Annotated in this window: 46 protein-coding genes and 1 pseudogene (1 of these 47 cut by a window edge); 16 read left to right on the forward strand and 31 right to left on the reverse strand. The window is 71.7% G+C overall.

Annotation, left to right across the window (positions count from 1 at the left end; all coding sequences use genetic code 11):
• Positions 1-539 carry the 5' portion of a helix-turn-helix transcriptional regulator gene (locus ACFVYA_RS04785; protein ID WP_387042441.1) on the reverse strand. Its footprint begins 430 nt before the window's first position, so only the first 539 of its 969 coding nucleotides appear in the window; the start codon lies at positions 537-539; its stop codon lies beyond the left edge, outside the window.
• 63 nt (positions 540-602) lie between these two features.
• On the opposite strand from ACFVYA_RS04785, the gene ACFVYA_RS04790 reads away from it, so the two are divergent.
• Both ACFVYA_RS04790 and ACFVYA_RS04795 read left to right on the forward strand, forming a co-directional pair.
• Entirely contained in the window at positions 603-1001 is a 399-nt protein-coding gene (locus ACFVYA_RS04790) for a DUF3224 domain-containing protein (RefSeq protein WP_387042443.1), read from the forward strand.
• Positions 1002-1010: 9 nt separating this feature from the next.
• Positions 1011-2111 carry a DNA glycosylase AlkZ-like family protein gene (locus ACFVYA_RS04795; protein WP_387042446.1) on the forward strand — a complete coding sequence of 367 codons (1101 nt, stop codon included), beginning with the start codon at positions 1011-1013 and terminating at the stop codon, positions 2109-2111.
• Positions 2112-2245: 134 nt separating this feature from the next.
• Here the strand turns inward: ACFVYA_RS04795 and ACFVYA_RS04800 are convergent, their stop codons facing one another.
• From ACFVYA_RS04800 to ACFVYA_RS04850, 11 genes are all read right to left on the reverse strand, one after another.
• Entirely contained in the window at positions 2246-2908 is a 663-nt protein-coding gene (locus tag ACFVYA_RS04800) for a DUF4097 family beta strand repeat-containing protein (RefSeq protein ID WP_387042448.1), read from the reverse strand.
• Between the two features lie 96 nt (positions 2909-3004).
• Positions 3005-4108: a uroporphyrinogen-III synthase gene (locus ACFVYA_RS04805; protein WP_285988492.1), complete on the reverse strand. Its 1104-nt coding sequence runs from the start codon at positions 4106-4108 to the stop codon at positions 3005-3007.
• Entirely contained in the window at positions 4105-4446 is a 342-nt protein-coding gene (gene nirD, locus ACFVYA_RS04810; RefSeq protein WP_387042450.1) for a nitrite reductase small subunit NirD, read from the reverse strand. The genes ACFVYA_RS04805 and nirD overlap by 4 nt, the downstream gene beginning before the upstream one ends.
• Positions 4443-6950, reverse strand: a complete 2508-nt coding sequence (gene nirB, locus ACFVYA_RS04815; protein ID WP_387042453.1) for a nitrite reductase large subunit NirB — start codon at positions 6948-6950, stop codon at positions 4443-4445. The genes nirD and nirB overlap by 4 nt, the downstream gene beginning before the upstream one ends.
• A 1-nt stretch (position 6951) precedes the next feature.
• Entirely contained in the window at positions 6952-8346 is a 1395-nt protein-coding gene (locus ACFVYA_RS04820) for a NarK/NasA family nitrate transporter (RefSeq protein ID WP_285988489.1), read from the reverse strand.
• On the reverse strand, positions 8343-9770 hold the full coding sequence (locus ACFVYA_RS04825) for an FAD-dependent oxidoreductase (protein WP_387042456.1): 1428 nt from the start codon (positions 9768-9770) through the stop codon (positions 8343-8345). Before ACFVYA_RS04825 ends, ACFVYA_RS04820 begins: the two co-directional genes overlap by 4 nt.
• The gene (locus tag ACFVYA_RS04830) at positions 9767-11815 is read right to left on the reverse strand and encodes a molybdopterin oxidoreductase family protein (RefSeq protein ID WP_387042459.1); all 2049 of its coding nucleotides are present in this window, start codon (positions 11813-11815) and stop codon (positions 9767-9769) included. Before ACFVYA_RS04830 ends, ACFVYA_RS04825 begins: the two co-directional genes overlap by 4 nt.
• A gap of 195 nt (positions 11816-12010) precedes the next feature.
• Positions 12011-12436: a hypothetical protein gene (locus ACFVYA_RS04835; RefSeq protein ID WP_387042461.1), complete on the reverse strand. Its 426-nt coding sequence runs from the start codon at positions 12434-12436 to the stop codon at positions 12011-12013.
• A gap of 51 nt (positions 12437-12487) precedes the next feature.
• Positions 12488-13285 carry a TIGR02569 family protein gene (locus ACFVYA_RS04840; RefSeq protein WP_387042463.1) on the reverse strand — a complete coding sequence of 266 codons (798 nt, stop codon included), beginning with the start codon at positions 13283-13285 and terminating at the stop codon, positions 12488-12490.
• Between the two features lie 116 nt (positions 13286-13401).
• A complete protein-coding gene (locus tag ACFVYA_RS04845) occupies positions 13402-14940 on the reverse strand; it encodes an FAD-dependent oxidoreductase (RefSeq protein WP_387042465.1) in 1539 nt (512 codons plus the stop codon).
• Entirely contained in the window at positions 14937-15920 is a 984-nt protein-coding gene (locus tag ACFVYA_RS04850) for a tyrosine-protein phosphatase (RefSeq protein ID WP_387042468.1), read from the reverse strand. Before ACFVYA_RS04850 ends, ACFVYA_RS04845 begins: the two co-directional genes overlap by 4 nt.
• Positions 15921-16144: 224 nt before the next feature.
• On the opposite strand from ACFVYA_RS04850, the gene ACFVYA_RS04855 reads away from it, so the two are divergent.
• Genes ACFVYA_RS04855 through ACFVYA_RS04870 form a run of 4 tightly spaced genes read left to right on the forward strand, consistent with a single transcriptional unit; the run spans position 16145 to position 19831 of the window.
• A complete protein-coding gene (locus tag ACFVYA_RS04855) occupies positions 16145-17011 on the forward strand; it encodes an LLM class flavin-dependent oxidoreductase (RefSeq protein WP_387042470.1) in 867 nt (288 codons plus the stop codon).
• Positions 17008-17664, forward strand: coding sequence for an SDR family NAD(P)-dependent oxidoreductase (locus ACFVYA_RS04860; protein ID WP_387042473.1), 657 nt, complete (start codon positions 17008-17010; stop codon positions 17662-17664). The genes ACFVYA_RS04855 and ACFVYA_RS04860 overlap by 4 nt, the downstream gene beginning before the upstream one ends.
• An 8-nt stretch (positions 17665-17672) precedes the next feature.
• The gene (locus ACFVYA_RS04865) at positions 17673-18884 is read left to right on the forward strand and encodes a cytochrome P450 (protein WP_387042476.1); all 1212 of its coding nucleotides are present in this window, start codon (positions 17673-17675) and stop codon (positions 18882-18884) included.
• On the forward strand, positions 18878-19831 hold the full coding sequence (locus tag ACFVYA_RS04870) for a Gfo/Idh/MocA family protein (RefSeq protein ID WP_387042479.1): 954 nt from the start codon (positions 18878-18880) through the stop codon (positions 19829-19831). Before ACFVYA_RS04865 ends, ACFVYA_RS04870 begins: the two co-directional genes overlap by 7 nt.
• Before the next feature lie 60 nt (positions 19832-19891).
• On the opposite strand, the gene ACFVYA_RS04875 is transcribed toward ACFVYA_RS04870, so the two are convergent.
• Both ACFVYA_RS04875 and ACFVYA_RS04880 read right to left on the reverse strand, forming a co-directional pair.
• Positions 19892-20617, reverse strand: coding sequence for a class I SAM-dependent methyltransferase (locus ACFVYA_RS04875; protein ID WP_387042481.1), 726 nt, complete (start codon positions 20615-20617; stop codon positions 19892-19894).
• Positions 20618-20673: 56 nt separating this feature from the next.
• Complete coding sequence (locus ACFVYA_RS04880; protein ID WP_285992736.1) at positions 20674-21582, reverse strand: NAD-dependent epimerase/dehydratase family protein; 909 nt, start codon at positions 21580-21582, stop codon at positions 20674-20676.
• A gap of 180 nt (positions 21583-21762) precedes the next feature.
• On the opposite strand from ACFVYA_RS04880, the gene ACFVYA_RS04885 reads away from it, so the two are divergent.
• Entirely contained in the window at positions 21763-22821 is a 1059-nt protein-coding gene (locus ACFVYA_RS04885; protein WP_387042484.1) for an NAD-dependent epimerase/dehydratase family protein, read from the forward strand.
• A 30-nt stretch (positions 22822-22851) separates the two neighbouring features.
• Here the strand turns inward: ACFVYA_RS04885 and ACFVYA_RS04890 are convergent, their stop codons facing one another.
• Positions 22852-23640 (reverse strand): oxidoreductase, encoded by a 789-nt coding sequence (locus tag ACFVYA_RS04890; protein WP_387042486.1) that lies wholly within the window; start codon positions 23638-23640, stop codon positions 22852-22854.
• 58 nt (positions 23641-23698) lie between these two features.
• Here ACFVYA_RS04890 and ACFVYA_RS04895 point away from each other — a divergent pair, with 58 nt between their 5' ends.
• Together ACFVYA_RS04895 and ACFVYA_RS04900 are read left to right on the forward strand one after the other, a co-directional pair.
• A complete protein-coding gene (locus ACFVYA_RS04895; RefSeq protein ID WP_387042488.1) occupies positions 23699-24262 on the forward strand; it encodes a TetR/AcrR family transcriptional regulator in 564 nt (187 codons plus the stop codon).
• Positions 24263-24575: 313 nt separating this feature from the next.
• Positions 24576-25532, forward strand: coding sequence for a helix-turn-helix domain-containing protein (locus ACFVYA_RS04900; protein ID WP_387042491.1), 957 nt, complete (start codon positions 24576-24578; stop codon positions 25530-25532).
• A 57-nt stretch (positions 25533-25589) separates the two neighbouring features.
• Here the strand turns inward: ACFVYA_RS04900 and ACFVYA_RS04905 are convergent, their stop codons facing one another.
• The 4 genes and pseudogenes from ACFVYA_RS04905 to ACFVYA_RS04920 all read right to left on the reverse strand — a co-directional run.
• Positions 25590-26318, reverse strand: coding sequence for a D-Ala-D-Ala carboxypeptidase family metallohydrolase (locus ACFVYA_RS04905; RefSeq protein ID WP_387042493.1), 729 nt, complete (start codon positions 26316-26318; stop codon positions 25590-25592).
• Positions 26319-26353: 35 nt separating this feature from the next.
• The gene (locus ACFVYA_RS04910; protein ID WP_387042495.1) at positions 26354-27667 is read right to left on the reverse strand and encodes a GH25 family lysozyme; all 1314 of its coding nucleotides are present in this window, start codon (positions 27665-27667) and stop codon (positions 26354-26356) included.
• A gap of 435 nt (positions 27668-28102) precedes the next feature.
• Entirely contained in the window at positions 28103-29359 is a 1257-nt protein-coding gene (locus ACFVYA_RS04915) for a tetratricopeptide repeat protein (protein WP_387042555.1), read from the reverse strand.
• 50 nt (positions 29360-29409) lie between these two features.
• Positions 29410-30879: pseudogene (locus ACFVYA_RS04920) on the reverse strand (BTAD domain-containing putative transcriptional regulator); the annotation flags it as partial.
• 57 nt (positions 30880-30936) lie between these two features.
• Between ACFVYA_RS04920 and ACFVYA_RS04925 the strand changes: the two are divergent.
• Entirely contained in the window at positions 30937-31359 is a 423-nt protein-coding gene (locus ACFVYA_RS04925; protein WP_387042498.1) for a hypothetical protein, read from the forward strand.
• A 112-nt stretch (positions 31360-31471) separates the two neighbouring features.
• Here the strand turns inward: ACFVYA_RS04925 and ACFVYA_RS04930 are convergent, their stop codons facing one another.
• The 3 genes from ACFVYA_RS04930 to ACFVYA_RS04940 all read right to left on the reverse strand — a co-directional run bounded on the left by ACFVYA_RS04930 (position 31472) and on the right by ACFVYA_RS04940 (position 39192).
• On the reverse strand, positions 31472-32245 hold the full coding sequence (locus ACFVYA_RS04930) for a GH25 family lysozyme (protein ID WP_387042558.1): 774 nt from the start codon (positions 32243-32245) through the stop codon (positions 31472-31474).
• A 207-nt stretch (positions 32246-32452) separates the two neighbouring features.
• On the reverse strand, positions 32453-32917 hold the full coding sequence (locus tag ACFVYA_RS04935) for a hypothetical protein (protein WP_387042501.1): 465 nt from the start codon (positions 32915-32917) through the stop codon (positions 32453-32455).
• Between the two features lie 107 nt (positions 32918-33024).
• Positions 33025-39192 carry a PA14 domain-containing protein gene (locus tag ACFVYA_RS04940; RefSeq protein WP_387042503.1) on the reverse strand — a complete coding sequence of 2056 codons (6168 nt, stop codon included), beginning with the start codon at positions 39190-39192 and terminating at the stop codon, positions 33025-33027.
• Positions 39193-39499: 307 nt separating this feature from the next.
• Between ACFVYA_RS04940 and ACFVYA_RS04945 the strand changes: the two genes are divergently transcribed.
• From ACFVYA_RS04945 to ACFVYA_RS04955, 3 genes are all read left to right on the forward strand, one after another.
• Positions 39500-39820, forward strand: a complete 321-nt coding sequence (locus tag ACFVYA_RS04945) for a hypothetical protein (protein WP_387042506.1) — start codon at positions 39500-39502, stop codon at positions 39818-39820.
• A gap of 81 nt (positions 39821-39901) precedes the next feature.
• Positions 39902-40921, forward strand: coding sequence for an amidohydrolase family protein (locus tag ACFVYA_RS04950; RefSeq protein ID WP_387042509.1), 1020 nt, complete (start codon positions 39902-39904; stop codon positions 40919-40921).
• Between the two features lie 62 nt (positions 40922-40983).
• Entirely contained in the window at positions 40984-41436 is a 453-nt protein-coding gene (locus ACFVYA_RS04955; RefSeq protein WP_387042512.1) for a hypothetical protein, read from the forward strand.
• 237 nt (positions 41437-41673) lie between these two features.
• Here the strand turns inward: ACFVYA_RS04955 and ACFVYA_RS04960 are convergent, their stop codons facing one another.
• The 3 genes from ACFVYA_RS04960 to ACFVYA_RS04970 all read right to left on the reverse strand — a co-directional run bounded on the left by ACFVYA_RS04960 (position 41674) and on the right by ACFVYA_RS04970 (position 43186).
• Positions 41674-42138: a lipase family protein gene (locus tag ACFVYA_RS04960; protein ID WP_387042561.1), complete on the reverse strand. Its 465-nt coding sequence runs from the start codon at positions 42136-42138 to the stop codon at positions 41674-41676.
• Positions 42139-42208: 70 nt separating this feature from the next.
• Complete coding sequence (locus ACFVYA_RS04965) at positions 42209-42790, reverse strand: lipase family protein (protein ID WP_387042515.1); 582 nt, start codon at positions 42788-42790, stop codon at positions 42209-42211.
• 75 nt (positions 42791-42865) lie between these two features.
• Positions 42866-43186, reverse strand: a complete 321-nt coding sequence (locus ACFVYA_RS04970; RefSeq protein WP_387042518.1) for a hypothetical protein — start codon at positions 43184-43186, stop codon at positions 42866-42868.
• A 332-nt stretch (positions 43187-43518) separates the two neighbouring features.
• Here ACFVYA_RS04970 and ACFVYA_RS04975 point away from each other — a divergent pair, with 332 nt between their 5' ends.
• The 3 genes from ACFVYA_RS04975 to ACFVYA_RS04985 all read left to right on the forward strand — a co-directional run bounded on the left by ACFVYA_RS04975 (position 43519) and on the right by ACFVYA_RS04985 (position 45726).
• Positions 43519-43827: a hypothetical protein gene (locus tag ACFVYA_RS04975; protein WP_285992758.1), complete on the forward strand. Its 309-nt coding sequence runs from the start codon at positions 43519-43521 to the stop codon at positions 43825-43827.
• Between the two features lie 45 nt (positions 43828-43872).
• Positions 43873-45120 carry a nucleotide sugar dehydrogenase gene (locus ACFVYA_RS04980; RefSeq protein ID WP_387042522.1) on the forward strand — a complete coding sequence of 416 codons (1248 nt, stop codon included), beginning with the start codon at positions 43873-43875 and terminating at the stop codon, positions 45118-45120.
• Positions 45121-45192: 72 nt separating this feature from the next.
• Entirely contained in the window at positions 45193-45726 is a 534-nt protein-coding gene (locus ACFVYA_RS04985) for an EF-hand domain-containing protein (protein ID WP_387042525.1), read from the forward strand.
• Positions 45727-45789: 63 nt separating this feature from the next.
• Here ACFVYA_RS04985 and ACFVYA_RS04990 read toward each other — a convergent pair whose 3' ends face one another.
• Genes ACFVYA_RS04990 through ACFVYA_RS05015 form a run of 6 tightly spaced genes read right to left on the reverse strand, consistent with a single transcriptional unit; the run spans position 45790 to position 51222 of the window.
• On the reverse strand, positions 45790-46197 hold the full coding sequence (locus ACFVYA_RS04990) for a DUF6917 domain-containing protein (RefSeq protein ID WP_285992761.1): 408 nt from the start codon (positions 46195-46197) through the stop codon (positions 45790-45792).
• A complete protein-coding gene (locus tag ACFVYA_RS04995) occupies positions 46194-47081 on the reverse strand; it encodes a Gfo/Idh/MocA family protein (RefSeq protein WP_387042529.1) in 888 nt (295 codons plus the stop codon). The genes ACFVYA_RS04990 and ACFVYA_RS04995 overlap by 4 nt, the downstream gene beginning before the upstream one ends.
• Positions 47078-48124 carry an Ldh family oxidoreductase gene (locus ACFVYA_RS05000; protein WP_387042532.1) on the reverse strand — a complete coding sequence of 349 codons (1047 nt, stop codon included), beginning with the start codon at positions 48122-48124 and terminating at the stop codon, positions 47078-47080. Before ACFVYA_RS05000 ends, ACFVYA_RS04995 begins: the two co-directional genes overlap by 4 nt.
• A complete protein-coding gene (locus tag ACFVYA_RS05005) occupies positions 48121-49356 on the reverse strand; it encodes a M20/M25/M40 family metallo-hydrolase (RefSeq protein WP_387042535.1) in 1236 nt (411 codons plus the stop codon). The genes ACFVYA_RS05000 and ACFVYA_RS05005 overlap by 4 nt, the downstream gene beginning before the upstream one ends.
• Positions 49353-50207 (reverse strand): sugar phosphate isomerase/epimerase family protein, encoded by an 855-nt coding sequence (locus tag ACFVYA_RS05010; RefSeq protein ID WP_387042537.1) that lies wholly within the window; start codon positions 50205-50207, stop codon positions 49353-49355. The genes ACFVYA_RS05005 and ACFVYA_RS05010 overlap by 4 nt, the downstream gene beginning before the upstream one ends.
• Positions 50197-51222 (reverse strand): Gfo/Idh/MocA family oxidoreductase, encoded by a 1026-nt coding sequence (locus ACFVYA_RS05015; protein WP_387042540.1) that lies wholly within the window; start codon positions 51220-51222, stop codon positions 50197-50199. The genes ACFVYA_RS05010 and ACFVYA_RS05015 overlap by 11 nt, the downstream gene beginning before the upstream one ends.
• Positions 51223-51354: the final 132 nt, after the last annotated feature.

Here is a 51354-nt window from a genome sequence, read left to right on the forward strand (position 1 = left end):
CCCGCCTTGAGGATCAGCCCGAGCGGCTCCAGCTCCCGTTCGACGACCCGCTGCCCCCACCGTTCGTAGCGGATCCGGATCCGGTGCGACGACCACACGGCGTCGGCGATCGCCGAGAGCGTCGGCAGGCTTTCGATGCCCCGGTGCCAGCCCGGGACGTCCAGGTAGAACCGTTCGGCGACGCGCCCGGCACGGTCGCGCAGCTCGGCCGGCAGTGCCGCGTACAGCTTGAGCTGGGCCGCCGCGAGCACCGTGCCGAGGCCCAGCTCGGCCGCGGCCACGGGCAGCCCGGCCAGCGACAGCGACTGGGCCTCTTCCTCGGTCATCCCGGTGAGCCGGGTGCGGTAGCCGTCGACCAGCCGGTAGCCGCCGGTCCGGCCGCGGTCGGCGTACACCGGGACGCCGGACGCCGAGAGCGCGTCGATGTCCCGGTAGACCGTCCGCACCGAAACCTCGAGCTCTTCGGCCAGCTCCTCGGCCGTCATCCGGCCGCGGTTCTGCAGCAGCAGGAGGACGGACAGGAGGCGGCTCGCGCGCATGGACATCAGTTTGGCAGAAATACCTGACACGAGCTGACAGGTATGCCCGGCAGAGTGATACCCATGAACGTATTCACCATGAAGAACTGGGACGAGAAGATCGTCAGCGGCACCGAAGGCAGTGGCCCCCGGGTGGCCTACGCGCACGCCACGATGGCGTACGACGGGGTCATCGAGGGTGAGTCGATCTGCGATCTTCTGCTGTACTACGCGGGCGAAGGGTACGAAAGCGGCCAGACGACGTCGCCGAGCTTCGAGCGCTTCGAAGGCAAAGTCGACGGTCGTGAAGGGACGTTCGTCGTGCGGCACGAGTACACGTTCGACGCGCAGGGCATCGCCTCGACGTTCGGCGTCGTTCCCGGCTCGGGCACCGGCGGGCTGGCCGGCCTCACCGGCAGCGGCACCGTCGGCGGCACGATGGGCGAGGAGAAGATGGGCTACACCTTCGAGTACGCGTTCTAGGAGCCGCACGTGGACCGCCGTCAGGTACTCGCCTACCGCATCGCCGAGCACGGCCTGCACCGCTCGGCGCGGGACGTCGCCGACCTCGCCGTCGTCCGGGCCGGGCTGCAGGACAGCATGCGCGACACCGCGCTGCTCGCCCTCGCCGCCCGGCTCGACGGCCCGGTGTCCCTGGAGGACGAGCGCCTCGTCTTGGCCTGGACGCTGCGGGGTGCGCCGCACTTCCACCTCCGCACGGACCTGCCCGAGGCGATCCGCGCGCTGATCCCGCTGGACGACGCGGACGCGCAAGCCCGGATGCTGTGGCAGCGCAAGGAGATGGCGGCGACCGGGCTGGCCGCGACCGAGGTGGTCTTCACGGCGGCCGCCGCGCTCCGGAAGGTCGTCACGAAGCCGATGACGAAGGGCGCGGTTTCGACGGCGGTCACGAAGGCGCTGCCGCCGGCGTTCGCCCGCTGGTGCCGCCCCTGCCAGGCCACGCACATCCAGGAACAGCTGATGCGCATCGCGACCCCGCACGCCGGAGTCCGCCTGGTCACGGGGGCGTCGCCGGCGACGCTGGCCCCGCTGGAGGGCCGCGGCCGGCTGCGGAAGACGCCGGACCCGGCCGCGGCGACGGCGGTGATCGAGCGGTACCTGCGGCTCAACGGCCCGGCGTCCCCCGGCGAAGCGGCGGAGTTCGCGGGCACGGCCCGGGCGGTGGTCGACCGGACGTGGCCCGCGGACCTGGCCGAGGTGAAGGTCGAGGGCAAGACCAGGTACCTGCCCGCGGACCGGCTCGAGGCGCTGGAGAACCCACCGGAGCCGGACGTGGTGCGGCTCCTGCCGCCGCTGGACCCGTTCATCCAGGCGCGCGACAAGGCGCTGCTGGTCCCGGATCCGGCGCGGCGCAAGGAAGTCTGGAAGATGCTGGGCAACCCGGGCGTGCTGCTCGCGGACGGCGACATCGCGGGCACGTGGCGCACGAAGGGCAGCGGCGCGAAGCTGACGTTCACCATGACGGCCTTCGACCCCCTGCCCCCGGCGGTCCGCGAGGAGGCGGAAGCCGAGGCGGCCCGGGTGGCGGAGGCGCGCGGCTTCGAAAAGCACGCGATCACCTGGGCCGGCTGACCCAGGCCCGCGGGGGCGCCCCCCGTTTTCCACGCTACCGGAAGGCACCGACAGTTCCGGTTCCCAAGCGCCCCAAGGTGGCCGTGGTTGCGTTCGACGCACCGAAGGCCCCCTGGGGCGCTTGCCGGCCGGCCTCACAGGCTGTGGGCGTCGATGTCGCCGTAGGACGTGGTCGCCTGGATGGACAGAGCCGCCGTGCCCTCGTTCTTGAGGGCGTTGCGGATCCGGCCGTACGTCGTCCCCGCGTCGAGCGTCGCCGAGACCCCCGTTGCCGCGCCGACCGTGATGTCGCCCGCCTGGGTGCTCAGCACCAGGGTGCCGCTCGCCGCCTCGGCGATGCGGATGTCGCCCTTGCCGGTGGTGATCTCCGCCGGGCCCGTCAGCCGGCCGACCGACACGTCGCCCGCGTGGGCCGTCAACCGGAGGCTCGCGGCCTCGTCGAAGACCACCTCGCCGTGGGCGCCCTCGACGGTGACGTCGCCGAGGCGGCCGACGCCCCGCAGCTCCACGCTGGCGGCCTTGGCCTCGACCGAAGACCCGGCGGGCAGCGAAACGGTCACGTCCACCGCGCCGGACGGGCCGAAGTACTGGTTCTTCGCCGCGATCTCGATCCGCAGGACGTTGTCGTCGAAGGACACCGACGCCGCCGAGGCGGCCTTCACGTCGCGGCTCTTCGCCGGGTCGGCGGGGAGCACCTGAACAACCGTGTCCTCGCGCAGGGAAGCGTCGAACCGGATACGGCCGGCGGGGATCTCGAGGACGGTGGCGATCGGGGCGGGGGTGGTGAACTTCTGCATCGGATTCTCCTTGACGAAGTGGTTGGTGAGACCCACCTTCGCCGGGCGCGCTGACACCGGAAGGCCACCGCACTGACACGGCCGCTGACACGCCCGTCAGGCGTCGACAGCCAGCCGGTATCCCCGCTTCACCACCGTCTGGACGACCTTGCCGCCCCCCAGCGACGTCCGCAGCCGCCCGATCGCCGTCTCGACCGCGTGCTCCTCGCCGCCTCCCGGCAACGCCGAGATCAGCTCACGTCGCGACACCACCCGCCCCGGCGACGCCGCCAGCGCCCGCAGCAGCGCCATCGGTGCCGGGGCCACTTCGCGCCACTCGCCGTCCACGATGGCCGCTTGGCCGCGGAGCTCGATCGAATGCCCGCCCGCCCGCAGCCGCGGGGAGCGGGTCACCAGGGTCTCCGCCACCGTCCGGGCCAGCGCGCCGATGCGGGCGCGGTGCGGCTGGACCGTCGGCACCCCCAAAGCAGCCAACGGTCCAGCCGTGATCGGGCCGACGCACGCCGCCACCACCGGGCCGGACAGCGCCGTGACGAGCCCCGGCAGCCGGCCCGTGCGCCGGGCCAGGGCGATGAGCGACGCCGCCGCCGGCGCGCTGGTGAACGGCAGTGCGTGGATCGAGCCGTCCAGGACGCCGTCCAGCAGCCGGTCCACCGGGCCCGGGTCGACCGGGCCGACCCAGCGGTACACCGGGATCTCGATGACCTCGGCCCCGGCCGCGCGCAGCGTGTCCACGAAGTACGGCAGCGGCTCCCCGTGCAGCTGGACCGCGATCCGCAGCCCGTCGACCCCCGACGAGAGCAGGTGCTGCAGCAGCTCGGCGTTGCTTTCCGAAGCCGGCGAATACGACTCCGAAAGCCCGGCCGCCCGCAGCGCGCCGGTCACCTTCGGCCCGCGGGCCAGCAGCGAGGCCGTCGAAAGCCGCGAGAGCAGGGAATCCCCCAGCCCCCAGCCCTCGGCCGCCTCCAGCCAGCCTCGGAAGCCGATGCCGGTGGTCGCGACGACCGCGTCCACCGGAGAGGAGAGCAACGCGGTGGTCGCCGCGTGCAGCTCCCGGTCGTCCGTCAGCGGCACGATCCGGATCGCCGGGCCGTACCGGACGCTCGCCCCCTTGCGCACCAGCAGCGCGCCGAGCTCGTCAGCCCGGCGCGCCGCGGTGATGCCGATCACGAAACCGGCCAGTGGGAGCACATCGCTCACGGGCTCTCCACTTCGACGACGCCTTCCCGCACGCGCACCTCGTACACCGGCACCGAGACGTCCGAAGCGTCCAGGCACTGGCCACTCTCGAGGGCGAAGCGCTCCTTGTAGACCGGCGAAGCGACCACCGGCACGCCGTCCGAGTCACCGACGATGCCGCGCGAGAGCACCGCGGCGCCGCTGCACGGGTCCCAGTTGGACAGGGCGTACCACCGGTCGCCCGGCAGCCGGAAGATCGCCACCTGCACGCCGTCCAGCAGCGCGGCGACCCCCGAGTACTCCGGCACGGCGTGCGCCGCGCACACCGCGGTCCAGGTTCGTTCGATCGACGTCGTCATCGGCGCACCTCCGGGACTCCGAGCATCACGGGAACTTTCTGCTGCCGCTCCTCGCGGAACGAGATGGCCGGGTCGGGCGCGCCCGGCGCGTTGACGAAGGAGGAGAACCGGGCCAGCTTCTCCGGGTCCTCCAGGACGCCCTTCCACTCGTCGGCGTAGTTGTCGACGTGCTTGGCCATCGCCGCGTCGAGGTCCTCGCAGATGCCGAGGGAGTCGTCGACGATCACCGCGCGCAGGTGGTCGAGCCCGCCGTCCAGCTCCTCGATCCAGGGCGCGGTCCGCTGCAGCCGGTCGGCGGTGCGCACGTAGAACATGAGGAACCGGTCGATGGTCCGGATCAGCGTCTCGGTGTCCACATCGGACACGAGCAGGTCGGCGTGGCGCGGGGTGGTGCCGCCGTTGCCGCCGACGTAGAGGTTCCAGCCGTTCTCCGTGGCGATGATGCCGAAGTCCTTGCTCCGCGCCTCGGCGCACTCCCGGGCGCAGCCCGAGACCGCGGACTTGAGCTTGTGCGGCGACCGCAGGCCGCGGTAGCGCAGCTCCAGCTCGATCGCGAGCCCGACGCTGTCCTGGACGCCGTAGCGGCACCACGTCGACCCGACGCACGACTTCACCGTGCGCAGCGCCTTGCCGTAGGCGTGCCCCGACTCGAACCCGGCGTCGACGAGCCGCCGCCAGATCAGCGGCAGCTGGTCCACCGTCGCCCCGAACAGGTCGATCCGCTGACCGCCGGTGATCTTGGTGTACAGGCCGAAGTCGCGCGCCACCTCGCCGATCACGATCAGCTTGTCCGGGGTGATCTCGCCGCCGGGGATCCGCGGCACCACCGAGTACGTGCCGTTGCGCTGCAGGTTCGCCAGGTACCGGTCGTTGGTGTCCTGCAGGGTCATCTGCTCGCCGCCGAGCACGTGCCCGTTGCCGAGGGTGGCCAGGATGGACGCGACCGCGGGCTTGCAGATCGCGCAGCCGCTGCCCGAGCCGTAGCGGCCGATCAGCTCGCTGAACGTCGTGATCCGGGTGGCCTGCACGATCTCGAACAGCTCCGCGCGCGACTGCGGGAAGTGCTCGCAGACGGCCTTCGACTGCTCGACACCGGCCGCGCTGAGCAGCTTGCCCAGCAGCGGGACGCACGACCCGCAGGCGGTCCCCGCCCGGGTGCACGCCTTGAGCTTCGGGACGGTGTCGCAGCCGTCTTCGTGGATCGCCTTGGTGATCGCGCCCTTGGAGACCGCGTTGCACGAGCAGATCTGCGCCGCGTCGGGCAGCGCGTCGACGCCGACCGCGGCGCCGCCGCCCGCCGGGGCGAGGATCGCGCCCGGTTCGGCCGGCAGCGGACGGCCGACCAGCGCCCGCAGCGTGTTGTACTCGGTGGCGTCGCCGACGAGCACCCCACCCAGGAGCGTCTTGCCGTCGTCGGTGACCACGAGCTTCTTGTACGTCCCGGCGACCGCGTCGTTGACGGCGACTTCCAGGGCGCCTTCGGTCTGGGCGTGGGCGTCACCGAAGGAAGCGACGTCGACGCCCATCAGCTTCAGCTTCGTGGACGTGTCCGGCTCCGGGAACGTCCCGCCCCCGCCGGTGAGCTGCGCGGCGACGATCTCCGCCATCGCGTAGCCGGGCGCCACGATGCCGTACACCTTGCCCTCGACCGCGGCGCACTCGCCGATCGCGTAGACCGCCGGGTCGCTGGTGCGGCAGGAGGCGTCGGTGAGGACACCGCCGCGCGGGCCCAGCTCCAGGCCGGACTGCCGGGCGAGGTCGTCCCGCGGCCGGATGCCGGCGGAGAACACGACGAGGTCGACGTCGAGCTCGGTGCCGTTGCCCAGCTTGGCCAGCAGGCGCGAGCCGTCGGCCTCGATGGAGCTGGTGGACGTTCCCGTGTGGACGGTGACGTCCAGCGCCGTGATCATCCTGCGGAGCATCGAGCCGCCGCCCTCGTCGACCTGCAGCGGCATCAGCCGCGGCGCCATCTCGACGACGTGCGGGGACAGGCCCATGTCCCGCAGCGCCTTCGCGGCCTCCAGGCCGAGCAGGCCACCGCCGATGACGACGGCCGAGCGCCGGCCGCGGCCCGGCTTGTCGACGGCCGCCGCGCGGATCGCGTCGAGGTCCTCGATGGTCCGGTAGACGAAACAGCCGTCCAGGTCGTGCCCGGGCACCGGCGGCACGAACGGCCGCGAGCCGGTCGCCAGCACCAGGGCGTCGTAGGAAACGACGGCACCGGACGCCGTGGTGACCGTGCGAGCGTCCCGGTCGACCGACACGGCCAGCTCGCCGAGCCGCAGGTCGACGTGCTCGTCGCCCGCGTAGTCCGAGCCGGGCAGCGCCAGCGACGCCGGGTCCCAGGTGTCCACGTAGGACGTGAGCGCCACCCGGTCGTACGCCGGGCGCGGCTCCTCGGACAGGACGACGATGTGCCAGGTACCGGAGGGGTCTTCCGCGCGCACCGCCTCCACGAGCCGGTGGGCGACCATGCCGTGTCCGGCGACGACCAAGGTGGGCATCTCAGACCTCCGCTCCCGCGAGCGCCAGACCGCGCTCACTCGTGGGCTGTTCGGCGGGCTTCCGCAGGTAGACCGCCCAGGTGACGGCGAAGCAGAGCCCGTAGAAGATCAGGAATCCGACGAAGGCGGGCACGCCGCTCTTGGCGTCGGCGAACGACTGCCGGAAGGCGAGGTTGATCAACAGGCCACCTTCGGCACCGATCGCGCCGGCCAAGCCGATCAGCGCGCCGGACAGCCGCCGGGCCTTGAGCAGCTCGGCCGCCTCCTCGGCGCCGTTCGCGATCGCGATCTTGGCCTTGGCGCGGAAGATCGCCGGGATCATCTTGTACGTCGAGCCGTTGCCGATGCCGGCCAGCACGAACAGCACCACGAACGAGACCGTGAACAGCACCAGCGACTTCGAGGTCGAGGCCAGGATCAGCACGACCGTGGCCGCCGCCATGCCGATGAAGGTGGTGAAGGTGACCTTGCCGCCGCCGATGCGGTCGGACAGCCAGCCGCCCGCCGGCCGCGAGATCGAGCCGAGCAGCGGGCCGAGGAACGTCACCGCGGCCGCCTGCAGCGGGGTGCGGCCGAACTGGTTCTGCAGCACCAGGCCGAAGGCGAAGCTGTAGCCGATGAACGAGCCGAACGTGCCGATGTAGAGGAACGACATCACCCAGGTGTGCGGCTCCTTGACGACCTCGCGCATCGCCTTGGTGTCGCCCTTCATGCTGGCGAGGTTGTCCATGTAGAAGTACGCGAGCACGGCGGCGACCACGATCAGCGGGATGTAGGTGTAGAGCACGATCCGCGGAGCGGTCGCGCCCGCCGTGCCGATCACCAGCAGCCCGACCAGCTGGATCGCCGCGACGCCGAGGTTGCCGCCGCCGGCGTTGAGGCCCAGCGCCCAGCCCTTGTGCTTCTCGGGGTAGAAGGCGTTGATGTTCGTCATCGACGACGCGAAGTTGCCGCCGCCGACGCCGCCGAGGGCCGCGACCAGCAGGAACGTGCCGAGCGACGTGCCGGGGTGCAGCACGATCGCGGCCAGCGTGGCCGGGATCAGCAGGAGGACGGCCGACACGATCGTCCAGTTGCGGCCGCCGAACTTCGCCACGGCGAAGGTGTAGGGCAGCCGCATCAGGCCGCCGATCAGCGTCGGCGTCGAGACGAGGAGGAACTTGTCCGCGGCGGAGAAGCCGTAGTCCTTGCCCATGAACAGGACGATGACCGACCACAGGGTCCAGATCGAGAAGCCGATGTGCTCGGCGAAGACCGAGAACCACAGGTTGCGGCGGGCGATCTTCTTGCCGGTGGACTCCCAGAACTCCTCGTTCTCGGGTTCCCAGTGTTCGATCCAGTGCTTTCCTTGGTGGGCCACGGCGTTCTCCTTCGTGCGGCGGTTCGTGGTGGTCATTGCGCGGCGAGCCAGCTGGCGATGCCGCCGACGGTGTCGGAGCACCCGCCGCATCCCGTCGTGGCTCGCGTGGCCCGCGCCAGTGCGGGAGTGTCGGTGGCCCCGGCCTTCCAGGCCTCGATCAGCCGGCCCTTGGTGACGTTGTTGCAGCGGCAGATCACCGCCGCGGCCGGAAGGTCGGCCGGGCTGGCCGCCGGGGTGGCGCCGGTGGGCAGCGCGCGGCCGAGCAGGACGGCGAGCCGGTCGTCCGGCAGCAGCGTCCCGCGGTCGTGGAACTGGGTGATGGTCGCGGCCGCGTCGGGCAGGCCGAGCAGGATCGCCCCGGTGACGCGGTTTTCGCGGACGACGAGCTTGCCGTACCGGCCGCCCGTCGGGTCGTTGAACGTCAGCACCTCGACGTCGGCGTCGGACGCTTGGAGCTGCGTCTCGCCCAGCGCGGCCAGGTCGATGCCGCGGGCCTTGAGCCGGGTCACGGCGGTCGTGCCGCGGTAGCGGGCGGCCGCGTTGGTGCCGGTCAGGACGTCGGCCAGCACCGACGCCTGCTCCCACGCGGGCTGGATCAGCCCGGCCGGGGCGCCGGGGTGGCGGGCGCAGTCGCCGAGGGCGTGGATGCGGCCGTCGCTGGTGCGCAGGGTGTCGTCGACGAGAATGCCCATGTCGACGTCGAGCCCGGCTTCGGCGGCCAGGCTGGTCTCGGCGCGGACGCCGGCGGCGACCACGACCAGGTCGGCCGGGACGAGGGTGCCGTCGTCGAGCTTGAGCCCGTCGCCGGGCAGGTAGCGGGCGGCGGTGGCGCCGAACTTGAACGTCACGCCCATGTCGGTGAGCTGCCGGGCCAGCACGTGCCCGGCGGCCGCGTCGAGCTGGCGTTCCATGACGTGCCCCAGCGGGTGCACGACGGTCACCTGGTTGCCGCGCCCGGCCAGGCCGCGGGCGGCTTCGAGGCCGAGCAGGCCACCGCCGAGCACGGCGACCGGCGCGCCGAAGCGGGCGGCGTCGAGGATCTTGGCGCAGTCGTCGAGGCTGCGGAAGGCGACCACGCCGGGGCCGGCCTCGAGGCCTTCGACCGGCGGGATCCACGGGTTGGCGCCGGTGGCGAGCACCAGGGCGTCGTAGTCGGCGGTCGTTCCGTCCGCCAGCTCGACACAGCGCTTCTCGCGGTCGATGCGGGCGACGTCGACGCCGAGCCGCAGGTCGATGTTGTGGCGCGTGGCCCACTCGTCGTCGTGCAGGCGAACGCTTTCGGCGCTCATCCCGCCCGCGACGACGGCGGACAGCAGCACCCGGTTGTAGGCGGCGTGCTTTTCCGCGCCGAGCACGGTCAGCCGGACCCGCTCGGCGATCGGGTCGCGGCGGCGGATCTCGTCGGCCAGGCGGGCGCCGGCCATGCCGTACCCGACGATGACGACTTCACGGGGGCTCATGCGGCACCATCCACAGTAGACAGGGAAACGGCACACACCTTGAACTCCGGCATCCGGGAGACCGGGTCGAGCGCCGGGTTGGTGAACAGGTTGGCGCGCTGCTCACCGGGGAAGTGGAACGGGAGGAAGACCAGGTCGGGCTTGAGACTCTGGACGAACCGCACCTTCGCGACGGTCTCGCCGCGACGCGACCGGATCCGGGCCGCGTCACCCTCTTCGAGCCCGGCGCGCTTGGCGGTGTCCGGGTGGACCTCGACGAACACCTCGGGCACGACGTCGTTGAGCTCGTCGATCAGCCGGGTCTGCGCACCCGACTGGTAGTGCTGCAGCACGCGGCCGGTGGTGGCCTGCAGGGGGAACTCGTCGTCCGGCAGCTCGGCGGGGCCGGTGTGCTCGACCGGCACGAACCGCGCGCGGCCGTCCGGGTGGGCGAAGGCGTCGAGGAACATCCGCGGCGTGCCGGGGTGGTCGTCCGCCGGGACCGGCCAGTGCAGGGCCTCGCCCGCGCGCAGCCGGTCGTAGCTGACGCCGGAGTAGTCGGCGATGCCGCCCTTGGACGCGATCCGCAGCTCCTCGAACACCGTCTCGGCGTCGGCCGGGAACCGGCCCTCGGGCTGACCGAGCCGCTCGGCCAGCCCGTTCAGGACGTCCAGGTCGGACCGGACGCCGTCCGGCGGCGCCAGCGCCTTGCGCCGCAGCAGGATCCGGCCTTCGAGGTTGGTGAGCGTGCCGTCCTCTTCGGCCCACTGGGTGACCGGCAGGACGACGTCGGCGAGCGCCGCGGTCTCCGACAGCACGAAGTCGGCGACGACCAGGAAGTCCAGCGAAGCCAGCCGGTCCTGGACGCGCTGCGAGCGGGGCGCCGACACGACCACGTTGCTGCCGAACACCATCAGCGCCTTGGGCCCGTTCTCCTGGCCGAGCGCTTCGAGCAGTTCGGTGGCCGAACGGCCGGGGCCGGGGAGGCTGTCCGCGTCGACGCCCCACACGCTCGCGACGTACTCGCGCGCGGCCGGGTCGTCGAGCTTGCGGTAGCCGGGCAGCTGGTCGGCCTTCTGGCCGTGTTCGCGGCCGCCCTGGCCGTTGCCCTGGCCGGTGAGGCAGCCGTAACCGGAGCCCTTGCGGCCGGGCAGGCCCAGGCTCAGCGCGAGGTTGATCCAGGCGCCGACGGTCGCGGTGCCGGTGGCGTGCTGCTCGGTCCCGCGGGCGGTCAGGATGTAGGCGTTGCGGGCGGCGGCGAGCTTTTCGGCGGCGAGGCGCATGTCGGCGGCCGAGACGCCGGTGACGCGCTCGGCGCGCTCCGGCCACCAGCTCGCGGCGATCCGCCACATCTCCGCGAAGCCACTCGTCCGGTCGTCCACATAGGACTGATCGAGGTGACCTCCTTCGACCACGGCGTGCAGGATGCCCAGCGCCAGCGCGAGATCCGTGCCGGGCGCGGGAGCGAGGTGCAGGCTGGCCAGTTCGGCGGTCGGGGTGCGCCGCGGGTCGACGACGATCAGGTCGGTGCCGCGCAGGTGCTGGGTGAACGGCGGCATCGTCTCGGCCGGGTTTGCCCCGGCGAGCAGCACGACGTCGGCGTTCTTCAGATCCGTGACGGGGAACGGCATCCCGCGGTCGGCTCCGAAGGCCTTGATCCCGGCCGCGGCGGCCGAGGACATGCAGAACCGGCCGTTGTAGTCGATCTGCGAGGTGCCGAGCGCGACGCGGGCGAACTTGCCGAGCAGGTAGGCCTTTTCGTTGGTCAGGCCGCCGCCGCCGAAGATCGCGACCGCGTCCGGCCCGTGCCCGGCCTGGATCGCTTCCAGCTTCCGGGCGATGTGGTCGAGGGCGAAGTCCCAGCTGACCGGCTCGAGCGCGCCGTTCACGCGCAGCATCGGGGTGGTCAGCCGCTTCGGGCTCGTGAGGAGGGCGCCGGAGGTCCAGCCCTTCTGGCACAGGCCGCCGGCGTTGACCGGGAAGTCCCGCGGCGTCACGCGGGCGCCGTCGAGGCTCATCCCGCACTGCAGGGCGCAGTACGGGCAGTGGGTGTCGACCTGCGGCATCGGGCACCTCCTCGGCGGTTCGGGCTTGCCCTGACGCTAAGGAGGCCTTGTTAACCGGATTCGACCGAATGTTTCAGGCAGTTGACATTGCGGCGGTGTTTCCGGCGCCCGTCCGGTGAGATCGGCGTCCACGGACCGGGAGTCGGGAGGTCAGCGGCGCTTTACCCGAGATGTCCCGCGATCTTGCGACCTCGGTCACAAGCGACCCACGCCGTCCTGCTCGAACAGCCGCCGTTCGAACCACCGCTGCCCGTCGTTGAGCGGGTCGGGCAGCGTCTGCGCCGCGAACCGCCGGTCGATCCGGGACAGCGCGACGCCGATCAGCGCCCGCTCCCGGCGCGGCAGCTTCTCCAGCACTTCGGCGAGCTCCCGGCGCGTGCCGACCGGATCGACCAGGGGGTGCGGGGACACCGGCAGGATCAGCCGGAACGGCGGCCGGGTGCCCTCCTCCCAGTCCTGGAGCAGGTCGGCGACGCAACCGGGCGAGTAGCCGGCGGCAACTTCGGCGAAAGCGAGCTGCCGCATGGCGCGGCGGGAGACGTAAGAGATCTTGTCCGGCGGCGGACCCGCGACATCGAGTCGCCGGGCACGGCGCAGGCTTCCGGGGCGCCTACGCGGCATGGCCCTTTCGGTAAGTGATCACCCAGCCATCATCCCGGAGGGGCGCGCGGGTCACAAGACCCCGGAGACCTCGCGGGCCGCCGCGCGCAGGCCGTCCAGCGATGCCTGCGTCGAACGCGGGTTCAGCGCGTTCGACGCCAGCCGGAACAGCACCGCGCGCAGCAGCAGCTGCGGCCACTCCGGCAGGTGCGCCCAGCGCTCCAGGAGGTCGCGGCCCGCGCCGCCCCAGGCGAGCGCGTCGACCGCGACGATCGCCGCGCCGTACTCGCCCGGGCGGTAGTACGGCACGAAGTCGACGACGCCGGGGACGTCGTCGACGTCGAACAGCAGGCCCGCCAGCAGCTCGCCGTGGGCCACCTGCGACGGCAGCCGGATCGGGCGGCGGGCGCCGGCGAGGACCTCGAACCAGCGGCCGCCCTTGGTCTCGTCCAGGGGCACCTCGAGCTCCTCCCAGGCGATGCGGTCGGCGACCGCGTCGACGTCGGTGCGCGCGTCGAGGAACTCCGGCCGCGGCAGGCCGGCCGTGGCCCGGTGCAGCTTCACCGCCGCGAGCACCGACGCGTCACCGCGGTGTTCCGGCGTGCCGGAGACGAACCGCGACGCCGTCCAGCCGCCGACGATCCAGCGGCCGTCGGTGGACCGGACCGGCTTCCCGACCCGCAGCCCCGGCTCGCGGACGTAGTCGAGTGCGTGGGCGGTCCACAGCGTCCTGACCTTGTCGGTGACCGGCTTGAGCACGAGGTCGCCGCAGCGCCACGCGGTCGAGTCCGGCAGGCGTTCGCCGCCGTCGGCGGGGCCGCCGAAGGCCGCGCAGACGTGCGCCGGAGGACGTTCGAGGGTTGACCGCACGTGCGTGACGTTACCCGGCCGGGTGTTCCCCGATCGAGAAGACGCGCTGGTCACACAGGGTTTCTCCACTCCGGCGAAACGCCGTGGATGGGGCCCCCCCCCCCCGCGGGGGCCGATCAGCGCCGCGCAAAATAGATCTGGGGCGGGGGGGCGTGGTCTTGGTTGCGCCCCCCCGCCACCCCCCCCCCCGCCCCCCCCAGCAGCGCGCCGGTGGCGGTGATGCCGTGCCGGGCGAGCTGGGTGCCTTCGAGCACGGAGGACTGGAGCCCGGTGTCCACCTCGGTGCCGGTGAGCAGGACGTACTCGCGGCCGTAGCGGTCGAGGGTGGACCCGCTGCCGAGCGGCAGGTGCGGCGCCCGCGTGCCCGGCTGCCCGGTCAGCTCCGCGGGCTCCAGCGCCACCGGTCCGTCGCCGTCGGCGAACGGGCCCGGGTAGCGGTACCCGAACACCGCGGCGTCGTACGGCACCAGTGAGTGCCCGGCGGGCGCGGCCACCTTGGCCCCGCCCCGCGCGTTCATCAGCAGCAGCGCCTGCCCCAGGGTGAACTCCGCGACCGGACGGCGCTCGGCGTCGTAGGTGTCCAGCAGCGCCTCCCCCGCCCGGCCGCTCAGCACGTGCGCGAGCTTCCAGGCCAGGTTGTGCGCGTCCTGGATGCCGGTGCCGGCGCCGAACGCGCCGGTCGGCGGCATGACGTGCGCGGCGTCGCCGACGAGGAACACCCGCCCGGCGCGGTAGGTGTCCGCGACGAGCGCGCCGACTTCGTAGCCGAGCACCCGCACGCCGTTCTCCAGCTGCGGGACGAGGGAGACCGGCAGGTCCGGCACGCCGGTCGCGGCCCGGATCGCGGCCACGCAGCGCTCGTCCCCGAAGTCCTCGATGCGCTCGCCGCGCTCGGGGAAGTACGGGGTGTTGAACACCCAGCGCCGGTCGCCGCCGTGCGGGAACAGCACCGTGCCTTCGGCGGGCGTGGTGAGGTGGCACGACGCGACGAACCGGCCGTTCGCCGGGTCGTGGCGACCGCGCATCGGCCCGGACAGGTCGGCGTCGAAGACCATGCTCGCGACGTGGCTGAGCCTGCCGGGACCGTGCCGGCCGATGCCGAGCAGCGACCGCACCGTGCTGCCGTTGCCGTCGGCGCCGATCACGTAGGCGGCCCGGATCTCGCACTCGCCACCCACCGTGGACACGGTGGCGGTGACCCCGGCTCCGTCCTGCTCGAGCCCGACGAGCCGGTGCCCGAACCGCACGTCCGCGCCGAGTTCCCCGGCCCGCTCCCGCAGCACGCGCTCGAGCCGGTCCTGGTCGATCATCCCCCAGCCGGACGGGCTGACCTCGGCACCGCCACCCGCGTCGGCGGGCGGTCGCTGTTCGGTGCGGCTGAGCTCCTCGCCGGCCAGGGTCACCGCGCGCAGGAGGTACACCGAGGGCAGTTCGCTCACGTAGCCGCCGCTGTCGGTGACCGCAGACGCGAGACCGACCTGGCGGAGCAGCTCCGCCGTCCGGGGGTTGATGCTGCGGGCCCGCGGGTGGATCAGCGTCCCGGAATGCCGCTCCACCACGGCGGTGCGCACGCCGAGCCAGGAGAGGAAGGTGGCGGCGGCGAGCCCGGTCAGCCCGCCGCCGGCCACCAGGACGTCCACAGTGGTCGTCTTCACCGCGGGGCCTCCAGCAACGCGTGCCGCAGCTGCCGGGTCAGCCGGTCGGTGACGCCGAGCGCCGCGAGGTAGGCGGGGAACGAACCGTAGTCGCGGGCGACCTGGTCGTAGGCCGCGTCGAGGTAGGTGATCGCGGTGCCGGAGGACATCAGGTAGTCCTGGCGGACGACGTCGTCGGGCACCCCGAGCACCTTGAGCAGGATCACCGTCATCCAGCCGGTGCGGTGGTTGCCACCGGTGCAGTGGTAGAGCAGCGGGCGCTGACCGGCGTCGGCGATGTGGGCCAGCGCGTCGGCGAACTGGTGGCCCAGGTTCGGGTTCGAGACCAGCAGCCGGTAGTTGTCCATGATCGGATCCCCGGTGGACGGCGGCGTGTCGGGGTCCGGCGGCACCGCCTGGTCCGGGTCGCCGACCGGTTCCGCGACGTGCGTGACGCCGGCCGGAATCGGGTCCGGGCCCTCGGCGGCCGCTTCCGCGGTCGAGCGGAAATCCACGTCGTCCTTGATCCCCAGGCCGGCGAGCTCTTCGCGGCCGGTCGCGGTGGCGGGCGTCAGCCGCGCGGTGCGGAAGATCGTGCCCCACCGGATGCGCAGGCCGTCCGCGGCCGGGTAGCCGCCGAGATCGCGGGCGTTCTTGACGCCGTCGAGGTCGACCAGCTTCGCGGCCACCCCCTCCCCCAGCCTCGCCCCGCCGGGCACGATGGTGAAGTACCAGCGGGACGTCGGCGCCAGGCCGGTCACGGTCACCGCCCCCGCGGCGTCCTTCGCGACCAGCACGCCGTCCTGCGCCTTTTCGATCGGGTGGGTGGCGGCGTACACCGACGCCGAGCGGACGTCGTTCGCGGGTGACCAGCTCAGCTGGTAGCTGCCGTCGGCGGCCCGCATCGCCGTGGCACCGGCGATCGGCAGCGTCCGCGGATCACAGGCGAACGCGGAAGCACCGCCGGCCAGGACGGCGGTGGCGGTGAAGACGGCCGTCACCACCCCACCTCGCCGCAGGGACAAGCGCAACATAACGGTCTTCTTCCTCTAAATGGATACACGGGCGGGACACGCGCGCGGCCCCAGGCTCGTCACCACCGGTCGAAGCGCGTTGGGACCCGGCTCGACGGCGCGGCCGGGAGTCCCAGCCGGGTCCCAACGAGGTTCGAGTCCGCGCGCCGACCATGCGAGGCGAAGCTGCCACCGGAAGACTGGAGACCGGCATGCGGATCGGGGTCGGCCTGCCCGCGATGGTTCCGGGCACCCGCGGCGCGGACCTGCTCGGCTGGGCCGTGACGGCCGAGGCGAGGGGCTTCTCGACGCTCGGGGTGCTCGACCGGATCGTCTACCCGAACCACGAGCCGCTCACCACGCTGGCGGTCGCGGCCGGAGCGACGCGCCGGATCCGGCTGTCCACCACGGTGCTGCTCGGCGCGACCCGCAACCCGGCCGTGCTGGCCAAGCAGGCGGCGACCCTGCACGAGCTGTCCGGCGGGCGGCTGGAGCTCGGGCTCGCCGCGGGCGGGCGGCGCGACGACTTCGACGTCACCGGCACGTCGTTCACCCGGCGCGGCCGGAACCTGGACGAGCTGATCACCACCTTGCGCCGGACCTGGCGCGACGGCGAGATCGGCCCCACCCCCGCGACGCCCCCGCCGGTGCTGCTCGGCGGGCACTCCGAGGCGGCGATGCGGCGGGCCGCCGCGAGCGCGGACGGGTGGATCTCCGGGAGCGGCTCGGCCGAGCCGTACGCCGACCGGCTCACCCGGCTGCGCAAGGCCTGGGCCGAGGCCGGCCGCACCGACGAACCCCGGCTGGTCGCGCTGGCCTATTTCGCGCTCGGACCGGACGGGAGCACGCTGGCCCGCGCCTACCTCGGCGGCTGCTACCGCGGAATGGGCCGCTACGCCGAGCGGGTCATCGGCGAAACGCTGCTCACGCGGGAGGCGCTCGCCAGCACCGCCGCCGAGTACGCCGACGCCGGCTGCCAGGAGCTCGTGCTCTTCCCGTGTTCGGCCGAACTTCACCAGCTCGACCTGCTCACCGAGGCCCTGTCCGGTACGGGCCTGCTCGGTGAGGGGCTGTCGTGAGGGCGCTGGTCACCGGGGCGGGGCGCGGCATCGGGCTCGCGGTCTGCCGTCACCTCGCCGCCGCCGGCTTCGAGGTCGTCGCGTCGGCGCGGCACCTCGCCGACGCCGAGGCCGCGGGAACCGGCCGGGCGGTGCGGCTCGACGTCACCGACGCCGGCTCGGTGGCCGCCGCGCTCGAGCAGGCCGGCCCGGTCGACATCCTGGTGAACAACGCCGGGGTGCTCCTCGACGCCGGTGCGCCGCCCGAGTCCGTCCCGCCCGAGCTCGTCGCCGAAACCCTGGCGGTCAACGCACTCGGCGCGCTGCGCGTGTCCCAGGCCGTGCTGCCGGGCATGTTCGACCGCGGCTGGGGCCGGATCGTCATGGTGTCGAGCGGCACCGGGGCGTTCAGCCACGGCCTGTTCACCGGCGCACCGGCCTACGCCCTGTCCAAGACCGCGCTGAACGCGGTGACCGTGCTGCTCGCGAACTCCGCGCGCGGCCGCGGGGTCCTGGTCAACGCGGTCAACCCCGGCCGGGTGCGCACCCGCATGATGCCCGAGGCCGACGGGGACCCCGCGACCGCGGCCGCCGACATCGCCTGGGCCGCCACGCTGCCCGACGACGGGCCGACCGGCACCTTCTTCCGTTCCCGCGAACCGATCGATTGGTGAGGATCCCGATGACCGAAGCCGTGACGGCACTGCCCGCGTTCCCCTTCCGCGTGCGCACCCCCGGGGAAGCGCTCGACGAGTACTCGAAACTGCGCGGGCGGGCGGCGGTGACCCGGGTCCGGCTGCCCGGCGGCCACGAAGGCTGGCTCGTCCTGCGCCACGCCGAGGTCAGGACCGTCCTCACCGACCTGCGGTTCAGCAAGGAAGCGATGACCAGGCCGGACGCGCCGAGGCTGATCCCGGTGCACCGCGGCTCGCGGTCGCTGGTGAACCTGGACCCGCCGGACCACACCCGGTTGCGCAAACTGGCCTCGCGCGAGTTCACCCAGCGGCGGGTCGACACGCTGCGGCCGCGGATCGAGGAGATCACGGCGGGTCTGGTCGACGCGATGACAAGCAGTGCGCAGACCACCGCCGACGCGGTGACCGCGCTGGCCCTGCCGCTGCCGATCACGGTGATCTGCGAACTGCTCGGCGTCGAACCCGCCGAACAGGCGCAGTTCCGGCAGTGGGGCGACAAGGTGCTCACCGTCGGCGGACCGGGCGCGGACGCCGACGCGGCGCGCGAGGCCGCCGGTGCGCTCATGGGCTACCTCACCGGGCTGATCGAGCGCAAGCGCGCCCGGCCGGGCGAGGACCTGCTGACCCGGCTGCTGCAGGCCCAGGAGGACGGCGACTCGCTCGACGACGGGGAACTGCGCACGCTCGCGATGACGGTCCTGATCGCCGGCTACCACACGACGGTCAGCGCGGTGTCGCACCTTCTCGTGCACCTGCTGGAAGACCCGGCGCGGTACCAGTCCATCGTGGACGATCCGGAACTGATCGGCACCGCCGTCGAAGAGGCACTGCGCTACAGCCAGGTCGCCGGCGGGTTCGGCTCGATGCGGATCGCGCTCGAAGACGTCGAGCTCGGCGGGGTGACCATCCGGGCGGGCGAGCCGGTGATCCCGCTGATCAACTCCGCGAACCGCGACGAATCCGTGTTCGCGGCGGCGGACGAGCTCCGGCTGGACCGCACCGACAACCCGCACCTGGCCTTCGGCGCGGGCATCCACTTCTGCCTCGGTGCCGCCCTCGCCCGGCTGGAACTGCGGGTGCTGCTGGAAACCCTGGTGGCCCGGCGGATCCCGCTCGCACTGGGCATCCCGGTGGACGAGCTGTCGTGGCACCTCGCGACCGCGTTCCCCCGCCCGGCCGAGCTGCCGATCCGATGGTGACCGCGCCGAGGTTCGGCATCCTGGGCTGCGCCGACATCGCCGCGCGCAAGACGGCGCCGGCGATGGCCGCCGCGGGCCTGCGGGTCACCGCGGTGGCGAGCCGGTCGGCGGCGAAGGCGGCGGCCTTCACCGCCCGGTTCGGCGGCGAGGCCGTGACCGGCTATGCGGCGCTGCTGGAGCGGCCGGACGTCGACGCGGTGTACATCCCGCTGCCGATCGCGCTGCACCAGGAATGGGCGGAGGCGGCCCTCGAAGCGGGCAAGCACGTGCTGGTGGAGAAGACGGCGACGATCGGGACGGCCGCGGCCGCGCGGCTGGTCGAGCTCGCGACCGCGCGTGGGCTGGTGGTGATGGAGAACTTCGCCTTCCCCCACCACTCCCAGCACGCCGAGGTGGCGGAGCTGGTGAGCAAGGGCGTGGTCGGCGAGCCCCGCCTGATCACCGCGGACTTCGGCATCCCGCCGACGGCACCGTCCGGGATCAAGTACTCCTCCGTCCTCGGCGGCGGCTCGCTGCGCGAGACCGGGTGCTACCCGATCCGGGCGTCCTGGCCCTACCTCCGCACCCCCGAGGTGGCCGGCGCGGTGCTCGTGCGCTCCGGCGAGGTGGACGTGTCCGGCAGCGCGCTGCTGAGCGACGGGAAGGTGGCGGCCCAGTGCTCGTTCGGGTTCGTGCACACCTACCGGAGCACGATGTCGGTGTGGGGCAGCGAAGGCCGGCTGACGTTGGACTGGGCGTTCACCCCGCCGGCCACGACGCGCCCGGTGCTGCGCCTGGAGTCCCAGGACGTGCGGGAAGAGCGGACTCTCCCGGCGGACGACCAGTTCCGCAACGTCCTGCTGCACTTCGCGAGCCTGATCGGCGACCCGGCCGGACGCGCCCTCGAGTACGAAACGCTGCTCACCCAGGCCCGGCTGCTCGAACAGGTCGTCGCGCGGGCGTCGTGAACCCGCTCGTGCACCGTGTCGTGGGTGGCGAGCGGACGCCCGCCACCCACGACCCCGGCGTCAGGCAGTGGCCACGAACGACATGAAGTGCGGGTGCACGTCCAGCTCCAGCACCTCGGTGAACACCTCGTTCAGGATGGCGGTGCCTTCCGAGCTGGTCAGCAATTGCGTCCGGTACGCGCCGGTCTTCATCCGGCCGCCCGATGCGCGGATGACGACCGCCGTGCTGAAGAACGCCGCCGTGCGCCGGAGGTGGTTGAGCGTGCCGTAGCGCTTGCGCTCGAAGTCGTGGAAGTTGTCGCCCGTCCAGAGGTTCCCGACGAAGATCCCGCCCGGCGCCATGAACGTCTTGAGCCGCTCCAGCACTGCGCGGACGTCGCCGAGGTGGTGGATCGCGTCGACGCACATCACCAGGTCCGCGGTGCCGAGGTCGTGCTCGGCCCAGAAGTCGCCCAGCACGAGCTCGAGGTCCTCGTGGTGCACGCGGCCGCGCACGATGTCGAGGCCCTGCTGGGAGATGTCGAGCGCGGTGATGCTCTTCGCCGCGGTGCGGGTCGCCGCGAGACCGGTGAACTCACCGGTGCCGCAGGCGAATTCGAGCACCCGCCCGGTGTCGGCGCCGTACTTCTCGAGGTACTTGCCGATGGTGTCCTTCTGGCTGAGGAAGTGCTCGCGCAGCAGCGGGTGCCGCTCCGCCGCCGCCCGGTCCCAGAACCGCGCCGCCCAGTACTTCCGGCCGTCCGGTGGCACGTTGTCGAGCAGCACCTTGCCGGAACGGGCGAGCATTTCAGCTAACATTCGGTCCCTCGCTCTGCAGTCGGGGTTACTCCGGAACAGCTTGGTCAGATCGTCTCGAAAATCGTTTGGAGCTCGTTGACCCCGGCGGTGACGGCCGCGCCGGCGAGCCACGACCGCCAGGTCGCCGCCACGCCTTCCTTCAGCGACGTCTCGGGCCGCCAGCCCAGCACCCGCTCGGCCTCGCCGACGTCGAGCCAGACGTCCTGCCGGTCGAAGAGCCGGCTCGGCTGGAACTCCACCCGCAGGTCGAGCGCCACGACCGAGCGCACCACGTCCAGCAGGCCCGACAGCGAGGTGCGCACGCCGGAGCCGATGTTGAGGATCAGGGGTTCCGCGGGCCCGGCGCCCCGCAGCCGCCGCATCACGTCGACGACGTCGTCGACGTAGACGTAGTCGCGGGTCGCGGTCACGTCGCCGATCAGCCGCAGCGGCCGGGAATCCAGCGCGGCGGACAGCCAGTGGGCGAGCACGCCCTGGCCGCGCCCGGTCGGCTGGCCCGGGCCGTACACATTGGACATCCGGAGGATCACCGCCGGCAGCTCACCCGCGTGGCTCAGCAGTTCCTCTTCGAGGGCGATCTTCGCCCGGCCGTAGGCGCCCGAGGGCTTCAGCGGCGAGGTTTCCGCGTAGGGCGGGGCGAACGCGGGGTCGTACACGGTGCCACCGGAGCTCGTCAGCACCACCGTCGGCGGGTTGTCCCGGCGGCGCAGCCGGTCGAGCAGGGTGCTGAACAGCACGTGGTCGGCCCTGGCCAGCTCCGGGTGGGTTTCCCCGAGCGCCGGGTTGATGCTGGACGCGAGGTAGAACACGGTCCCGGCGCCGGCGATCGAGGCGGCCAGCTCGCCGTCGCACAGGAACCTCGACTGCCGGGTGAAGCACGCCGTCCGCACTCGCGCGTGGTCGAGCGTCGCCGAAAGCCGGCGTCCGATGAACCCCGCACTTCCGATCACCACCGCCGTGTCGGTAGCGCCGTCCGCGACCACCCGACCAGACATGAGCACCACAGCCTCTCCCCACATCCGCGCCTCCGCGACCGGACGGCCACGACCGTATGGCGCGCGGGTCCAGCCGCATTCGAGTCCGGGCCGAGCACCGCCGAAGACCGTGGGAGGCCACGAGACGCAGGAGGCGGAATGCGAGTTCTGGTGACGGGCGGCGCCGGGTTCATCGGCCGGAACGTCGTCGAAGCACTGGTGGCCGGCGGGCACGAGGTCCGGGTTCTGGACGCGCTGCTCCCCCACGTGCACCCGGCCGGGTCGCCGCCGAAGTTTCCCGACGGCGTCGAGTTCCGGCACGGCGACCTGCGCGACGAGTCCACAGTGGTCTCGGCGCTGCGCGGGGTCGACGCGGTGTGCCACCAGGCCGCGATGGTCGGCCGGGGCAAGGAAATCCGCGACGCGGCGCGGTACGTGACGTGCAACGACCTCGCCACCGCGCGGCTCGTCACCGCCATGACCGAACTGGGCCTCGGCAAGCTGGTGCTCGGGAGCTCGGTGGTGATCTACGGCGACAGCCGCTACGACTGCCCGGTGCACGGCCGGGTCCGGCCCGGCCGCCGTCCGAAGGAAGCCCTCGACGCGGGCCGGTTCGAGGTGACCTGCCCGGAATGCGGCCTGACCGTCGTGGACAGTCCGGTCGAAGAGGACGATCCGCTCGATCCACCCCGCAACGTCTACGCGGTCACCAAGCTGGCCCAGGAACACCTGGCCGGCGCGTGGGCCCGCGAGACCGGCAGCCAAGCGATCGCCTTGCGGTACCACAACGTCTACGGGCCCGAGATGCCCCCCGGAAGCCCGTATTCCGGCGTGACGGCCGTCTTCCGCACGGCCGTGGACCGCGGCACGGCAGCCCGCGTCTTCGAGGACGGCAAGCCGTGCCGCGACTTCATCCACGTCCGCGACATCGCGACGGCCAACGTGGCGGCCCTGACGGCGGCGAGCACGGGATTCCGCGCCTTCAACGTGGCAACCGGCGACCCCCGCAGCATCGCGGAGGTGGCGGCCGCCCTGGCCGCGGCGGCCGGAACACCACCGCCGGTGATCACCGGCGAGTACCGCATCGGCGACGTGCGCCACATCGTGGCCTCACCGAACCGGATCAAGGCGGAGCTGGGCTGGCTCCCCTCGACCGGGTTCGACGAAGGCATGGCGGAATTCGCCAGGGCCCCGATGCGCGCCCCCGTTCCGGTTTAGTACTCCAGTCCTGGATCGGTGGGAGGGCGCTCAGACGACGGGCAGGATGCCGCCGTCCACCCGGTACTGCGCGCCGGTCAGCCAGCGGGCGCGGTCCGAAGCGAGGAACACGACGAGTTCGGCCGCGTCTTCCGGGGAGCCGGGCCGGGCCATCGGGACGTTGAGGCTGGTGGCCAGGTCCCGCTGGGCCTGTTCGAGGCTGACGCCGCGGCTCTCGGCGATCTTGCGGTGGTGGGCGATCGCCCCCGGCGTGGGGATGAAGCCGGGCAGCACGTTCACCACCCGCACGCCGCTCGGGCCGAGTTCGGCGGCCAAGGCCCGGCTGTAGGTGTTGAGCGCGGCTTTCGCCGCCGCGTAGGCGACCTGGCCCGGCTGCGGCAACCGGCTCGCGATCGACGAGACGTGGACGACCACGCCGCGCCCGCGTTCGACCATCCCGGGCACGAGGTGCCGGTCGAGCCGGACCGCGCCCAGCAGGTTGAGCGCCAGATCGGCCTCCCAGCTCTCGTCGCTGCGGACGAGGGTGTCCGCCGGGGGTGAGGCGCTGCCGGCGTTGTCGACCAGGACGTCGACGCCGCCCGCGGTGTCGAGCACCCGGCGGCCCAGGTCCGCGGCCCCCTCGGCGGTGGCGAGATCGGCCGCGAAGAACGTCGCGGGCAGTTCACCCGGCTCCGGCGGTGTGCGGGCGGCGGCCAGGACGGTGGCGCCGGCGGCCGCGAAGCGCCGGACGATCGCCGCGCCCAGTCCGCGGCTGCCGCCGGTCACGAGCACCCGGCGGCCGGAAAGTCCTTCGGGGACGACGTCTTGATCGGGTTCCATGCCACCGAAGATACCTGACTTACGTGTAAGTCAGTTTGCCGGGTGGGATGCTGGCGGCATGAGCGAACGCGCCGACGGCCGGCGTACCGACACCCGTGACCGCATCCGCGCCACCGCCCTGGAGATGTTCACCACGCAGGGGTACGAGCGGACCACGCTGGCCGAGGTCGCGGACCGGCTCGCCATCACCCGTCCGGCCGTCTACCACCACTTCCGCAGCAAGGAAGACGTGTTGACGAGCTCGTACGGCCGGCTCCTGCCCGAGCTGGCCGAGCTCACGGAGTCCCTGCAGCCGTCGCCGGCACCTTGGCGCCGGCGCAGCGAGGCTTTGGACCGGTTCGCCGCGCTCATCCGCGGCGAGCACGGCGCGTTGCTCGTGTGCGCCCGGGTGAACGAGCACGCGCTCGCCGGCCTCCCGGCGGCGGCGGAGCTGCTCCACCACCTCGACGCTCTCACGCGATCACTCGGCCCGGGCGCCGACATCGACGGCCGCATGCGCGCCCGGCTCGCCCTCAGCACCCTGGTGATGGCCGAATCGCGCGGCGCGCAGCTCGGCGGAACAGCGGAGGAACGGGCTGCCGCGGCGCTCGCCCTGGCCCGTGAACTGCTGAACCGGAAGTAGCGTCCCGGACGGCGAACCCCGGTCCGCGAGCTCGGCCGGCGGCATCAGTCCCCCCGTTACCGTTTCGGTCTCGACGAGATCGAGCGAACCTCGACCACTGCACCGGCCTCATGAACAGGCGGGCCTGCCGGATGCGGGACCGGCTCCCCTGACGTCGGGTCGGCGCGGGCACACCGAACCGCCGGCTTCCCGCCATCCGGCCCGGGTCGTGCTCCGCCGGGTGGCGTAATCCGTCAGTTTCTGCCCGGAGTGTGGCACGACGGTGTTAACTTCCGTCCGTCATCCGCTGCCCGAGCGAGGTGTTCGAGTCACAGTGACACTGCACAGGGACAAGTTCGCCGCCTACCTGCGCATGCTGAAAGACCGCAGCGAGCAGGGCTATGAACGGCTCGGCAAGCTGGCCGGGGCCAGTGGCTCCAGCCTGCACCGCTACTGCTCCGGCAAGAGCGTCCCCGCCGACTACCGCGTCGTCCACTCCTTCGGCAAGGTCTGTGGCGCCTCCCCGGCGGAACTGCGGGAACTGCACCAGCTGTGGGCCCTGGCCGACGCCGGCCGCGTCGACGAAGCGGAGCAGACCGGGACCGGTGAGGACGCCGCGCCGCCACGCCGGCGGCGCGCCTACGCCGCGACGGCCATCGCGGTCGTGGTGCTGCTGGCGGGCGGTCTGGTCTGGCTCACCGCCGACGCGTCCCCACCGGCCACCGGCCGGTACGCCGACCGGATGCTGTTCTCCTCGGGGTGCCAGCCGCCGGTCAGCATGGGCCAGCACGACGAGTGCGTCACCGAGGTGCAGAACCTGCTGGTCGCGGCCCACGGGCGGCTCTCGGTCGACGGCTCGTTCGGGCCGGAGACGCTGCGCCGGGTCACCGCGTTCCAGGTGCTGGCGGGCCTGCCCGCGCGCGGTGTGGTCGACGAGGCCACCAAGACCGCGCTGTACGACCGCCGGACCAGCATGGCGACCTGGTCGGCGGCCGTGGTGGAGCAGCGGGTCCGGGCCGTGTTCACCGAAGCGCCGGACACCGCGGTCGCGATCGCGCGCTGTGCCTCGTTCCTCGATCCGCTCTGGGTGCTGCCGAACACGAACGGCAGCCGCAACTGGGGCGTCTTCCAGATCTCCGACGCCCGCCTGCTGGAGCTGGGTGGCTCGCCGCGGCAGGCGTTCGACCCCGTCTGGAACATCGATGCGGCGCACCGTCTGTGGAGCGTGCGCCACGACTTCCACGACTGGCCGGCCTGCTCGGCGGCTCTGACGAGCCCGCAGGCGCACTGAGGACGGGCCGGCGCCGGAAACCCCGCGCGGTTCCCGGCGCCCGCCTCGGCCGGCCGGTCAGACCGTGCCGTTCTCCCACCACCACGACCGGCCGAGGTCGGCCCGGCTGTCCACGTGCTGGTGGTCGGTGTTGTAGGTCTCCAGGCCGGAGAACCCGCACGTCTCGGCCTTCTGGTAGACGGTCTTGTTGGCCACGCCCGGCACGTTCAGGTCGGCCGCGGTGCCGTACAGGTGCATGCTGTCGCTCGCGCCGCCGATCTCCGCGTTGTGCGCGATGCTGCGGAACCCGGAGTTCACCGTGATCGGCTTGTTCCCGAGTTTCTTGCGCAGCGCCTCCAGCTTGTACATGCAGCGCCGGGCGTTCTCCTTGGCGGTGGCCGCGCTGACCTTGCCGCCGTTGAAGGTGCCGCTGTCGCGGTCGGTGAACTCGCTGAAGTTGAAGTGGACGGTGGACCCGTCGCTCTGCTCCAGCGCGTTGAGCGCGGCCTGGGTGGCCGGGCCGGCCTGGCCGTCCGCGCCCAGGCCGTAGGCCGCCTGGAACCGGCGGACCGCCGCCGCGGTGCCGGGACCGAATTCGCCGTCGATCGAGACCCGGCTGTGGCCGGGCGAGTCGGCCGCCCAGCCGGCGACGCGGATCTGGAGTTCGGTGACGTCGGCGCCGGTGCTGCCCTGCGCGAGGGTGCGGGACCACGGGTACGCCTGCGCGGTGCCCGGCAGCAGCAGCGGGCTGACCACCGCGGTCGCGCCGACCACCACCGCGCCGCGCAGCATCGTGCGGCGGCTCATGGGGAGACTCATTCTCGTCCTTTCCTAACGGGGATTCAGCGGTTGGCGAGCTGGTCGAGGTCGGCCTGGGTGCCGTTGAAGACGTCCCCGGTCGCCGGCGCGGGGATGCCGTCGGGGATGGCGGCGTCGGTGTACTGCCACATCAGCCAGGTCTTCGACCCGGTGGGCAGCGCCGGCTGGGTGACGGACTGCCGGTAGTCGGCGAGCTGCATGGGGTAGGCCGAAAGCGCCGTGGTGCCGCCGAGGCAGGCGTCCAGGAACGACTTCTGGGTGTAGATGATCGGGGTCCGGCCGAACGCCGCCTGCACCTTGTCCAGCCAGGCCTTGGCGTCGGCGACGGTGACGTACGGCGGGCAGCCGCCGGAGCCGTCGTCCTTCCACTCCAGGTCGAACACGGGCGGCAGGTCGCCGGCGCGCTTGCCGGTGTACCCGGTGGCCTTCACCGCGGCGATGAACCGGTCCGCCTGCGCGCCGCCGGTGCCGGCCGCCGTGCCCGTGTAGAAGTGGTACGGCCCCACGGCCAGGCCGGCGTTGCGCGCGGCGGGCAGGTCGGTGGCGAGGTAGTCGTCGGTGACGTTCAGGCCGCGGGTCGCCTTGACCGTCGCGAACTCGACGCCGGACGTCTTCACCGCGCCCCAGTTGATCGGCGCGCCACCCGGGTGCTGGTACTTCGCCGTGTCGACGCCGTCGATCGGGTGCCCGGCGGGCTTCGGCGGCGTGCAGTAGGTGTTGCGGCTGGACCAGTCGGCGACCTTCGCCCACGTGGTGGGCCCGGCGACGCCGTCGGCACTGGCGTTGACGCAGTGCTGGAACTGGATCACCCGGTTGCGGGTGCCGTCACCGAAGTTGCCGTCCACCGTCAGCGGCGGGTAGTGGCCGGGCTCCATGGCGAGGTTCAGCCGGCACTGGAGTTCCTTGACGTCGGCGCCGGTGGATCCGCTCTGCAAGGTCGGGCGGGCGGTGGAATGGCCGCACACCACGCTCTGCGCGGTGCCCGCCGTGCCCTGGGTGGCGCACTTGCGCGGCCGCGTGGACCACGAGTTCAAGGCGGCCCACGTGTTCGGCCCGATCTGGCCGTCCACGCTCAAGGCGGCGCACTTCTGGAACACGCGCACGCGGGCCTCGGTCGCCGGGCCGAAGGAGCCGTCCGCGCCGATGGGCGTGTACCGGCTCGCCTTGGTCGCCAGGTTCAGCTGGCACTGCGCCTCGGCGACCGCGGCGCCGGTCGCATCTTGTTTCAGGGTGGGCTGGGTACTGGTGTGCCCGCACACCGCAACGGGTTCGGCCGCAACCGCGGCTGCGGCGGGGAACACCAGCAGCACCGCGACGGCCACAGCGAGTCTTTGCATGGCGAGAAGGCTGGCACCGGCCGCGCTGCCGATCGCCCTTCAGCGGCCGACCCGGGACGCCGGGACGGTCCCACCCCACCGGACCAGCGGGAACGCCACCCCGCTGGGACACAGCAGGGACGCTGAGCCCGATCGGCCCGGCCGTGGCCGCCAAGCTGGACGAAGCCCGCGACCGGCACCGTGCCGCTGGGGCCGGCCCCGGTCGCCGTCGACGACCTCGCCGCGGTCGAACGCCGGCACGGCCCCCCGCATCCGGATGCCCACCGGGCAGAACATCGCCGACCTCCTCCGCCGCGGCCTCCGCCCGCTCGACCGCGCGGTGACCAGCCGCTGTGCTTCTTCGGGCTCCAACGACCGCGCGAACACCTCAGGCGTCCGTGCCATGACTCCCTTCCACCGGCAAGCCGAGGCACTGGTCACGCCCACCACCTCGCGTCAACGCACCGGTGCCGTGGCCCGCTCGAGCGCGTCGAGTTGCCGCTGCACGCGCCGGGCGTCGTCGTCGCGGCCTTGCTGCCGGCAGAGTGTGAGGGCGTTTCGCCACGTCTCGCGCGCTTCGCCCTGCCGTCCGAGCGCCGCGTACGCGGCTCCGAGCCGGTCGAGGGTGCCGGCTTCCTCCGTGGAGGAACCGATTTCGCGGAGCTGGACGAGGGCCTCGCGGTAGCGGGCGACCGCCTCGGCGTGCTCCCCGACGTGGTGCGCGATGTAGCCGAGACTGTCCGAGGTGGTCGCCTGGCCCTCGGCGTTGCCTTGGCGGCGGAACAGGTCCAGCGCGGCTTCGCAGCTTTCCTGGGCTTCGTCGTAGGCACCGAACTGGGCCGCGTACCAGCCGATCGCGTTGAGCGCACCGGCTTCCCAGTCGGCGTTGCCGACGTCCCGGCTGATGCGCAGCGCCTGCACGGCGTGCTCGCGGGCCTTGCGGTGGTCTCCCCGGGCCCCCAGGCGGCGGCGAGGGTCCGGTGGGTGTGGGCCTGGTTGGTCAGGTCGTCGTGCCGCTCGGCCAGGGTCAGAGCTTCCTGCAGGTGGACGTTCGCCTCCGCGTGGGCACCCAGGTCGGCGTGCGCGCGGCCGAGCAGGCGGTGGGTGAGGATCCGGGTCGCCGGGTCGGCGAGGTGCCCGGCCGCCGTCATCGCGGCCTGCCAGGTGGCGAGCCGGTCGTGCAGGTGTCCCTGCCGGCGGTGGAACGTCTCGAGCGCCCAGGCCAGGTCCCACGTCGTCCGGTGGCGCCCGTTCTCCGACGCGGTGTCCAGGGCCGCCAGCAGGCAGGCGTGCTCGGTGTCGAACCAGCTCAGCGCGGCCGAGTCGTCGGACAGCTCGGGGACGGCGTGCCGGGGCGCGGGTGGCACCGCGTGTCTCGGTTCCCGCTGCGGGTTCAGGAGCCGGTCGGCCCGGAGCGCGGTGTGCAGGGAGAAGTCGACGACCCGGTTTTGCGCCGCGGTGCGGAGGTGCGCGGGCAGCCCGGCGGCCGTGTCGGTGGCGTGCCGGCGGATCAGGTCGTGGAGCCGGTAACGGCCGCGGCCGGTCCGGGTGAGCAGTGACGCCTGTTCCAGTCCGCGCAGGATCCGCCGGGTGTCCGCGGCGGGCCGGTCGATCAGGGCGGCGACCGCCTCGGGGCCGTGGTCGGGCCCGGGCGCGACCCCGAGCAGGGCGAACGCGGTCGTCTGCTCCGGCTCCAGCGCGTCGAGGGACCACGACAGCACGGTGGGAAGGCTGGCGGTGGGGTCGTCGTCGGCGAGGGCCTGGAGCCCGGCGTCCCGCAGTTCGTCGGCCAGCACTCCCAGCCGGAGGTCCGGCCGCAGCTGGGCGCGCGCGGCGACGATGCTCAGCGCCAGCGGGAACCCACCGCAGAAGGCGATCAGCCGGTCCACCGCTTCCCCCTCGGCCGTCGTGCGGGCGGCACCGAGCCGGCTGGTGAGCAGGAGGCGGGCTTCGTGCTCGGGCAGGACGTCGAGGCGGAGGGGATGGGCCGCGTGCCCGGTCACCAGCCCGGTGAGCTGGGTGCGGCTGGTCACCAGGACGGTGCAGGTTTCCCCGCCCGGCAGCAGCGAGGCGACCTGGGTGGTGTCCGCGGCGTTGTCCAGCACGAGCAGCATCCGCCGGCCGGTGACGAGGTTCCGGAACAGAGCCGCGCCGGCGTGCGGGTCGATCGGCACCTGCCGGGGTTCGACCCCGAGGGCGTCGAGGAACCCGCGGATCGCGGTGGCCGGCGCCATCGGCGCCCGGTCGGGGCTGAAGCCGCGCAGGTCCACGTACAGCTGGCCGTCGGGGAACCGGGCGGCGTGGTGGTGTGGCCAGTGCAGGGCCAGCCACGTCTTGCCGATGCCGCCCGCGCCGGCGATCGCCGAGATGACCACCGTGCCGCCGGGCTCGCCGGGGGCCAGCGCGGCGTCCAAGCGGGCCAGGTCCTCGTCGCGGCCGACGAACTGCCGGGGGGCTCTCGGGAGCTGGTGGCACACCGCCGGCGCGCCCCCGGCCGTGCGCGTGGTGCTCAGCAGTGTCCGATGCAGGTCCTGGAGCGCGGCGCCCGGGTCCGTGCCCAGCTCTTCCACCAGGCACGTCCGGATCCGGCGGTAGTGCTCCAGCGCGTCGGCGACCCGCCCGGCCTGGTGCAGGGCGCGCATGTACTGACCCGCGACGTGCTCGTCGAGCGGCTGGTCGACGACCTGCGTGGCGAGCTCGGCGACCAGTGCCTCGCCCTCCCCCGCCCGCAGCCGGGCGTCGACGAGCGCGCGTCGCGCGGCGAGCCGTTCCTCGCCCAGCTTCCGGCGTTGCGCTTCGGCCCATTCGCCGCCGAGGCCGGTGAGCGCCTCCCCGCGCCACAGGTCCAGCGCCCTGCTCAGCAACCCCGCCGCCGCCGCCGGATCCGGTTCGCCGCGGGCTTGGGCGCACAACGTCCGGAACAGCGGAAGGTCCAGCACCGGCCCGGTGTCCCCGGTCGTCAGCACGTAGCCGCCGGATCGGCGCACGATGTCCAGGCCGTCCATTCCGGCGAGCGCCTGTCTCAGCCGGGAGACGTAGCTGTAGAGCGTCGCCCGGCCCCGGCGCGGTGGTTCGGTGCCCCACATCCGCTCGAGCAAGCGGTCGACCGGAACGACCCGGTCGGCGTCGACGGCCAGGGCCGCGAGCAGGCAGCGCTGCCGGGTGGTCCCGAGGCCGACCGGCCTGCCGTCGACCTCGACGGCGACCTCGCCGAGCACACGGACAACGAGCACCGAGCCCTCCCCGGATCGGATCTGACGAACCAGTCATAGCAAGAGGGAACGCGGGCAGTGGCCCGGGTGCTCGGCGTGGCGGCCGTCGCCGCGGGAGCGCTGGTCGTGGGGCCGCTCGGGAGCCAGGCGGCCTCGGCCGCGCCGCTGGCGTGCACGGCTGTCGGCAACGCCTCCGGCACGGTCTCCGCGTTCACCCTGTACGACAACACCGGCTACTCCGGAAGCTGCATCACGTTCTACCGCTACGGCTCCTGCACGGCGTCCACCACCGACACCGAGGGCTTGTACAACCTCGCCGGCTGGGGCTGGGACAACCGGGCGGGTTCGGTGCACACCTACCACTCCTGCGACGTCCGGCTCTACGACGCGCGGGACTGCCCGAGCACCGGCACGCGCAGCACCTGGGTCGACCAGAGCGCCGACCTCCGGCTCGGCAGCATCAACTGGCAGAACCGGGTCAGCTGCGTGGTGACCAGCTGACACCCCGGCGCCGGGATCAGCGATCCCGGCGCCCCCGGGTCACGGCGTCGGCGGTTTGCGGATCGGGTTTCACCCACTGGCATGGGACGGATCGTCCGTCGCCACACTGCTGTCAGGTGGTAGGCCCGGCAGCGAACGCGGCGAGGTCGGCAGCTGTGCCGGCGAAGACGTCCTGATCGCCGGGGAAGGTGCCGGACTTGGCCCACTGGTAGAACGTGTAGGCACTCCATCCGGCCGGCATCCCGGGCGGGCCGCCCGCGTCCGAAGCCACCGGCGAGATCCACAACGGCGAATGAGCCGGGACAGTCACATCCCCACCGGTGCAGTGGTTCCACCAGCCGCGGGTCGTGTAGATCACCGGCCGGCGACCGGTCCGGTCGTGCACCGTGGTGACGAAGTCGGTGAGCCACGCCGTCACCTCGGCCGCTGTCCGGTTGTAGCACCACCCCGCCCAGTCCGCGGTCGAGTACGGGTTGTATTCGATGTCGAGCACCGGCGGCAGCGTCTTCCCGTCGTCGGTCCAGCCACCACCGTTCGCGACGAAGAAGTCGGCCTGGGCGGCGCCGGAATCCCTGTCCGGCAATCCGAAGTGATACGCCCCGCGCACGAGTCCCGCGTTCGCCGACCCCGCGTAGTTCGCCGCGAACGTCGGGTCGAGGTAAGTCGTGCTCTCGGTCGCCTTCATGTACGCGAACTTGGCGCCCTTGGCCGCCACCCCGGGCCAGTCCACGGTCTTCTGGTAGTGGCTGACATCAAGCCCCGGCAAACCGCCCGGGGGTGCGGCACTTACCGACGCGGCCCGCGGAGCGGTCCTCTCGGCAGCCGGAACGGACGACCCCAGGAAGTCCGCCTCGGGATGAAGCCGGCCGAACCCGGTGGCCGGCAACGTGCCGGCGTCTGAAACCTGACAAGGTCCGATCATCATCGTCCCGGTGAGAATCACCGCTGCCACACCCGTGCCGGCCACTGCGCGCATTGAGCGGAGTTTCACGAACAGCCCCTCTGCCATTCTTGGACGACTGCCTGTCCTTCGTACCGCCACGGCACATCCGACTCGCCGAAGACCTCTGGCTCACACTCGGCCGCCGAGACCTCAATCCCGCCGGTGCTCGGAAACGAGAGAGCTGAGCCGATCGACCTGCCTGGACCTGCGGCTGCCGGTGAGACGGTAGTAAGCCAGCGGGCGCAGCGGCACCGGCTCCCCTGCGGCAGAGCCTCGGACGACCACGTTCGGCACACAGAGACGGACGATCGGGAGACGGGTCTCCTCCACCTCGATAGTGCCGACGCTGGGCCACGGAATCGGCTCCGACGAACGCACGCCCGACCGCACGACGATTCCGGATTGATCGACCACGACTCCTCTGCGCACGCCGAGAAGCAAAAAGTAAGCGCCGAGCGCGACGATGGCGATACCGATGATTTTCGACGCCGCGTCGAAGCCGAAGAAAATGGTGGCGACTCCGATGCCTGCGAACACGAGCCCACACGCATCCAGCAAGAGGTTCCATGAAGAACCGAGCTTGACTCTCCGCGCTCGGCGGCTTTGCTGTGACATGTGGTTTCTTTCTCCCGCCTGGAAAAGACGAACCGGCCGCGACATTCGGAAGGGTCTGGGGTGTCCGGCGAACCGCTTCGCCGGACACCCCAGACTAACCGCCGAGGTCAGCAGCCGCGGTGGTGGACCCGGCAGCCGTAGAACCTCAGGCCCTGCGCGCCGCCCGAACCGGCGCCGACGATGCCCTTGTGCCACCAGCGCATGCTCTTCCACGTCTTGGTGTAGATCTTCGGTTGCCGCCAGAACTTCAGACGGCCGAACTTCGCCAGCCGGGCACCGATGCCGACGGTGCCGAACGTCGCGGCGGTGAACAGCGCATCCGCGGTGTTCGCTTTCCACGTGGCCTTCCAGCCTCCGCCTTCCTGAGCGCGCTGTTGCGCCCGAACGGCAAGTGCCCCGGCTTGGAGCGCACCACAGGCCCCCCATCCGACAGCGGGAACAAAGCAGCCTACGGTCGCGCCGACCGTGACGATCGTGCCGCGGTTGTTCCAGGCCCACTGGCCGGCTTGGGCGACCTTGTGACCGGCCCAGCCGACCGCACTGGTGAACCAGTTACGGCCATCGAGATCGAGCTTGTTGACCGGGTCGGCCATGACGTACTCGTAGTCGTTCGCCGATCCTCCCTCGACGGGGTCGACGGAGAGGAACCGGCCGAGCAGCGGACTGTAGGGACGAGCACCCATCTGGACGAGCGCCAGCGCACCGGCGTGTTCGTAGCCACGTTGGTGCTGGCCGAGCCAGCCGTAGTCCAGCTGGCCGGGCTGGTTGTCGGGCACTGCGTCGTTGTCGACGGTTCCCGTGCTGGTGAGCGGCTCGCCGAAGGGGGTGTAGCTGCGCAGTTCACCGACCTGGTTGCCGGCGTCGTCGCAGCTGGCCGCGATGTCGCCACGGACGGTGGGCAGGTCCCAGCCGGCCGAAGAACCGCCGTTCGTGAACTTGGCGGAGTAGAGCACACCCGCGGGCAAGGTGATCGAACGGGTGAGAAGCCGCTTGTCCGCTCCCAGTGTCAGATCGGTTTCGTCCCCGCTGCCGGTGTACCCGTACAGGACATCGCCGGAACTGTCGCCTTGGGTGACACTGCGCCGGACGATCCGATCCGTCGCGTCGCGCGCGTAGGCGATGTCGGCCGGGTCTGCTCCTGTCGTGCGAGCGGTGAGGTTGCGATCACCCGAGTCCCACCCGAGGAAGGTGGTCGAGGCCCCGCTGGTGAACTGAGTGGTGTTCCCGTGGGAGTCGTAGCCGACCCCGGTGATGGTGGTGGCCCCGTTCGTGGCGAGGAGCCGGTCGGCCGCGTCGTAGCAGTAGCCGGTTTCGGCCGTGCCCGACGCCGTCTGGTCCAGCATTCGCATCCGGTTGGTGTTCAGCCCGGCGTTCGCCTGTGTGCCGGTGGGACAGACCGCGGAGGCCGACGAGGTGAAGTCGTAGGTGTAGTGGTGTCCCGCCACGTACGCATCGACCATCCGGCCCGCAGCGTCGTAGCCGTAGTTGGGTCCGTCCGGCCGGGGATCGAGCCCGCCCAGCGATTCGTCGACGATGGTCCCGGCCCGAGTTCTGCCGACCTGGGAGACGACGGTCTTGTTGTCCCGCGTCTTCCAGGTCAGCGTCGTCGGACGGCCGGCGTCGTCCTTGCCGATCGCGGTCAACGCGACCCCGTTGGCGTAGGTGACGCTCGACGGCTCGCCGGCGTTGTCGTAGCCGGTCGTCGCGAGCACGGTGTTGCCGAGCTTGGTGTCCAGTACCCGGCCTGCGTCGTCGTAGGTGTAGGTGGTGCTCTGGACGACGTCACCCGCGCCCGGCGGGAAGACCTTCTGCTCGACGACCCGCCCGACGAGATCGTAGCTGCTGGTCGTGCGGACTCCGTGGACGTCGGTGTACGACACCACCCTGCCCAGCAGGTCGAGCTGCGTGGTGACGGTTCCGGTGGCGTCCGAGACCGATGTGATCAGCGGGTTGCCCCCGACGGCGTAGTCGTTGGTGACGGTGCGCTCGGGTGCGGTCGGGTTCGCCGGGGTCTTCACCGTCAGCACCCGGTCGCGGGCGTCGTAGGTGGTGCAGGTCCAGTCGCCCGAAACGGATTTCGCGAGGATGCGTCCGGAAGCGTCGTAGACCTGCTCGTCGACACGAGCCTGCCCGTTCGCCGGCGTGGCCGACACGGTCGTCTTCGTCAGCCCGGCCTGGTTGATCGCGGGGCTTCCCGCCACGCACGGGTTGCTCCGCGCCTCGGTGTCCCCGTAGTAGGCGATGGCGCTGACCGCGCCGCTGGGCATGGTCTTCTTGGTCGCGCGCAGGTAGCCCGTACCAGGGGTCTCGTACGAGGTCCCGGTGGTCAGCCGCGTGGTGCCCGACCCGGTGGTGGCGCTGGTCGCCAGACCGTAGGCGGCGTCGAGCCCTGCTTCGGTGTACTGGCTGGTGCTCACCTTGTCGGGAACCCCATTGGATTCCGACGTCGTGGTCGACGTGGCGAGGCCGTAGCGCGGCCGCAACTGAGTTCCGGGTACGAGTTCCTGGACTCCCGCCGGGGTCGTCCAGTTGAGGTCGAGCTTGGCGTATCCGCCGTTGTCGTAGTAGTCGATGCGGATCTTCTTGACCTGGCCCGCGGTGTCGCTGTGGACGGTGGCCTGGCGTTCGGTGACGTTGCTGATCTGCCAGTAGTCCATGACGAGCTGGTCGTCGATCCACATGCGGATGCCGTCGTCGACGGAGGCACGGAGCTTGTAGTCGCCCGCGGCGGGGAATGCGATCTCGCCGTTCAACCGCAACGAGAACGCGTCACCCGAAAGCCCGGGGGTGACGTCCGTGCCGTACTCCCAGGAACTCTTCACACTCCCGCCGGCGCCGCCGATTCCGGTCGTGTATGCCTTGGGCGCTCCGGTGAGAGTGATGTTGTCGTAGAACGCGGCCGACAGCCCGGTCAGGTTCTCATCGTAAGCCGTGTGGCTGCGAGGCACGGAGTTCACACAGCCCGCGGCCGGTGTCTGCCCGGTGAAGCACGACGCGGGAGCGGGCCCGTAGGAGTCGACCGGACGGTCGGCGTAGTCGTACACCGTTGTCGAGACGCGACCTGCCGAGTCGGTCGAAGTCAGCTTCTGGTCCTTCTGGTTCCAGGTCTGACTGGTGGTCCTGCCAGTGGCATCGGTGGTGCTCAACAGCCGATCGGCGTCGTCATAGGTGACCTTGGAGAAGAATCCGGCGGCGGGGGCCGATCCGGCGACGGTCAGCGAGGTCGACTTGCCGGCAGGATCGTAGGTGTATCCGCGCCGGGGCCGGGGCTGACCGGGCGCGGGAGCCTGGACGAGAACTCCGGAGACCTTCGGCTTTCCCGAACTGGTGTCGTAGCTGATCTCCGAGCGGACGTCGGCGGCATTGGCCCGGTTGGCCGGGTCGGCGGCGATCCAGTCGTTGATCAACGACGACCGCTGGGTGGTCATGAGGCCGGTTGCGTCGTAACCGTAGTCACTGACTTCGGCACCCGGATCCTCGATACGGGAAAGCCGGCCCTGGGTGTACCAAAGGCGGGTTTCCGTCCCGTCCCAATAGCTGATCCGGCACAGCATCTGAGCCGGCGCGAGGGCATCCGCCCCGGCCGGGGCGCCGGCTGCGCCGTAGCAGTCGTCGCCCGCGCGGTTGTAGTGCAGAACCTGTGACCGCTGGGAGACGGGGTCCTTGATTTCTCGCAGCCGCGAGGGCGATCCGTCGTAGATGTACTGCAGCGTGGCCGGTTTGCGGCTGTCGACGACGCTCGACTGGCTTTCCAGCTTGCCGTCGGAGCGGAACACGTAGACGCTGCCGCCATCGGTCAGCGTGACCTTGCCGGCAGTGTCGAGCGCGAGGATCCCGCTTTCGTTGTCGGGGGCGGTGTAGCCGCCGGTGCTCTTCTTGGTCCAGGTGTGCTTGGCTCCCGACGCGTCCGTCAAGACGATGTTCTGGTCGGTGACCTTGGCTTCGGTGTAGCTCGAGCCGTCACCGTCCAGGTCGGCCGAGAGCGTCCAGCCCTGCGGCAGCACCGGCAGGTCACTGGTGAACAACCAGTCCGCGGGGACGATCTGCGGCGCGACGGTGGTGTTGTCGGAAGTGCGGACGAACAGCCGCATCTTCGCCGCACCGGTCGCTTCGGCGTTCTCCACCTTGATCGGGACGCGTTGGCCGGCGGTCAGCGAGACGTTGGTGGACTGGGTCCAGTTCAGGTCACTGGCGTTGTTGACCTCGTAGACCTTGGCGTTGTTGATCCACACGGTGCCGCCGTCGTCGTGCACCCCGGCGAACTGGTAGGTCCCGGTGACCGGGGCTTGGAAGAAGCCTTCCCAGCGGGCGACGAACCAGTCCGCGGGCAGCGCGGGCGCGAACGGCGAGTCGGTGCCCCAGTCGACGTTGACCTGCGGCTCGGGCCGCACCAGCACCGGCTGCTGGGCGTCGTTGATGATCCCGTTGTGCGACAGGTCGGCGAAGTAGGACGCCTTCAGGCCCTTGTTCTCCACCTGCTGGGAGTTGTAGGTGAACGTCAGACCAGCGCTTCCTGCGACAGTCGTGAAGCTCGGACTGGCCTCCGATACCGAGGCGTTGCCATTGGCCAGGTTGACGCTGACCGGCCCCGCGGTGTCGACCGGCGAAGGGCCGTGGTTGCCGATGCGCTGATCGATCTTCAGATGGCCGATCCAGGTCGGGGTGATCGTGGTGGCGCCGCTGTAGGTCATCGCCTGCCAGGTGTAGGCGACCCCGTCCTGCAGCACTCCCGCCGGGACCGTCCAGGTCGGAGTGGTCAGGCAGCCGGACTCGGCCACGACGCCGGACTTGCCGTCGGCGCCGGTGGCGATGCGGAAGCAGTACTTCACCGCGTCACCGTCCGGGTCGGTCACCGGGGCGGCCGACAATGTCGGGGTCAGCGACGTCGACACCGTGCCGTCCGCCGGGCCGACCAGCGTCGTCGCCGGCGCCGGGGTACCGGTGTCCACGGTCAGGGTGGCGTTGAGGTTCTTGTACGTCCACGTGCCCGCGTTCTCCGCACCGATCAGCATGAACGACACGTTGACATCGCGGGCGTTGACCCGGCCCCGCAGGAAGTCCGTGAAGGCCTGGCTGGAGAACGAGCCCACGTCCCCGACCAACGCGCCGGCCAGGAACGGCCCGACACCGTTGAAGTCGTTGTTCGACGCGTGGTAGAGGTTCGTGTTCCAGGTCTTGACCGACCCGACCACGCTGGTGTTGCGGGTGAGGTCCATGGTCGCGCCGACCACCGTCTTGCCCCACAGCGGCGAATAGTCGAAGTGCGCCACCGACCGGTTGTAGGTGTCCCCGTTGGCCTGGCTGTTCCCGACCCGCAGACCACAGTTGTTGCAGTTGGTGCCATCCGAGCGGTAGGCGAAGGAGTACTGCACCCCGAACGTCACCGTGGGGTCCACCGATACCGGATACACCCGCTTCGGGTCACGCAGCCAGTTCGGGTCCACCGCGACGGTCAGCCACCAGTCGTTGCCGGCCTTGTCCAAGGCGTAGCTGCCGCCGGTCATCGCCGGCGCCGTCACCCCACCACCCGCGGAATCCCACGTTTCGATCGGCGGCAGCACGAACTTCGCGGCCCCGCTCTTGTCGGCCAAAGTGACCGAGCCGTTCTTCTCCAGCTTCGGCGTCAGATCCCCGGTGGTCAGCTTGAACTTCCACGACGAACGCCCATCGGCCGGCGGCCGCTTGAGCTTGATGGTCTCTTTCACGGCACCGGGGGTGACCTCGTAGTCCAGGTCCGTGCCCGCGGCGACCTCCGGATAGGTGACCGAGTCACCCTTGACCGCCGCGGCCGCCGGGGCGGACTGGTCCAGGGCCAGGCCCGCGGTGTGACCGCCGGATTCGACCTGCAGCACCGCGGCGTCGTTGGCTTTGGTGGCCAGCGACGGGCTCAACGGGTGGTTGTCCGCGTCGGCGCGTTTGGTCGCCGGGTCGGTTTCCAGGGTGGTCTGGACCGGCTGCCACTGACCCTGCTCGTCCTGGACGTTCAGCGGCTGGTTCGACTCCCGGACCGAATGCGTGCCATCCGGGTTGACGTACTCGGTGGTGAACATCGTCCGCGACACCGGCTTCGACCGCTGCGGGTCGAAGTGCGTCCCTGCGCCACCGTCCAACCGGGACTGAGCTGCGAAGTCCGCCTTCGACGGTACCTGCGCCGCCACTGGCGCCGCCGCGGCCGAAGGCAGCAAGCCGACCTCACGCGGATCGATCGGCTTCGGCGCCTCAGCCGAGCGCGGCGGGGCCGCGATCGCTTCGGTACCGCTGACAAGCAGGATCATCGTCAAGGCGAGCACAACGGCTCTCGCCCAGCGGACTCGGCGGACAGGATGCGACAACCGCAACACAGCCAGTTCCTCCCCCGGCAACCCGGCATTCCGCCGTGGTCGCCCCCAATGGCCCACGGAGCACTTCTCGCCGCCGCGGGTCTTGCCAGGGCTCTTCGCACACGTCTTGTCCGGTGCTCGAAGGTCGGGAATACCTATCCCCTCGCCCGCACCGCACATCGGCGGAACCTCCCACGCCTGTTACATGGAGCGAACGAGACGAGACACACAGTTGTCAAATGATCATCAATCCGGTAGGCGCGTGAACGGGATCGGCACCCATGCCGCCCCACCAGCCGGCCGCGACCAGTCAGAACCGGCCGGACTCCATTGCGGCGACCTCGGCGCTGTCGCCGGCGCACGATGGATGCCGTCGACCAGGTCGGCGCGTGCTCACTGGAACGTTCTCCGGGCGAACAAGAGCAACCCGGCCGACCGCAACCAGCCGTACGACTTCAGCGACTGGATCAAGATCGTCCGGGGGTTCACCGGCGACGCCGCGACCGCCGACACCGTCATCAATCCGTTTGGCGGCTACGCCACCCCCATCTGGAGACTGACACCAGCCTCGTATCAAAGATAACGCAAGCTTGCTTCCATCGATCTTTCCAGTGATACGCTGCAGCCAGTATCACTGGAAACACCTGGTGGAGGAATGTTCGACATGTCCGACAAGCTGCGCATCATCGGTCTTGAGGAACACCTGGTCCTGCCGGTTCTGCTCGACGCGTGGAAGAGGGCCGGAGTGCAGCCGCACCGCTACGGTGACGACCACCCGGTCACGCAACGGCTGCGTGACGTCGGCGATCGACGTCTCGCCGACATGGACGACCAGGGCATCGATGTCGCGGTGCTGTCCCTGGCCTCGCCGGGCGTGCAGAACCTTGCGGCGGCCGACGCCGTGAGCGTCGCACGTGAGGCCAACGACGCGCTCGCCGAGATCGTCGACGCCAACCCGCTGCGGTTCCAGGCACTCGCGGCCATCCCGACGTCCGCACCCGAAGCCGCCGCGGCGGAGTTGGAGCGTGCGGTCACGCGGCTCGGCTTCCGCGGCGCGATGCTGTACGGCCGCACCGGCGACAAACTGGCCGACTCGCCGGAATTCGACGACCTCTACGCCACCGCCGAACGGCTTCGCGTCCCGCTGCACTTCCACCCCCAGGCCCCGGTGCAGGCGGTCCAAGAGGCGTATTACTCGGGACTGCCCGACGGCGTGGGTCCGGCGCTGGCGACCGCCGGGCTGGGCTGGTACTACGACCTCGGCGTGCAGTACCTGCGGATGATCTTCTCGGGGGTGTTCGACCGGCATTCCGAACTGCAGGTGATCGCCGGACACTGGGGCGAGGTCGTCCTGTTCTACCTGGATCACGTCGGCGTCCTGCAGGGCATGGCGAAGCTGCAGCGGCCGCTGGCCGACTACTTCCGCCAGAACTTCTGGGTGGCCGGCAGCGGGACCGTCAGCGAGCGCTACCTACGCTGGACGGCCGAGGTCGTCGGAACCGACCGCATGCTCTACTCGACCGACTACCCCTACACCTTCGGCACCCGCCCCGGTGGCTTCCCCTACCTGGACACCAGCGGCGGCATCGCCAGATCCTTCCTCGAAAACGCACCCTTCACCCAGGAGGAGAAAGCCGCCATCGGATCCGGCAACTGGGAGCGGCTGACCGGCCACCTCGCCTGATTGTCCACACGCGACAATCTGCCATTTTCCCGGTGGATACGGCATTTCGAGAAAGAGCCACCATGACTGTCCGATCTGACGCCCGCACCGACGACCGACCCTCAGCCTTGGCAGACAGGATCGGACGAGTACTGCTTGCCCTCTGCGCGATCGCCACACTGGGCGCGTTCACGTACGGCATCAGCATTCTGTTCACCGTCTCGCCCGATCGCCTGATGTCCGAAGCATGGCGGACCCTCGCCTACCTCCTCTTCGCCGGCCTCTACACCATGATCATCACAGCGCCGCGCAACCAACGCGGCCCCTGGGAGCTCATCTTCCTCCACAAGATCGCCATCACCGTCTTCGGCATCGTCGCGGCCACGGGCAACACACCCGACGCCGCGACGACCTGGCCCATCGACCTCAGCCTCGTAGCGGCGACGGCCGTCGCCTACGTGCTGTGCCGCGGCTGGCAAGGCTGGCGAACCAACCCCACCACGGCGAGCGCCACACGTACCCGCTCAACCAGATGACGTAACCGGGCGGTGTCGGGCACTGGTCGATGCTCGACACCGCACACATCATCGGCCGGCGGCGCCACCGTCCTGCTGTTCCTGTGGCACCACGGCATAACCCGATGTTTCCGATGCGGCGGGACTCGGCGTGGCGGCGAGGCGCTGGTTGGCCCGGACACCGACCACCCGCCGAGCGGACGCCCGCGTTCGCGCCGAGGAACTACCGGTGGCGCCGCCTGTGGCTGTCGCGACGGATCAGCCCTCCTGCTGCTGCGACACAGCGACCGCGTGCGAGGAGGTCGCCGCGCCGGAGATGAGCAGACAGGCCATCACGTCGGCGGAGGTGCGCGGCATACCGGTTTCGTTGGGAGCCGCGCGGGTGTTCGGTGAGGTCAGGAGCAAGTGGTGGGTGCGGGCCGCCCGGCGAAGCGGTCGCCCAGCCAGGCGCGCGGCCGGCAGGCCGGCGGTCTCGCCGGCGATGTGGTCACCCGGCACGAGCGCGAACACGGTGCGGACGCCGGCGGAGCACCAAGCGCGGTTCAGGGCCTGCGCTTGGCCGAGCGGCACGATTTCGTCGAAGGCGGCGTGGTACTGGAACACGGGCACGGTCGGCGCCGGTCGGGTGGTCAGGTTGTTCTCCGCGTACACCGCGGCGACGTCCGGGCGTGCGTCGAACTGCCGGATCATTTCGCCGGTGGAGTAGCCGCTGAACTTCTTCAGCGGAAAACTGGCGACGCGCTGAGGGAGTCATCGAGCGGGAACCGGCCGGGGTAGGCCTGTTGCAGGCCGATCAACGCGTACAGCTGCAGGCCCTCTCCGAGCAGGCTACCGTCCAGTGATTCGGCGACGTTCGCGATGTCGGCCGGCAACCGCCGGACACGTCGGTGATCAGCTGCAGGTCCGGCGCGTAGGCCGAGGCCAGGGACGCGGCCCAGCTCGACGCCCCGCCACCTTGGGAGTAGCCCATGGTGGCCCACCTCGTCGCCGGGGAAATGCCCGTTCCCGGAACGGAGGCGGCCGCTCGGGCCATGTCCAGCACGGAATGCGCCTCGGAGACCCCGGCGACGTAGGTCGGGGTGGCACCGGTGGTGTAGCCCTCGTAGTCGCTCACCACGACGCCCCAGCCCCGAGCCTGCAGCAGCGCGACCGATTCCAGTTCCTGCTCGGTCGAGGTGGCGAACTGCTTGGACGGCGCGCACTGCGGCCCGAGCCCCTGGGTGCCGACCGCGGCGTCGACCCACGGCCGGGGACCGGCGGCGACGGCGGCTGGTAGAAGCCCGCGGACGTGGCAGAAGCCACGGTCGGCCTTCCCGTCCGGAGCGCAAGACATGATCAGGACGCAGTACGACCGTGCCCCGGTATCGGCGCGCATGAACCTCGCACCCGTTCGGCAAATCCTTCTTGCAGGCGCCCGGGTTGACCGTGCCGGCCCTGGCCGGGGGAGCGCCTAGGCGCCCGGTGACGTCCATCCGCTTCCCCAACGGAGCCGGCGCCGACGGCGTCCTGGCGTGTCGGACGCCGGCATGGCGGCATTCGCGGGGAATACGCGTGGACCGCGACGCAGGTGCCGCTCTGCCGCGGCGACATCAGGGGTGACGCGCTGCGCGTTGAGGTTGCGGATGGTGCGTACCAGCCGGGCGACATCGGCTTCCGAGGCGGTCGCCATGGACGGCATCGCCTTCACGAACGCCGCCATCGCGTCGTCGTCGTCCAGTTCCAGCCGCGCCGGCAGCGCCACCCGCGCACAGCTGAAAGCCCGGTTCGCCATGCCACATCCTCCACTCGTCGGTCGACGAGCGCCCGGGTACCCACTGCCGTCCTCGGCGGAACGCGCCGGGGACCGGTTCACCTTGTGGTGTGCACCACGCTTCCCTGCTCACTGTGCATCACTGTGTCCGCGTCACCGGTCACCCGACATCGTGAACCAAGGCGATTCCGCGAGGATTTCGCGCACTCGATCCAGAACAATATGCCGCCATCCGACTGAACTCCCGCATCGCACCGCGACCTGCACGAGTGGCATTCCGTTCGAGCCGCGGTTTCCCTGGAATCGGCTGTTAGTTTCGCTGATGACGACGGGACTTCCCTCTTGGAGGAAAGATGAAGCGGTTTACGGCAGTCCTTTCGAGCACGGTGGCGGTCGCTGCACTGCTGGTGTCGGCCAGTCCCGCGGCCGTCGCCGCGACGGGCGAAGTCGTGGTCTTCACCACCGAAGTCGTCCCGCTGGACGTCCACGAAAACCCTCATGGCTGCTACCCGCTCCCCGAGGGAGCGCACGTGCTCGCCAACCGCACCGACCGGCCGGTGCGGGTTTACGGGACGCCCGAATGCTTCGGCAGCCCCATCCTCACCGTGAAAGCGAACTGGGGATCGCACGTCCCCCCGGCCGCGGCGAGCTTCCACGTCTGATCGGCAACCGTGCGCACACATTCCGACCGAGCTGAAAGGATGCACGTGTCCGTCGATCTCGTCGTCGTCGGGGTCGGGTACGTCGGCTTGCCACTCGCGGCCGCCGCCACCACCGCCGGCCTGTCGGTGGTGGGCTACGACACGTCTCCGGCGGTGCGGGAGCAGGTGGGACAGGGCCGGTCGCACGTGCCCGACGTCAGCGGCGCGCAGCTGCGGGCGTTGCGCGCGGACGGGTTCGCGGTGACCGGCGATCCGGCCGTGATCGCGCGGGCGGAGACGGTGGTGATCTGCGTGCCCACCGGCCTCGGGCCGGACGGCGGCCCGGACCTGTCCGCGGTGCGCGACGCGGCGGCCGCCGTGTCCGGCCACCTGCGTCCGGGCACCCTGGTGGTCCTGGAGTCCACCAGCTTCCCCGGCACCACCGACGAGGTGGTGCGGCCCATCCTGGAGCGCCGCGGTCTCGTGGCGGGGGAAGACTTCTCGCTCGCGTACTCGCCGGAACGGGTCGACCCCGGCAACCGGCGGTACGGCATCCGCAACACCCCCAAGGTCGTCGGCGGGCACACGCCACTGTGCGCCAAGCAGTGCGTCGCGTTCTACAGCCGCTTCGTGGACACCGTGGTCGTGGCACGGGGCACGCGTGAGGCCGAGATGGCGAAGCTGCTGGAGAACACCTACCGGTACGTGAACATCGCGCTGGTCAACGAGGTCACGATGTTCTGCGGCGAGCTCGGCCTGGACATCTGGGACGTGCTGCACTGCGCGGGCACCAAGCCGTTCGGGTTCGCCTCGTTCACGCCCGGCCCCGGCGTGGGCGGGCACTGCATCCCGGTGGACCCGCGCTACCTCCTGGACAAGGCGCGCCGCGCCGGGAGCCGGTTGGGCGTCGTCGAGGCGGCGCGCGAGGTGGACTCCGCCATGCCGTCCTACCTGGTGCAACGAGCGGCCCGGTTGCTCGCCGGCGCCGGCCTCGAACTCGCCGGCTCCACGGTGCTGCTGCTCGGCGTGGCGTACAAGGCCGGGGTACCGGACACGCGCGAGTCGGCGACGCTGCGGGTGGCGGCCGAACTGACCGCGCTCGGCGCGCACGTCCGCTACCACGACCCGGTGACCGGCCCCGTGCCCGAACTCGGACCACCGGTGTCCGACCTGGACTCCGCCCTGCGCGACGCGGACGTGACCGTCCTGCTCGTCGGGCACGGCGGTTACGACCTGAGCCGCCTGGCCAGGAACGCCCGGCTCCTGCTCGACGTCACGGGTCGCGTACCTGGGGAGGAGGTCCACCGCCTGTAGCAACCCGCGACCGGGGGTGGAGCCCCGGCCGCGGTCATGACACCGTCCGCATGCTGAAGGAGCACGCAGAAAATGACCACTGCTGTCAAGAACAAGCGCCTGGAACTCCGCTTCGACAAGTGGGACCGCAACGGCAACGGCCGCATCGAGCGGTCCGACCTGGAGGCGGAAGCCCGCCGGATCCTCGAGGCGTTCGGCGAGTCGCCGTCCACCCCGCAGGGCCGCGCCCTGGTGGAGTCGTTCACCGGCACCTTCGAGTACCTCGCCGAACGGGCCGGGGTCGGCCGCGACGGCGCGCTGGACCGCCGTCAGTTCACCGAAGTCATCGAGGCGGAGGTGTTCAAGGGGGGTGACGCCGGGTTCGGGCGCGTGGTGCGGCCGATGATCCAGGCGATCCTCAACGTGTGCGACACCGACGGCGACGGCGAGGTCAGCCCGGACGAGTTCGCCAAGTGGCTGGGCGCGGCCGGGGTGAGCCGGGCGAAGGCCGAGGAGTCGTTCCGTCTCATCGACACCAACGGCAACGGCTCGCTGACCGTGGACGAACTGGTCGCGGCGGTGAAGGCCTACCACTTCGGCACGCTGGACGTGCCGCTGCTCGGCTGAGGGGTTCACCCACGACGGACGGGCCCGGAGCATCTCTCCGTGGCCCGTCCGTCGTGGGTGCGGTCAGTGCGCGACGCCGGCGGGCCGGCTGAACCGCACGGTGCGCTCGGGGTGCATCCCGACCTCGGGTCCGGTGTGCGGCCGCGGCGTGGAGATGAGGATGTTGTAGTGGTTGGGGTGGTGGCACGCGTCGAACCCCAGCACCGTGCCGATCAGCTCGCCTTCCAGCCACACCTCGTCGCCGCGGTCGATCACCCCGGCGTCGTCGATCTCCACGAAGCCCAGGAACCCCACCCGATCGATCCGGTCCGCGGTCACCGGGTGGTCGGTCGTGACGAGTTCGTGCACCTCCCCCTGGCGGACGCAGCGGCTGGCGAACGGCTCCAGGCGCATGCCGCGGTCGTCGCGGCGGTGCACGAGCACCTTGACCACCCGGCTGTGCACCGCGCGCTTCGGCCCGTCCTCGATCACGTGTTCTCCCTTCGGTACGCCTCGTCCACCAAGGCCAAGGCGGCCAAGCCACCGTCGGCCCACGCGCCGCCGGCGGCCACGGCACGCGCGAAATCCCGGAGCACACCCTCGTATTCGTGCCACAGCGAGCCCTTGAAGCCGTCGTGCCCGGCGAGCATGTCCGCCCGCAGCTCACGGCCGTCGGCGAGACGTGCGGTCACGTCCTTCACCTCGCCCGGGTAGGACCAGTCCAGCTCCACCCGCACCGGCGCCCTCCCCCGCGCCGTGAGCACGGCGTGGCGGTCGATCCCGGCCGCGTCCCGGCCGACGCGCGCTTCGCACAGCCGCAGCGGACCGGCGAACAGGCGCGCCACGTCGAGCGCGTTGGGGCCGTTGTCGGCCACGCAACCACCGCCGGACCGGGCGGCGTCGAGGTACCAGCGGTCGGTTCCGACGTGCTCCTCGATGCGTTCGAAGTACCGCACGGTCACCGATTCCAGCGGCCGGCCGTCCACTTCGGCCAGCAAGGCGAGGACGTTGTCGTTGTACCGCCGGTGGAACGCGGTGAACAGCGCCCCGTCACGTGCGCGGGCCGCCGCCGCCAGCTCGCGGCCGCGCGTCAGATCGATGTCCAGCGGCTTCTCCACGCACACCGGCAGGCCCGCCTCGATCGCGTCGAGGCAGATCGCCGCGTGCGCGTCGTTCGGCGCGGTCACCACCACGGCGTCCACCAGGCCGGCGGCCAGCATCGCCCGGTGGCCGGAAAACGCCGGCACCGCATGGCCGACGCGGGCCTCGGGGCGCGGATCGCACACGGCGGCCAGTGCGAACCCGGCCAGCCGGTCGATCGCGGCGAGGTAGAAGCGGGAGATGACGCCGAGTCCGACCACCCCCAGCCGGATCACCCCGCGGCCCGCAGGGTCGAGGCGAGCAGCTCCTCGTACAAGCCGGCGGGCAGCGGCACGCCGTGCGTCCGCCGCCATGCCGCCCGTTCCCCTTCGTGCCAGCCCGGGTAGACGACCGGGCGGCGCGGGTCGGCCGGCGGGCAACCCAGAAGTGCGGAGAACAACGCGTCGGCGTCGTCGGCGAAGCCCGTCCGCAGCCGCGCGGGCGCGATGGCGAGCGCCATGACGCCGATGTCGTCGTCGGTGTCCCCGGCCCGCACCGGGCCCAGCGCGGCACCGGACACCAGTGCCGACAGCGCTTCCACCAGCAGCCCGAGTCCGAAGCCCTTGTAGGCACCGGTCCGCGGGGCGCTGCCCAGCCACAGCAGGTGGCCCTCGCCCCGGTCGTAGGCGGCCGGGTCGGTGACCGGCGTGCCGTCGTCGGCGGCCAGCCACCCGGCGGGGATCGGCTCGTCCGCCCGCGCCGCGGCCCGGACCCGGCCGGTGGGCACCACCGTCGTGGACATGTCCAGCACGAACGGGTGCCGGTCGCCCGCGGGGCAGGCCAGCGCCAAGGGGTTGGTGCCCAGCACCTTCGCCAGGCCGCCCGGTGGCCGGGCGATGACCTGGCCACCGCAGTTGGACGTGACCAGGCCGATCACGCCCCGGTCGGCGGCGCGGGCGGCGTGGAACCCCGCGCACCCGATGTGCGTGGCGCCGCGCAGCGACACCACGCCGACGCCGTACCGCCCGGCGCGCGACACGGCGAGGTCCATCGCCTGGGAGGCCGACCACAGGCCGAGGGTGCGGTGGGCGTCGGCCAGCACGCAGGCGCCCAGATCGGTGAGGATCTCCATGTCGGCCGCCGGATCGGCGCGACCGGACGCCAGCAGCGGCAGGTACAGCCGGGTGAGGTTGACCAAGCCGTGCGAGGTGACGCCGGTGAGGTCCCCGTGCACGAGCGCCCGGGCCGCGGTATCGGCGCGGTCGGGCGGGACGCCGCGGCCGGTGAACACCCCCGCCACGGTCGAGACCAGTTCGGGGTAGGGCACGACGACGTTCATCGTCCTCCGTTGCGGGCGAAGCGCGTGACCAGCTCGCACACCACCGCCGAGAACCGGTCCAGTTCCTCGACGTGGGCGTGTTCGCCGCGCGCGTGGGCGTTGTTGGTTTCCAGCGATCCCGGCCCCAGCACGGCGGTCCGGGTCCCGGGCACGTCGGCCAGCCAGATCGCGTCACAGGTGAAGCCGGGCTCGCCGGCCGGCCAGGGCGGCGCGATCCCGTCCAGGTCCGGCACGTCGTGGTCGCGCAGCGCGGGGAGGCCGCGTTTGCGCCACTCCAGCGCCGTGATCGCGGAGGCGTCGACGGCGGTGCGGCGGAACGGCTGGGTGCCCCGGAAGCGCTCGGTGAACTCCACCAGACCGTCCCGCAGCCCTTCCTCCAGCGCCCCGGTCAGGACCGCGGCCGACTCGGCACTTCCGTAGGACAGGTTCAACAGCAGTTCGCCGGAGCCGTAGACGCGGTTGTGCAGCCGTCCCGTGTGCAGGCCCGCCACGCACACCCAGCCGTCCGGAACGCACCCTGCCAGCACCAGCGCGAGGTGCTGGGCCAGGAACCCGAGCAGCACCGTCGCGTTGTGCCCGGCGTGCGGCTCGTCGTCGATCGCGTCTTCGCCGCGCACGACGACGGCCGCGGTCATGGCGGCGGTGCAGCGCGGCAGGCAGCGCAGGCCGGTGGGTTCGCAGAACACGTTGAGCGTGCCGTGGAAGCCCGCCTCCACCAGCGGCCGGGTGCCGTAGACGCCCATCGCGCCGCCCTCCTCGCCGGAGACGGCCTGCACGAGCACGCTGACGTCGCGGCCCACCGCCGGATCGCGGGCCGCCTCCCGCAGGCCCGCCAGCAAGGCCACCGCGGGGCCCTTGGCGTCGATCGCGCCCCGGCCGTGGAACCGGACGCCGTCGAACCCCACCGGCTCGACCGGGGCGACCGTGTCCAGGTGCACGTTGAACATCACGGCCGGCTCGGCGTGGCCCAGCCGCAGCACCAGGCTCGGCTGGCACTCCAGGAAGCCCGGGTCACGCCGCACCGCCTCGCGCACGACGGCGGGGACATCAGCCCGCCGGATCACCTCCGGCGACGCGGGCCCCAGGTGCGCGGTGTGCATGCCGAACGCGTGCGCGGCCCCGGCGTAAGCGTGCACGGCGTCCCACAGCCGCACCTCGCCGTCGGTTTCCAGCGGACCCGCGGTGGGCGTGCGCAGCAGCTCCAGCAGCAGGTCGCGATCCGGGGCGATCACCGCAACAGCCCGGCCAGCGCCCGCCCCGCGCGCACGAACGCCGCCGCCGCGCCCTCCGCCGGCCGGTCCGAGCGGTGCGGCTGGAGCGCCACGTGCGGTTCCAGCGACCACGCCCCGGCATAGCCGGCCGAGCGCAGCAATCGCACGCAGTCGCGCACGCGCGCCTCGCCCGTGCCGGGATCGACGAACGCGGTGCCCCGGGCGTCTTTGACGTGTACGTGCGCGACGTGAGGCGCGACGCGCCGCAACACCTCGTAGCCGTCGTAGCCATGGGCGACGGGGTTGCCCGTGTCGAACAGCAACCGCAGCGAGGAGCCGTTCACCGCGGCCAGCAGCTGCAGCATCCGGCCGGCGTCCGAGGCGGCCCACCCCGAGCAGTTCTCGTGCAGCAGCACGACACCGGCGGCCTCGGCGGCCCGGGCCAGCGCCACCACGCGGTCGAGCACCCGCGCGCGCCAGCGGTACTCGTCCAAGCCGTCGTTGGGATAGGACATGATCCGCACGTAGCGGGTGCCCAGGACGGCGCACTGCCGGGCCAGCACGGCCAGTTCGGCCAGGTCGTCCGCGAACGGCGCGGTGATCGGCCGGGCCCAGCCGCCGATCCGCGACGCCACGCACACCACCCGCACGCCGTGGCCGGCCAGCGTCGAGGCCACCCGGGCGAAGTGCCGCTCGTCCAGGTCGGCGACGGCCAGCCCGTCGACGGTGCGCAGTTCGACGGCCGACCAGCCCAGCTCGGCGAGAACGGCCAGCTGGCCGGCCAGGTCCGGGGCCGCCTCGTCGGTGATGCCGGCCAGGACGGCGTCGCCGGCGTGCCGCGGGGATGCGGTCGCCGCGGCCTCAGAGCGCACTGACGGCCACCGGCACGTGACCGGCCGGGACCACCGGCTCGGCACTGATGTTCTTGGCCACCGACAGCAGCCTGGCCACGTCGCAGGCGACGGAGAAGCTTTTCGCGTGCTGGTCCCGGCTGCCCTGGAACAACCGGTAGGCGTAGATCATCCACTCGGTGAGCGAGTCGTCCCGCAGGACCTGGTGCTCGCGTCGGCCGTCCACCGTCACGGTCAGCTGGGAGTAGGGGTCGTCGGAGCTGACCGCGTAGTGCCCGACCGCCGTACCGTTTTCGAACCGCAGCACGACGCGCCGTTCCCGCACCGGGGACGTCAGATCCGACTCGATCTCCGTGCGCGTGCCGTTGGTGTGCCGCAGCCCCACCCGGGCGCCACCCATGCGGGGCACCCGCGTCTTGCCGACCACCAGGTCGGTGCCGGAGGCGTGGGTGACCCGGGCGTTGCCGGCCAGGCGCAACGCCAAGCCCACGCCGTGCGGCAGTTCGACGTCGAACGCCGTCCGGTGCGACGTCGTGGTCAGCGAGCGCCGGAATCGCGGCTTGTTCTGCACGAGCGTGATCGAGCGCGGCTCGCCCAGCCGCCCGTCCCGCCCCAGCGCCGTCAGCCGAGCGGTCAGCGAACTGGTCAGCCACGGCTCGACGACGGCGATCCGCAGTCCGTGTCGCCGGCGCAGCTCGATCACCCGGGACAGCTCGTCGGTGTCGATGGCCAGCGGCTTCTCCACCACCAACCGCCGGAACCCCAGTCCCGCGAGTTCGGCGAGCACGTCGGACCGGCTTTCCGGCGGCGTGCACACGTGCGCCACGGTCCGCGCCGGGTCCACTTCCGCCGCGGCGGACGCCAGGCTTTCCCGGACGATCAGCCCCGGTCTCCCGGGCGGCGTCCGCCACGGGTCGCAGCCCACGACCGGCTCGTCGTCGAACAACTGCGGCGCGGCGGCACGAGCGCCCGCGAGCACCGGGAGGTGCAGCTGCGCGCCCGCTCGTCCCAGCCCCACCAGAAGTGTCCGCAACACCGATCACCGTCCATTGTGGATTGAATATCGCCCGCGTCACCGAAAGGCGATCCGATTCGCAATGAGTTGAGATTTCACGGTTCCGGCGACGCTTGTCAACACCGCCTTCTCCTAGTTGACCAAGAAGAGTGA

The sequence above is a fragment of the Amycolatopsis sp. NPDC058278 genome, from assembly GCF_042881395.1.
GTDB lineage: Bacteria > Actinomycetota > Actinomycetes > Mycobacteriales > Pseudonocardiaceae > Amycolatopsis.

Excerpts from the sequence above, each read along its gene's own strand:
- ACFVYA_RS05000 (WP_387042532.1), bottom strand. The coding sequence starts at position 48,124 with ATGAACGTCGTCGTGCCCTACCCCGAACTGGTCTCGACCGTGGCGGGG.
- ACFVYA_RS04910 (WP_387042495.1), bottom strand. The coding sequence starts at position 27,667 with ATGCAAAGACTCGCTGTGGCCGTCGCGGTGCTGCTGGTGTTCCCCGCC.
- ACFVYA_RS04790 (WP_387042443.1), top strand. The coding sequence starts at position 603 with ATGAACGTATTCACCATGAAGAACTGGGACGAGAAGATCGTCAGCGGC.
- ACFVYA_RS04935 (WP_387042501.1), bottom strand. The coding sequence starts at position 32,917 with ATGTCACAGCAAAGCCGCCGAGCGCGGAGAGTCAAGCTCGGTTCTTCA.
- ACFVYA_RS04835 (WP_387042461.1), bottom strand. The coding sequence starts at position 12,436 with ATGCCGCGTAGGCGCCCCGGAAGCCTGCGCCGTGCCCGGCGACTCGAT.
- ACFVYA_RS04905 (WP_387042493.1), bottom strand. The coding sequence starts at position 26,318 with ATGAGCCGCCGCACGATGCTGCGCGGCGCGGTGGTGGTCGGCGCGACC.
- ACFVYA_RS04830 (WP_387042459.1), bottom strand. The coding sequence starts at position 11,815 with ATGCCGCAGGTCGACACCCACTGCCCGTACTGCGCCCTGCAGTGCGGG.
- ACFVYA_RS04970 (WP_387042518.1), bottom strand. The coding sequence starts at position 43,186 with ATGGCGAACCGGGCTTTCAGCTGTGCGCGGGTGGCGCTGCCGGCGCGG.
- ACFVYA_RS04975 (WP_285992758.1), top strand. The coding sequence starts at position 43,519 with ATGAAGCGGTTTACGGCAGTCCTTTCGAGCACGGTGGCGGTCGCTGCA.
- ACFVYA_RS04870 (WP_387042479.1), top strand. The coding sequence starts at position 18,878 with ATGGTGACCGCGCCGAGGTTCGGCATCCTGGGCTGCGCCGACATCGCC.
- ACFVYA_RS04820 (WP_285988489.1), bottom strand. The coding sequence starts at position 8,346 with ATGACCACCACGAACCGCCGCACGAAGGAGAACGCCGTGGCCCACCAA.
- nirB (WP_387042453.1), bottom strand. The coding sequence starts at position 6,950 with ATGCCCACCTTGGTCGTCGCCGGACACGGCATGGTCGCCCACCGGCTC.
- ACFVYA_RS04855 (WP_387042470.1), top strand. The coding sequence starts at position 16,145 with ATGCGGATCGGGGTCGGCCTGCCCGCGATGGTTCCGGGCACCCGCGGC.
- ACFVYA_RS04865 (WP_387042476.1), top strand. The coding sequence starts at position 17,673 with ATGACCGAAGCCGTGACGGCACTGCCCGCGTTCCCCTTCCGCGTGCGC.
- ACFVYA_RS04885 (WP_387042484.1), top strand. The coding sequence starts at position 21,763 with ATGCGAGTTCTGGTGACGGGCGGCGCCGGGTTCATCGGCCGGAACGTC.
- ACFVYA_RS04955 (WP_387042512.1), top strand. The coding sequence starts at position 40,984 with ATGACTGTCCGATCTGACGCCCGCACCGACGACCGACCCTCAGCCTTG.
- ACFVYA_RS04985 (WP_387042525.1), top strand. The coding sequence starts at position 45,193 with ATGACCACTGCTGTCAAGAACAAGCGCCTGGAACTCCGCTTCGACAAG.
- ACFVYA_RS04890 (WP_387042486.1), bottom strand. The coding sequence starts at position 23,640 with ATGGAACCCGATCAAGACGTCGTCCCCGAAGGACTTTCCGGCCGCCGG.
- ACFVYA_RS04825 (WP_387042456.1), bottom strand. The coding sequence starts at position 9,770 with ATGAGCCCCCGTGAAGTCGTCATCGTCGGGTACGGCATGGCCGGCGCC.
- nirD (WP_387042450.1), bottom strand. The coding sequence starts at position 4,446 with ATGACGACGTCGATCGAACGAACCTGGACCGCGGTGTGCGCGGCGCAC.
- ACFVYA_RS04800 (WP_387042448.1), bottom strand. The coding sequence starts at position 2,908 with ATGCAGAAGTTCACCACCCCCGCCCCGATCGCCACCGTCCTCGAGATC.
- ACFVYA_RS04875 (WP_387042481.1), bottom strand. The coding sequence starts at position 20,617 with ATGCTCGCCCGTTCCGGCAAGGTGCTGCTCGACAACGTGCCACCGGAC.
- ACFVYA_RS04950 (WP_387042509.1), top strand. The coding sequence starts at position 39,902 with ATGTCCGACAAGCTGCGCATCATCGGTCTTGAGGAACACCTGGTCCTG.
- ACFVYA_RS04965 (WP_387042515.1), bottom strand. The coding sequence starts at position 42,790 with ATGCGCGCCGATACCGGGGCACGGTCGTACTGCGTCCTGATCATGTCT.
- ACFVYA_RS04940 (WP_387042503.1), bottom strand. The coding sequence starts at position 39,192 with ATGATCCTGCTTGTCAGCGGTACCGAAGCGATCGCGGCCCCGCCGCGC.
- ACFVYA_RS04895 (WP_387042488.1), top strand. The coding sequence starts at position 23,699 with ATGAGCGAACGCGCCGACGGCCGGCGTACCGACACCCGTGACCGCATC.